A 57671-nucleotide genomic window follows, 5' to 3' on the forward strand; every position below is an offset into this window, starting at 1 on the left:
GGCGGCATCACCTCGCACGAGCAGCTGAAGTCCGAGGCGGTCACGGTCGCCGGCCGGCAGGGCTACCGGGTGCGCTGGAAGGTGGTCACGAAGAACGGTGACGACGGGTACGTCGAGTCCCTCGCGTTCCCCTCGCCGCAGGCCGAGGACATGCTGATCGTCGTCCGCTCCGGCTTCGACATCAACTCCAAGGCACCGGCCCTGTCCGTGCTGGACGACATCACCAAGGGCATCAAGGCCGCCACGGGCTTGGGCACCGGCCCGGGCACCAACGCCTGACCGTCGGCCGTGGGGCGCCGCACGGCCCGGGTGAGTACCCGGGCCGTGCGGAATGAGTACGTCGCCCGATCCCCTGCCGGTCCGCCGTTGCTGGAATGGGGTCATGGCTCCCGACGCACCCCGCCCCCGCATGCGGCAGGTGACCCGTACCGGCACCGCGCTGGCCGTCACCCTGGCACCCCTGGTGATCGGCGTCCTGCTGGCCCGCACCACCATGGCCGTGGACCCGTCGACGCAGGTGAACGCGCTGATCACCCGCACCGGTCACGGCCCGGGCGTCACTCCTTCCGAGTGGCGCGGCTGCGGCCGGAGCGCGCTGCGCCGGTGCAGGACGTGGACGCCCCGGACCCGGCGCGGTGCGCACCGCGCCGCGCGCGCGGTCCGCGGTCGCGTCCGGCCCGGCCGGTAGGCCGAGGGGCGCGGCCGCGCGACCAGCTCACTCCCCCAACTCCCGCACCCGGCCCGGGGATTCTGCGGGACGAGGGGCGAGTGCGGTGCGGGAGGTGTGTGCGGTGCGGGACGTGCGTGCGCTACCGCACCCCTTCCGTCCCCGGCCGGCCACAGCGTCGCCACAGGCGGGAAAACCGCTTCCCCCGCGCGTGCGCCGTTCCCTACACTCGCCAGGACATCGCGCGCCGGCATTCCATCGCTGCGCGCGCACCGTGACCATCGAGGGGAGACCTGCCGTGCGCTACCGCACCGCTGTCGTCGTTCCCCTGTCGCGGTACGAGGTGATCCTGGTGTCTACCTCCGCCCGGCGCCGGCTGCGCGGCCGGCCCCGGACCCCCGAGACGAACACCTGAGCCCTGTCCGCCGACTGACGGACCGTCCACACGACGGCGCGCCCGTGCGCCGCGCTGTGGGCGACGGGGTCCCCGCGGCTCCATGAACAGCCGCCGCTTCGTCCGGGCATCGCGCCGTCTTCTTCCGGATCACCCCGAAAGGCACGGACCGTGCGTACCGAACTGCCCCGTCAACTCACCAGCACCCTCAACGCCGTTCGCAACCTGGGCATCCTGGCCCACGTCGACGCCGGCAAGACCACGGTCACCGAGCGGATCCTCTACGCCACCGGCACCACCCACAAGCGCGGCGAGGTTCACGACGGGACGACCATCACCGACTTCGACTCCCAGGAACGCGACCGTGGCATCACCATCTTCGCCGCCGCCGTGAGCTGCGCCTGGGCGGGTCACCGGATCAATCTGATCGACACCCCGGGGCACGTCGACTTCGCCGACGAGGTCGAGCGCTCGCTGCGCGTACTGGACGGCGCGATCGCCGTGTTCGACGCGGTGGCCGGTGTGGAACCGCAGAGTGAGTCGGTGTGGCGCCAGGCCGACCGGCACGCCGTGCCGCGCATCGCGTTCGTCAACAAGCTCGACCGGACCGGCGCCGACCTCGACACGGCCGTGGCGTCGATCCGGGAACGGCTCCACACGGTCCCGCTGGTGGTCCAGCTGCCGATCGGCCGCGAGGAGCGGTTCTGCGGAATGGTGGACCTGATCCGCATGCGGGCACTCGTCTGGGCGGACGGCCGCGACACGTACGAGGAAGGGGACGTACCCGATGAGCTGCGGGACGAAGCGCGGCGGCGCCGTCGGCTGCTGGAGGAAACGGTGGCCGAGCTCCACCCGGCCGCGCTGGAGGAGTTCTGCGCGCGGTCGGCGCTCTCCGAGCGGACCCTCGCCGGAGCGCTGCGCGACCTGACCCGTACCGGTGAGGGTGTCGTGGTGCTGTGCGGCTCGGCCTACCGCAACCGGGGTGTCGAGCCCCTGCTGGAGGCCGTCGTGGCCTACCTGCCCTCCCCGCTGGACGTGCCGCCCGTGCGGGGCGCGCTCGGCGACGCGGTGCAGGAGCGGGCCGCCGATCCCGCGGCGCCGTTCGCCGCGCTGGCGTTCAAGGTCAGCGCGACGGCGACGGGCCGGCTGACCTATCTGCGCGTGTACTCGGGAACCGTGAGGAAGGGGGAAACGGTGCTGGACGCCGGCGCCCGGCGCAGCGAACGCATCGGCCGCATCCTGCGGGTCCAGGCGGACCGGCACGTCGACGTCGACACGGCGGTGGCCGGGGACATCGTCGCCGTCATCGGCCCCAAGGCCGCCCGGGCCGGTGCCACCCTGTGCGCGGCGGACGCCCCGCTGGTCCTCGAACCGCCGGCGGTGGCCGATCCGGTCGTGTCGGTGGCGGTCGAGGCCCGGCGGAGCACCGATGCGGAGCGCTTGACGGCTGCGCTCGTCCGGCTGGTCGAGGAGGATCCGTCGCTCGCGGTGCGGACGGACTCCGAGACGGGTCAGATCGTGCTCTCGGGCATGGGCGAACTGCATCTGGAGGTGGCCGTCGAGAAGGTCCGGCGCGCTCACGGGCTGGACGTCCGGGTCGGCCGGCCGCAGGTCGCCTACCGGGAGACGGTCGCCCGCGGTGTGTCCGGTCTGGTCTACCGGCACGTCAAACAGGACGGAGGGGCGGGGCAGTTCGCCCATGTCGTCATCGACGTCGAGCCGTGGGAGGACGACGCCGGCGGCAACGACGGTGCGGGCGCGGTGGAGTTCGTGTTCCGTTCGGCCGTCGTCGGCGGCCGGGTTCCGCAGGAGTACGTCCGGGCGGTCGAGGCCGGCTGCCGGGACGCCCTGGTGGAGGGCCCCCTCGGCGGGCACCCGGTGACCGGCGTGCGGGTGACGCTGACCGACGGTGCCACGCACCCGAAGGACTCCTCGGAGATGGCGTTCCGTACGGCCGGACGGTTCGCACTGCGCGAGGCGCTGCGCTCGTGCGCGATGGTGCTGCTGGAACCCGTCGTCGAGGTCACGGCGACCGTGCCCGACGATGCCGTGGGCGGGGTGCTCGGCGATCTGGCCGCCCGGCGCGGCCGGGTGTCCGGGTCCACCGCGCGGGCGGGTGCCGCGGTGATCACCGCGACCGTGCCGCTGGCCGAGCTGTTCGGCTACGCGACCCGGCTGCGGAGCCGGACGCAGGGCCGGGGCACGTTCACCACCCGGGCCACCGGCTACGCCCCGGCGCCGGCCTCGGTGTCCGGCGCCCAGCCCGGCCGGTGAGCCGACGGGGGCCGGGACCGCCCGAGAGGGAGGGACCGGCCCCCGTCCGGGACCGCGGAGAAGGCCGGTGGCCCGCCCGTTCGTGCGAGCGGGCCACCGGGGTTCGAAGGACCGGGGATCAGGCCACCGGTGCGGGGTAGGTCGGGTACTCCACGCCGGAGACGTGCTGCACGACCCGGATGACCTGGCACGAGTAGCCGAACTCGTTGTCGTACCAGAGGTAGAGGATCGCGTTGTCGCCGTCGACCTGGGTGGGGCCCGCGTCGACGATGGAGGCGTGGCGTGAGCCGATGAAGTCGCTCGACACCGCGTCAGGTGCGGTCGTGAAGTCGATCTGGCGCTTGAGCGGCGAGGTGAGCGACACGTCGCGCAGGTAGTCCAGGACCTCGTCGCGCGTGGTCTCGCGGCCGAGCTTCAGGCTGAGGATCGCGATCGAGACGTCCGGCACCGGCACGCGGATGGAGCTGCCCGTGATCGTGGCCTCGAGCTCGGGGAGCGCCTTCGCGACGGCGGAGGCGGCCCCGGTCTCGGTGATGACCATGTTGAGGGGCGCGGAGCGGCCGCGACGGTCGGAGCTGTGGTAATTGTCCAGCAGGTTCTGGTCGTTGGTGAACGAGTGGATGGTCTCCACGTGCCCGCGCAGGACCCCGTACTCGTCCGCCATGGCCTTCAGCGGCGGGACGATCGCGTTGGTGGTGCAGGAGGCGCAGGAGATGATCTGCTCGTCCGGCTTGATCTTGTCGTGGTTGACGCCGTGCACGACGTTGAGGACGTCACCCTTGCCCGGCGCCGTCAGGACGACCTTGTCGATGCCCGGGCGCAGGTGGTTGGCCAGACCCTCACGATCGCGCCACTTCCCGGTGTTGTCGATCAGGATGGCGTCGTCGATGCCGTACGCCGTGTAGTCCACGGACGTCGGGTCGTCGGAGTAGATCACCTGGATCTCGTTGCCGTTGGCGATGATCTTGTTGTTCGCCTCGTCGACGGTGATCGTGCCCTGGAACTGTCCGTGGATGGAGTCGCGGCGCAGCAGCGAGGCGCGCTTCACGATGTCCTGGCCCGCGCCCTTGCGGACGACGATGGCGCGCAGCCGCAGACCGTTGCCGGAGCCGGCCTTCTCGATGAGCAGCCGGGCGAGAAGGCGGCCGATGCGGCCGAAGCCGTACAGCACGACATCGCGGGACTCACGGCGCTCGATCTTGTTGGCCCCGGTGGCGCCGGCGACGGCGCCGGCGGTGAACTCCGCCTCGGAGAGGCCGCGGTCGTCGCTCTTGTACATCGCGGCGAGCATGCCGATGTCGATCTGGGAGGGGCCGAGATCGAGGGTGGTGAGCGCCTGGAGGAACGGCAGGGTCTCGGTGACCGAGAGCTCCGCGCCGTCGATCTGCCGGGCGAATCGGTGGGTCTTGAGGATGCTCACCACCGACTTGTTCACCAGGGAGCGGCTGTGCAGGAGGACGGTGACGTCCCTCTCGCGGTGCAGCTTCCCGATGATCGGGATCATCGACTCCGCGATCTCTTCGCGGTGCATCCAGTTGGTGAACGAGTCGTCATTGACAGTCACAGGTTTATCTTTCGAGCTAGGCGGCGCTCATATGGTAACCCGTCGCTCTTTCGATCATTCAAACGGTGGTGCCCGACGATCACGGCAGGGCGCACGGCGCACCCGCGCCGGAACGCGAGCGCTCCCACGCGCACGTGATGCCGGCCGCCGCGACGGCCGGGGCCGCGCGCGCACCCGCCGGGACGCCGGCGTCGAACAGCACGCCCGGCATGGGGGGTGAGCCGGCCGCCCTGCAGCCGGGCCGCGCGCAGCGCCACGGGCGAGCTCACCCGCATCGGCGCCGAGCACGATCTGTCCCTCACCCTGCTGCGCGTGCTCGGCATCCTGCGCGACGGACGCCCCCGCATGAGCAACCTGGCGGCTTTCCTGGGCCTGGACAAGTCGACCCTGTCCGGCCTCATCGACCGCGCGGAGCGACGGGGGCTGCTGACACGCGCCGCCAGCCCCGAGGACAAGCGCGCCGTGGTCGACCTGATCACCGACGCGGGCCGCGCGCTCAACGAGCGCATGTACGAGGAGGTGCGGGAGGCGCTCGCGCCGGCCACCGGCAGACTCGAGCCGCTGCAACGGCGACAGCTCGCACAGCTCCTCGAGCCCGTCCTCACCCCGCCCCTGCCGCTCACGCCGCGGCGCCTCCCGCACTGAGCGAGCGGGCGCACGCTCCGGCCGGCAGGGCGGCACGCGGGGGCAGGGCCACGGACGACGGCCTCGCAGCGGAGCCTTGTTTCTTTCAAGGGCTCCGCTGACCCGCGCGGTACGGCCGCACCGGGGACCGGCCCGCCGGCCCGCCCGGACCCCGACGAACCGCACGCGACCGCCCTGCGGCCGGCTCTGCCGCCACACCTCCACCCGCGGCCGCCTCCCACAGGGCCGGGTCAGCCCGGCAGCGAGTCCAGCCAGTCCGTCAGGATCCGGGTGACCTCGTCGGGCCGCTCCTGCTGGATCCAGTGGCCGCAGCCGTCCAGGATGTGCGAGGCGCTCAGGCCCGGCAGTGTCGTCGGGTACGCGGCGAGGGCGTCGGCCAACCACATGGTGGAGGCGTCCAGGGAGCCGCCGACGAAGAGCGAGGGCTGGGTGACGGGCGCACCGTCGAAAGCGGCGAGATCCTCCCAGTCCCGGTCCATGTTGCGGTAGCGGTTGAGTGCGCCGCTCAGGCCCGTACGCTCGAACTCTCCTGCGTAGAAGTCGAGTTGCTCCTCACCCAGCCAGTCGGGGCGGCCTGTCGGGAACCGTTCGCGCAACGTCCCCCCGCGGCCGGCGAAGTGCGGGTCCGGTGCGTCGCCCGGGGGCATGGTGTCGGCGGAGAGAGCGGCGTAGAAGCCGGCGAGCCAGCCACGGACGTCCGGTTCGATCTCCGCCTCGGCCACTCCGGGCTCCTGGAAGCGCGAGACGTAGAACTCCTCGTCCCCGCCCATTCCCGCGAAGACCTCACTGGGCCGCGGACCGCCGCGCGGGGTGTACGGCACGCTGAGCAACCCGACCGCCCGGAAGACGTCCGGCCGGACGAGGGCGGAGTTCGCCGCGATCGTCGCCCCCCAGTCGTGGCCGACGACCACCGCGTTCCGCTCGCCGAGCGCGTGCACCACGGCGACGTTGTCCTCGATCAGTTCGAGCATCCGGTACGCGGCGATGTCCTCGGGCCGGGAGGAACGGCCGTAACCCCGCACGTCCACGGCGACCGCCCGGTATCCGGCGGCGGCCAGCGCCGGCAGTTGGGCGCGCCAGGAGTACCAGGACTCGGGGAAACCGTGCACCAGCAGCACCAGCGGTCCCGTGCCCTGTTCCACCAGGTGGATCCGGCCTGCGGGCGAGGGCACCATGCGGTGCGTGAGGGCGGGCTCGGGCTGCTGCGGCATGCTTCCTCCACGACTGTCGGCCGACGCCGGTCACTACCGGTCGTCCGGCTCGGGACACGATCATGGGACGCCCTCGGGAGGGGCCGCGAGTTCTGTTGCCGTACCGGCAAAATCGGCAGGCCCGCGTACCCGGTGCGGGGTACGCGGGCCTCCCTGACGGCCTCGCCCGCGACAGCGAGCGGGCTCCCGAGGTCGTCGTCGCCGGTCAGTTGTAGCCGAAGCCCGCCGGCAGCGGGGACTGCCGGAACAGACGGGCGGGGACGGCGTCCGCCAGGGTCCGGTAGCCCGCGGGGTTCAGATGGAGATGATCACCGACGTCCAGCGAGGCGCTGAGGGCACGGGGGTTCTGGGGGTCACGGGCGGCTCGGTCGAAGTCGATCACCCCGTCGAAGCGGCCGCTGGTGCGGATCCAGGAATTGACCGTCTGCCGGGCCCCCTCGCGGTAGCCGTCCGGGTCGTCGTACCCGGTGTTGCCTCCGAAGGGGGTCAGCGTGGCCCCGTACACCCGGATCCCCAGCGCGTGGGCCCTGGTGATGATCTGGTCGTACGCCGCGATGACGTCGGCGGCCGTCTGCTTCTGGGCGGCGGGGGTGGCGGCCGCCGTCCCGATGTCGTTGACGCCCTCGAAGACGATCAGCCGGTCGACGCCGCTCTGGGACAGAACGTCGCGGTCCAGCCGGGCCAGTCCGTTCGGCCCCAGGCCGTCGTTGAGCAGGCGGTTGCCGCCGGCCGCCTGATTGACGACCGACGTCCGCACCTGGCCCGAGCCGGCCGCCAGCCGCTGCTGGAGTACGTCCGGCCAGCGGTCGTTCCCGTTGGTGGTCGAGCCCCGCCCGTCGGTCAGCGAGTCGCCGAGCACGGCCGTCGCCGATGTGCTGCTCCTCGACCACGCCTCGACACCGCTGAGGAGGTACCAGTGGTCGGCGGTGGCGGCCCCGGGAAGATCCTGGTCCTGCACATGGTCGCCGGACCGGAGGTACGACGTCGTACGGGAACCGGGGTGCGAAGTGAGGGCGGTCGACGCCTGCCCGGTGGCCAGGTAGGCCGTCACCGTCAGGTTGGAGCCGGGCTCGAGCCGGAAGTCCAGGGGATCGGAGACGGCCTGCGCACCGGCCGGGACCGCCACGGAGGAGGCGCCCCCGAAGGTCACCCGGCGCGTGCTCCCCTCCCGGATGGCGCCCGTTCCGGCCCGGCCCTCGAACGGCAGCGCCACGGACACCTTGGTGAGGGGCAGCACCGCACCGCCGAACGCGTTGGAGAACCGCAGTCGGATGTGGTCACCGCCCGCCGAGACGTGGACGGTCTGCCGCAGCGTCGTGTCCGTCAGGACGGAGTCGGCCTGGGTGAACGGCGCCGGCGGCATGTTGGACGGCTCCGTCAGCTGCGGCATCGACGTCCACGCCGCCACCCAGTGCGCGTTCCGCTCCTGGGGCCCGGGTGCGTGGTCCGCCCGCGCCGGCCCTGCCGCTTCCGGGGCCCCGAGCGCCGGCGAGACGGCGGCGAGGGAGGCGAAGAGCGCTCCCGCGGTGATCAGGCTGATCAGTGACGATCTTCGGTTCATGGATGTGTTCCCTCTGTGCGGTGGGGAAACGGGATGACACGCAAAGCGTCCACGTACGCGGATGGCGTCCCTATCCATGCGCCCGCCGGACCACGCGGCAGGCTAGCCCCTCCGATAATTGCGGTCAATCATTCGAAATGTTTCGCCGCGCTCCTGCAAGAGCTTCACACCGTTCCGTCCGCGATGTCCCGCCCACGGCCGGCCCCGCACCCGGCCCCACGGGCGCCACACCGCGGACACGACAGCGCCGGCTCCCGCGCGATGCGGGAACCGGCGCAGATTCCGTACGTGTACTACGGGTTGACGCAGCCGATCGACCCGACCGGGAAGTTGTTGCCGGTCGATGTCGCCGTGAACCCGAAGGTGACGCTTCCCTCCGGTGGGATGGTCCGGTTGTAGTCGGCGTTCTTGACGGTGAGCGTGCCGTCGGACCCCGTGGTCAGCACGCCGTTCCACACACTGCTGACCTTGGCGCCCGCACCTGGCGTCCACCGCACGGCCCAGCCGTCACGTGCCGTCGTGCCGTGGTTCATGACCTCGACGGAGCCCTGGAAGCCCCCGCTCCAGGAGTTGGTCACGCTGTAGACGGCCATGCACCCGGTGTGCGGGTCCGTCGGGTCGGTGGGGTCGGTCGGGTCGGTCGGGGTGGGCGTCGGGTCCGGAGTCGGGGTACCCCCCGAGCCGCGGATGCCGGTCACCTCACCGTGGCCGCCGTCGAAGACGACGTCGGAGCAGGAGAAGAAGTTCTCCTGACTGTCCGAGCGGACCCACTGGATGAACATCACCGCGTCACCCGAGCGGCCCGAGGGCAGGGCCAGATTCCAGTAGTAGTGGCCACCGTCCGTGCCCGGCGAGCCCGTCATCGGCGGGTTGGTGACGGTCTGGATCAGCTCCAGGTCGTCCCAGCCCAGTTCGGTGCTGGGCGAGTAGCCGGGCTTGGACAGGTACACGCGGAACGATCCGGGGTGCGCCGCCCAGTTGCTGTGCTTGACCTCGATCGTGTTCCCGGACGTCAGGTGCGTGCGCGGCCAGTCGCTGCGGGCGGCGTTGTATCCGGTGAAGTTGTACGGCGACCGGTTGCCGGCGCTGCACAGCGTTCCGTCCGGGACGTAGCCCTGCCCTCGCCCGCCCGCGTTGGAGTCGAGCACGGCGAACCAGTTGTACAGGGAGCTCGCGCCGCTTTCGTTGAGCGCGGCCTTGCACGCCGGGTTGGTCGGGTCCAGGGCGCCGGTGCTGGTCTGCGAATCCAGCCAGCAGAGGTAGGTACGCGAACCCGGCGTCATCGTCACGCCGTGCGCCTGTGCGTTGCCCTGGCCCAGTAAGGTCAGGGCGATTCCCCCGAGCAGTGTCGCGAACACCGCTACCAGGGAAGCAAGTTGCTTTCTGCGTCGAGCCATGGTGTCTCCTGTGCCTGTGTGGGGACTGTCTTCCGGTAGGGCCTGGCTCCTCTCCTGCGGTCGCCGTCCGTGAGGGGCCCTCGCCCGTGCGGGCGCCATGCCCGCACGAGGGCGAGGGACCCGGGTGCGGCCGGGTGGGTCGGGCGGGCGGTTCGCCCGGGCGAGCATGATGGAGAGGGATGCGGGGACGGCCGGGGCGCCGGTCCTGGGCGCGACGGCCGGCGTCTGCGGGTGTACGGCTGCGGGCGCCGGCCTCACCGGAGGCGGACCGGCCGGGCGGGGACCACCTGGGCTGCGTGCCGCGGGTGTGAAGGGGTGCGGGGGGACCCGCGCCCTGCGCGACGGGGAGACAGCACGGCGGGCCCCGGATCCATGCGGATCAGACCAGGCACGACCGGCGCCGTGGGGGGCGAGCCGGGGCGCGGCGGTGGCGGTGAGGGTCGCGCCGGGCGGGGTGAGCGGTGCGGGGGCCGTGCGGTAGCGCTCGCATGCGGGGCCTCTCTGGGGGAGGAAGGACCGGATGGGGCGACGAAGGCTCGGGAAGCACTCGACGCCTTACCGCTGGGAGCGCTCCCATTCAATGGTTCGTAGGGACTGTAGAAGTTAGCCGTGTCCCTGACAACCCCTCGGCCCGGAAATGTGTCGCACGGATTACGGCAAGGTGCTTCACGGTCGGCGAACAAAAAGGGGGCCGCTTCTCGGGACCGGTCAACCCCGTTGGGAGCGCTCCCGCTACGGCCTCCTGGGAAGGGATCCGGCAACCTCGGCACCGGGCCGCGACCGACCCCCGGGCAGCCGTCGGCCCGGCTGTCACGGCAACGCCCCGCGGCCCTGCCGTCACGGCGACGGGCCCATGCCCGCGCCCCCACCCCTGGCCCCGGCCCCGCCGTCACATAGCGGCCCCCGGACCGATCCGACACCGCGACGGGCCCTTCGTCACCGTGGTCGGCCGGCGGACCGACGCCTCAGGCCGAGTCCCGCACCACCAGCCGCGTACGGAGGATCACGTGGCGCCAGGCCACCTCCGGCTCGTCCATCTCCTCCAGCAGCAGCCGCACCATGGTCCGGCCGATCTCCTCCATCGGCTGGCGGACGGTCGTCAGCGCCGGCTCGGCCTGCTCCGCCAGCTCGAAGTCGTCGAAGCCGACCACCGCCACGTCCTGCGGCACCCGGCGTCCCGCCGCGTGCAGCGCGGCCAGCGCCCCGGCGGCCATGCTGTCGGACGCGGCGAAGACGCCGTCGACCTCGGGGTGCCGCTCAATGAGGCCGGCCATCGCCCGCCGCCCGCTGGCCTCGGTGAAGTCGCCCTGAACGACCAGCGACGGCGCCTCTTCTAGGCCCGCGTCTCTCAGCGCTTCCTTGTATCCGCGCAGTCTGCACTGGGCGACGTACATCTCGGGCGGGCCCGTGATGGTGGCGATGGCCCTCCGCCCGCCATCCACCAGATGACCGACCGCGGCCCGCGCACCGCCCACGTTGTCCGCGTCCACATAGGTCACCCGCTCCTCGCCCGAGCGCCTGCCCAGCAGCACCGTGGGCAGTCCGGCGTCGGCGAGCATGTCCGGCAGTCGGTCGCCCGCCGGCACGGACATCAGCAGCGCCCCGTCCACCCGTCCCCCGCGCACGTACTCCACGAGCCGCTGCCGCTCGGTGTCCGTGTGCACGAGCGTGAGCAGCAGTTGCACCCCCGCCTCCGTGAGGGCGTCCCCGACCGCGCGCGCGACCTCCGAGAAGAACGGCTCCCCGAACAGCTTCCAGTCCGACTTCGTCATCACCAGGGCGACGGCGTCCGCACGCCGCCCGGCCAGTGAGCGCGCGGCGAGGTTGGGCACGTAGTCCAGTTCGTCGATGGCGCGCTGCACGGCACGGCGTGTGGACGCCTTGACTCCTGACGCGTTGTTGATCACCCGGGAGACCGTGCCCCGCCCTACTCCGGCAAGGGCGGCCACCTCTTCCAGTGTCGGTGTGCCGGAACTCCGCTTCAGCATGCTCCCACCCCCCTGAACACCCGATCCTACGACCCGGCGGGTGCTCGGCCGACTGTTCCGGCGGACCGTTCGCGATCACGGACCGGCTCGTGGTGGCGGTGTCCCCCGCCGACGACCGGGGCCGGTCCCGGCGCGGGCCCCGTGGGCGGCAGCGGCGGCGAATCGTGTCCAACCGCTTGACGGCGCGTCTCGCGACCCCCGAGATTGGGAGCGCTCCCAATTCTGCGGTGCCCCACCGGCCCACCCTGAACCGGACTGCGCCGAGATGGCCCCCGCATACCAGGCGGGGACGGTCGCCCTCGCGCCACCGGCTTCGGGAGCGCTCCCATCGCGTCGTTCCCACGTCATACATGGAGGAATGCTGTGAAACGCCTATTGGCTCTACTGGCGACCTGCGCGACGATTCTGGGCCTTACGGCCGCGTTCGGTCCGCAGGCGGTGGCTGCCGCGGGATGCAAGGTCGACTACACGGTCACCAGCCAGTGGCAGGGCGGCTTCCAGGCCGGAGTGAAGGTCACCAACCTGGGCGATCCCGTCAGCGGGTGGACGCTCTCGTACACCCTGCCGGACGCCGGGCAGAAGGTCGTCCAGGGCTGGAACGCCACCTGGACACAGTCCGGTTCAACGGTCACCGCCGTCGGCATCGACTGGAACCGCACGCTGGCCACCGGTGCGGCGACCGATCTGGGACTGGTGGGCTCCTTCACGGGCGGCAACCCGACGCCCACGGCGTTCAAACTGAACGGCGTCGCGTGCACGGGCTCCGTCGACGGAACCACTCCGCCCGACCCGGGCGGCGGCACTCCCGGCACCGACGGCACCCCGGTGGGCATCAACGGGCAGCTGCACGTGTGCGGCGTGAACCTGTGCAACCAGTACAACCGCCCCGTGCAGCTGCGCGGGATGAGCACGCACGGCATCCAGTGGTTCAGCCAGTGCTACAACAACGCCTCGGTGGACGCCCTGGCCAAGGACTGGAAGGCCGACCTGCTGCGTATCGCCATGTACGTCCAGGAGACCGGGTACGAGACCGATCCGGCGGGCTTCACCAGTCGGGTGAACGGCCTGGTCGACATGGCCGAGGCGCGCGGCATGTACGCGATGATCGATTTCCACACGCTGACGCCGGGCGACCCGAACTACAACCTCGACCGGGCGAAGACGTTCTTCGCGTCCGTCGCGGCCCGCAACGCGGCCAAGAAGAACGTGATCTACGAGATCGCCAACGAGCCCAACGGCGTGAGCTGGGCGGCCGTCAAGAGCTACGCGGAACAGGTCATCCCGGTGATCCGTGCCGCCGACCCGGACGCCGTCGTCATCGTCGGAACGCGCGGCTGGTCCTCGCTGGGAGTCTCGGACGGCTCCAACGAGAGCGAGGTCGTCAACAACCCCGTCAACGCCACCAACATCATGTACGCGTTCCACTTCTACGCCGCGAGCCACAAGGACTCCTACCGCGCCACACTGAGCCGGGCGGCTTCCCGACTGCCCATGTTCGTCACCGAGTTCGGTACGGTGAGCGCCACCGGCGGCGGAGCGATGGACCGGGCGAGCACGACGGCCTGGCTCGACCTGCTCGATCAGCTGAAGATCGGCTACGCGAACTGGACCTATTCCGACGCCTCCGAGAGCAGCGCGGCCTTCCGGCCCGGCACCTGCGACGGCGGCGACTACAGCAGCAGCGGCGTGCTGACCGAGTCAGGGGCACTGATCAAGAGCCGGATCAGCACCCCGGACAGCTTCCCCACCAGCTGACCGGCCGCGGGGCTCCGGCGCGGCCGGGGCCCCGCCCGACGCTGACACCGCCCCGCTCGTCCTCCGCCCTGACGCCGCCCGGAGCGGCGCTCCCCGCCCGCCTCGGCCCGCATCTCGCCCCCGCCGAGCCCGGAATCATCACCTGCTGGGGCCGGCAGCTACGGGCGCCGGTCCCCGACCGGTCCCGACCGGTCCCCAGAAATGATCGAGGGCCGGTTTCGGATTGCTCCGAAACCGGCCCTGACCTGCGACTGTCTCCAGTCGGGACGACAGGATTCGAACCGGCGACCCCTTGACCCCAGGAGTAAGGGTCAGGGGCATTTTCCGGATATAGCAGACTTAATCCGGGTGCATATCGTGCACGTGGCGGCCCGTCGTGCACCATCGTGCATGCCGTGTGGTCCCCACCTGGTGCCCATCAAGCGGCTGCTGTTCTGCCATCAGGCAGGCGCCTTCGTGAGGCGGCAGCTGGCGAGCAGCTGTGCTGAGACGAACAGGTGGGGGTGAGCAGCTGATCCTCGACTACGCGATATCAGACGGGTCCGACAATCGAACGGGACGGCCGCTAAGTTTCCGTCGCGTTCCGCGGACGACAGCGTGAGGTGCTCGGACTGTCTGTGTGGATACAAAGCCCTGTAAACGGACACGCAGCCCTCGATCGGCCGCCAGGAATTGACCTGATGACGACGGGTGGTGACCCACAGGTGCCCAGGGGCCCGCGACGCTTGCGCCCTGTCACACAGTGCGAAGGGAGATCGGCGTGGGCAAGGTGTCACTCAGTTCTGCGGTGCGGAGTCTGCTGGACGATCCGCGTGCGGATCCAAAGTTGGAGGTCTCGGGCGTTGAGCAGGCTGCCGACGCGGTCCGTCTGCTCGACGAAGGGCTGCGCAGCGGGTTGGGCGTCTACCGCAGCATGGCGGCGGGTGCGCAGCAGGGCGCAGAGTCGCTGTCGTCCGACCCTCTCCAGGTACTCTCCGAGTTCGTACAGAACGCCAACGACGCACAGGCCGGGCAACTGCGCTTTCTGTGGAGCCCGGACGCTCTCCTCGTCGCCCACGACGGTGTCCCCGTCCGCCTCCGTGACATCTTGTTGCTGGGAATGCCCTGGCTCAGTGGCAAGACCACCGACGCTCGGAGCACGGGCCGCTTTGGCATCGGGCTTTCGACGCTCGGAGCCATCGCCACGACCTGGGAGGTCCACTGCCACCCCTTCCACGTCCGGTACGCTGGCCTCACCCTGGAACCCGTCGCCCGGCCCGAGCTGCCGGAGGAGATTTCCGGACCCGGGTGGACGGTCTTCCGCATCGCCTTGGAGCCGGGACAGCTACCGGCCGACCAGCTCTTCACGTGGTTCGAGAGCTGGAGCGACGCCTCTCTGCTCTTCCTGCGCCGTCTCGAACGCGTCGAAGTGACGGACGGCAATCGCAGAATCGTACTGGCGCTGTCCTGGAAAGAAGTGGGACACACGCACGTGGATGTCGGCGGCAGGGACACCTGTGTGACGGTGCGGCATGCCACGACGATCGAGGGAACGGTCTGGCGCGTGTACGAAGCGCAGGTCACGCCCCACCCCGACTGGAAGCGCCACCACAAGGCCCTTGGGTCCGAGGTTCCTGTAACAGTGGCGCTTCCGTTGCGGGACCTTCGCCACGGCTGCGTACACGCTGGACTGCCCGTCGCACCGCTCGACATGGCCGCCCGCGTCCACAGCCAGTTCGACCCCGTCGCCAGCCGCGAGGGGTTCGCCGGCAGCCAGCTGAACCAGCAGCTTGTCCCGCTGATCGCCGACCTGTGGGAGGCCGCTGTCCGCGACGTGCTCGGACACGTGGACCCGGCAGCGTGGCACCTCATCCCCCTCCCGTCGTCTGGCCGGGTCACGCCGCAGGGGCAACTGCAGGACCTGATGAGGTCGGCCCTGCAGGACCGCGCCCGGCAATCGCTCGCCGAGGATCTCGTCCTGCCGGCCTCCGACGTCGGCCCATTGGTGCCCCTGAACGAGTTCGCCGTCGAAGACGCCGCTCTGACGGGTGTTGTCGACGACGCGGAGCTCACCCGCCTGACCGGCGCATCCCACGCATTTCCGCCAGCTGCTCGCGACCGGGCCGGCCGCTGGCGTCGCGTTCTCGCGGACTGGCGCGCGGCCGGGGCGGAACTGCGTCCCGAAGTGCCGGTCACGGACGCGCTTGTTCTCTTCGGCGACGCGGACCGCGAGGTCGTACGGACCGTCCGACTTGCCGCGGTCACCATCGAAAGCGGCCACGACCTCGCGCTGATGCACAAGCCGTGCCTGGTCACGAAGGACGGACATGTGCTGGCGCCCTTCGACAGACGGCATGCCTACGCGGAAGGGCCTGTCGATGCGAACGGCCCGCTGGATCTCCTGGGAGTCGTGCACGATCTGCACCCCGCCTACTGGGCCGAGGACCCTGACGCAAAGGGGGTGATCGAATGGCTGCGGAATCGCGGACGGCTGATTCGGCGGAACGACACGGCGGGCGTCCTCCGGATCGTGGCCCGGCTCGGCGAATCGGGCGGACGCCTGCCCGACGCCGACGACACACAGGAGATCGACCGCCTCACTGCCCTCCAGCGGGCCCTCGGAGACCTGCCCAAGACGGCACGCAACACCCTCGGGACCGGCATCGGGCGGGCCGTCCGGCTGAACGGCTTCTCATTCGACGACCAGGGCGAGGAGAAGCCCCACAAGGTCGAGCCCAGCGCCGCCTATCTGTCGGCAGCGCTCGAGAGCGCCGACGGCGACCGGTTCGCGGTCGCCGCCCGCAAGACACCCGGGCTCGTCTGGGTGCACCGCTCCTACGCGCGATCGCTGCTCTCGGCCACGCAGGGAAACGGCCTGAGCAGAACGGCTTTCCTCCGGCTCCTCGGCGTGGCGGACACGCCTCGCCTGACGCCCGTCCCACGCGCCCGGTTCCACCACACGTACTTCAAGGAGTACGCCGCGGACCCGCGGATCGGTCTGTCGCGTCAGTGCATGTGGTCCCTTACGGACCGCCGGAACGCGATGAGCGAGAAGGGCGCGCAATACACGCTGGACGACCTCGTCAGCGACGACCTGCAAGCCGTCGTCGCCGACATCGTGGCCGAGCAGAACGTGGACGAGCGTCGGCGGCGCACCGCCGCGCTGCTGCGCACGCTCGCGGGTCCGCTGACCGGCTCCGACGCCCGGGTGCCGATGGCTCGGGCGGACCGCAAGTGGTTCGTCCGGGGTGAAACGTCCGCGCTCTGGGTCTGGCAGCTGCGGGACTCCGCCTGGCTGGAGGACACCACCGGAGCTCTGCGGGCCCCGACCGCACTCCAACTGCGCACACCGGACGCCGAGGCGCTCTACGGTCACTCCGACCCCGATTACCTGCACGGACACATCCAGCGGGCGCTGGCCACCCGTACTGAAGTCCTCACATCCCTCGGTGTCTCCGGCGACCCTGACGTTCCCCGCCTCACGGCCCGGCTCCATGAACTACGCAAGCGCACACAGGACGGCGACGAGCTCGGCGACGGTCTCCGGGTGGAGGCACTGCTCGTGTACCGGGCCCTGGCACGACGTCTCACGGACCGCTCGGCCGAGGTCCCACGGTCCGAGGTCGAAAAGCAAATCCGACGCGCCTTCACGGCTGAGGCATTGGTCCTCACCGACCAAGGCTGGAAGACCGCGAACTCATGCTTCAGAGGTGCCGCCGTCCTGCGCGGATTCCGACCCTTCACGTTCAGCGAGCCCGCCCTTGACCCGCTGTGGAGGTTCCTCGGCGTGGGCGAACCGGAAGCTGAGGACCTGGCCGACGTACTGAAGGAGATCTCCCGGCGGGGCGACGCTCCTGACGGCCGGGACCAGCAGGTGATGCTCAACGCCCTGCGCTGCCTGCGGGACCGGCTCGCCGCGGCCGATGGGCCGGTCCCGCTCGGGGTGCGCAACAAGCTGCGCCCGCTGCCGCTCTGGACCACCTCCGGGTGGACGCGGGCCAGGCCGGTGTACGCCGTGGATCATGTCGGCGTCGAACGCTCTCTGGCGGGACGGTTGCCGCTCTGGAGGCCGGGAGGCGACACCCGGCAATTCACGCCACTGTTCGGCCTACTCAGGGTCACCCCGCTCGACGTCGTCGGCGCACAGGTCATCGATGCCCCTCACGCAGTGCCGGACCGCGCCCTCACCGAAGACTTCCACCGCGCGGTCGTCGGGCTACAAGACCTTCTCGTGCGCGACGAGCCCGAGGTAGCGGAGTCCTTCGCCGACTGGGACTGGCTGGCCGCCCTGGAGGTACGGCTCCATCCCAGCCTGCGGATCAGTCTGGAACCAGACGGAGCGCGCGAACGGATCGAAGTCGCCGTCGACGCGCACATCTCGCGCGAGCAGGGCGGCGTCGTCTTCCTCCGGTCCGCCGAGTCATTGCAGACCAAGAGGGGTGCAGGGACGGCGATCGCCTCGCTGTTCCCCGAGCAACGGCAGCGGGTCGGCCACCGTTGGCGGGACGTCTGGGAGGAGCATCTGGCGAACCTGACCGTGGAGACCGCGCTCACGTCAACCCGCCAGCAAGACCGGGAGGAACGACGCCGACTGGACGAACAGCTACGACGGAGGGAACAGGAGAGTCCGGCCCCGCACCCCGCACCGGTGATCCCGACCGCCCGCCCCGCGAGCGGTGGGCCGGCCCGGCGCCCCGCCTCCGTCTCGCCGTCCACCGCCCTGCCGAGCACACTTCCGCCCTCGCCGCAGCCTGCGCCGCCACCCTCTGCGCGGCTTCTCGTCGACGAGGCCGCCTTCAACGACCGAACCTTCACGGTCACCACGACCGGCGCGCCGTCCGCGAGCGGGCCGTCCTTCTCGTCCCCCACGCGTACCGGGGGAAGCGTTCCGCGGTCGTCGTCCCTCCTCCCCCTTCCCCGGCCCGGCGGCGCCCCTCCACGAGAGCAGTCCGCTCCCCTGGGCTACCGCGACGCCGACAAGGAGCGCCGCGTCCTCCATGCACTGCGGCACATCCTGCGGGAAGAAGACATCGAACTGGAGGACCAGCGGGGAGTCCCGGGCTTCGGGGCCGACGCCCACGACTCGACCGGGCGCTTCTTCGAGATCAAGGCGCACGGTGGCGCTGTCCCATCCGAACTCTCCCTCACGCGAGCAGAGTTCACCCGAGCAATGACCGAAGGTGGCAACTACGTCCTGGTGATCGCCTCTCACCTTGAGAAGGACACCGGCACCCCGACTCTGCGCCTCGTCCCGGACCCCGTGAACAGCTTCGAAATCGAGCTCCCGACGGAGGTCAGACTTATGGGCGTCCGCAATATGGGCGTGGCCTCCACTGTGTACGAATGGCCTTCGGTGGAGTGAACAAGCTCTGGCCATCGCGCACTGGGGAGGCCCGGCAACCAACATCACCATCGGAATGCAACAGCAACCCAATGGCCTCATAGTTGGACAACATCGGATGAGCACCGCGCCCGTCGAGGTCACTGCTTCGGGTGTCGGCCGTGCCCGCCCCGCCCAAGCCACCACGGCGCGTCCGTCGTGGTGGTGGCGGTCACTCTCTGGGACGGCCAAGGATCGCACCAGCTGACCCAACCCCAGCAAGATGCGACCCGGGAGTGAGTGCGTTGTGGCAAACCGGATCCGATTCGAGGCAGGCGGCACAGGTGACCGTTCGCCGGGTCTCCTGAGGACGCCCAGCATTCGCAGGTGGCTTCTCTGCGAACAGCGGGCAGAGTGCCTCGGGAAGCTGCCGGGCATGGTTTGGTGCGGGCGGACACCTACATGGACAACCCCTTCGCTTTCTCGACGGACACGAAAATCTCAGAAGAGGCAAACGTGTACGTAGCCTCGCCGGCGCTGAACCGAGTTGCCGCTACCGCACCAGCGAGGGGCGTTTAGCATCGAACGTCCAGCCGGGCATGAGGTACTGCATCGCGGCCGCGTCGTCCCGCGCTCCCAGCGCCTCCTTCCGGTAGAGATCGTGGGCTGCGAGGAGGCGGTCCATGTCGAGTTCGATGCCCAGCCCGGGGGCGTCAGGGACGGCGATTTCGCCTTCGACGATCCGCGGCGGGGTGAGGGTGAGCCGCTCCAGGCCCTCCTGCCAGATCCAGTGCGTGTCCAGAGCGTTGTACTCACCCGGGGCCGCCGCACCACAGTGCGTGATCATGGCGAGTGAGATGTCGAAGTGGTTGTTGGAGTGGCAGCCCCAGGTCAGGCCCATCGAGTTGCACAACTGGGCCACACGCACCGAGCCCTGCATGGTCCAGAAGTGCGGGTCGGCCAGCGGGATGGACACGGACTGCAGGGCCAGGGCATGGGTCAGCTGCCGCCAGTCGGTGGCGATCATGTTGGTTGCTGTGGGGAGGCCGGTGGCGCGGCGGAACTCGGCGAGGACCTCGCGCCCCGAGTAGCCGTCCTCCGCCCCGCAGGGGTCCTCGGCGTAGGCGAGCGTGCCCAGGAGTGGTGAACACAGCTCGATTGCCTCGCGCAGGGACCACGCGCCGTTCGGGTCCAGGGTGATCCGGGCTGTGGGGAAACGGTCCTTGAGCGCGCGTACGGCCTCGACCTCGTCGTTGCCGGGCAGAACTCCGCCCTTGAGTTTGAAGTCCCGGAAGCCGTACAGGTCGTAGGCCGCCTCGGCCTGGCGGACGATCGTTTCGGGGGTGAGGGCCTCCTCGTGTCGGATGCGGTACCAGTCGACGTGCGAGTCGTGCTCCCGGACGTACTCCAGGTCTGTGCGGTCGGGGTCGCCGACGTAGAAGAGGTAGCCCAACACCCGTACTGAGTCCCGTTGCTGGCCGTCGCCCAGCAGTGCCGCGACCGGTACGCCGAGGTGCTGGCCGAGCAGGTCGAGGAGCGCCGACTCGACTGCCGTGACGGCGTGCACGGTGGTTCGCAGGTCGAAGGTCTGGGCGCCCCGTCCGCCCGCGTCGCGGTCGCGGAACCGGTTTCCGATCTCGCGCAGGATGCGTTTGTAGTCGCCCACCTTCGCGCCGACGACCAGTGCCTCGGCATCGCGCAGTGTCTGGGTGATCTTCTCGCCGCCGGGCACCTCTCCCAGTCCGGTACGGCCGTCGGAGTCCGTGAGGACGACGATGTTGCGGGTGAAGAAGGGGCCGTGGGCGCCGGAGAGGTTCATCTCCATGCAGTCGCGGCCGGCGACGGGGTAGACGGCGAAATGGGTGATGGTGGGCTGGATCATGCTGGTGGGTTCCTTGGGTTCGAGCCTGGTTCGAGGGTGGGGCGGGTGGCGGTCAGACCGGTTCAGAGGCTGAGGACGTCAAGGACCCATTCGCCTGCCAGGACGCCGCCCAGGCCGAGGATCGCGAGCACCGTCGTGTAGGTGGTACGGACTTTGATCGCCTCGAGGACGGAGAGGTTGAAGTACTCCTTGAACAGCCAGAAGCCCGGGTCGTTGACGTGGGAGAAGGCGATGGATCCGCAGCTGACGGCGAGCACCATCATCTCGGGGTGGGTTCCGCTTCCTGCCAGGAGGGGCAGCACCACGCCAGAGGCTGTGACGACGGCGACCGTTGCCGAACCGAGCGCGACGCGGAGAATGACGGCGATCAGCCACGCCAGGATGATCGGCGAGACGGGCCAGCCCTCCGTGACGTCCTTGATGTAGTCGGAGATCCCGCCCTCGACCAGGACGTTTTTGAACGCGCCGCCCGCGCCGATGACCAGGAGGATCATCGCCATCGCCTGGGCCGCCGAGACGCAGGACGCGTTGACGTCCGCCATGCTGCGGCCGATGCGCGGTCCGAACGCCCAGGCCGCCAGGGCGAGGGTCAGCAGGAGCGCGATGGGTGCCGAGCCTATGAAGGCAACGGCGTGCAGGAGCGCGTTGTCGCCGGCCGTGACCATGTCGGTCACGGCAGCGCCGGCGATGAGCACCACCGGGAAGAGGGCCACGAACAGGGACCAGCCCATGCCGGGCATCTCCTCGTCGGTGAACTCTCGCTCCGTGACCAGGCCCTTGGGCACGGAGGGGTTCATCGCCCTGACGAACGGCAGGCGGGGCCATACGAGCGCGATCAACGTGCCGGCGGGTATCGCGATGAATAGGCCGTAGAGGAGGGTGTGGCCCACGGAGGCGTGGAAGGTTGCGGCCACTGCGGTCGGGCCGGGGTGCGGCGGCAGGAAGCTGTGCATGGTGGACAGGGCGATCGACATCGGGAGGCCCACCCACAGCAGGTTCACCCGGGTGACCCTGACCAGGGTGAATGCGATGGGCACGATGATGATGAAGGCGACCTCGTAGAACATGGTCACCCCGATGAGCATGGACGTGATCACCATGGCCAGCTGGACCCAGCGCGGGCCGAACGCGTTGAGCAGCCGGTCCGCGATCCGCTGGGCGGCTCCGGAGTCGCCCATGACCCTGCCGACCATGGCACCGAGTCCGATGGTGAGCATGGTGTCGCCGATCTGCCCTCCGATGCCTTCGGAGAGGACGTCCGGAATGCCGGCCACCGGGATTCCCTGGACCAGCGCGACACCGACCGCCACGATCAGGAGCGCGGCGAACCCGTTGAGTTTGAGGCGTGTCATCAGGAACAACAGGACTAGAACGCTGATGGCGACTACAAGGAGCGGCACGTCAGTTCTCCTTTGAACTGTTGGATCAGGGAAGGGTTGAGCGTTTCCCCGCGAGCCGGAGATTCCCTGTGAAGGGCGGGGGCGGCGGCGCGGGGCGGGCGGTGTCGGGCGGTGTCAGGCGGTGTGCCGGCGGCGGACGCCGACCAGGTCGAGTCCGGTGTCGAGGATCTGCTCGAGGGCGGCGAGGTCGGCCGGACAGGGGTCGGTGAGCGGTGCGCGTACGGGGCCGACCGGCAGTCCGCGCAGCCGGGCCGCGGCCTTGACCAGGGACACGGCGTAACCCGGGACCCGGTCGCGCAACTCGACCAGCGGGATGTAGAAGTCGCGCAGCAGCGTGTCCACCGCCGTGTCGTCGCCGTCGCGCAGAGCAGTGAAGAAGGCGCCGGCGATCTCGGGGGCGAACGCGTGGACGGCCGAGGAGTAGGCCGGGACGCCGACAGTGGCGTACGCCCGGGCCTGGATCTCGGCGGTGGAGGCGCCGTTGAAGAAGAGGAAGCCGTCGGGAGCGGCAAAGGTGAGGCGCTGCAGGCGATCCAGGTCGCTGTGCCCGTCCTTGAGGCCGATGACCGAGGGGATCTGCGCGATGCGTCGAACGCTGTCGGCGGTCAGGACGACCTGACCGCGCTGGTATGCGATCAGTGGCAGCCGGGTGCCGGCCGCGATCCGGCGCAGCTGTTCGACCAGACCGTCCTGCGGGGCTGCGACGAGGTAATGCGGCATCACCAGCAGGGCGTCGGCGCCGGCCTCCTCCGCGATGCGGGCGAAGCGCAGTGCCTGGGCCCAGCCGTAGCCGATCCCCGCGACCACGGGCAGCCGGCCGTCGGCGGCCGTAACCGCGACCTCGATGACCGCGCGGTACTCGTCCTCGTTCAGTGCGCTGAACTCCCCTGTCCCGCAGGCCGGGAACAGGGCGCCGGGCGCGGTGGCGACCTGGGCCGTCAGATACGTCCGGTACGACTCCAGGTCGAGGCTGCCGTCCTCCTGAAAACTCGTGAGGGGGAAGGACAGCACCCCAGCCTTCATGCCCTCGCGTAGCCGCTGCACGACGCTTTCGGCTGCCGCACTGATCCGCTCCAAGAATCTCATCCCCATATGCAGATGGAAAATATGTATGAGGACGCAGCTAAGTGGTTGAACAGGCATCGGTCAAGGGGTGCGGCGGCCCGGATTTACGATGTGGCCATGCCTGAGAACAGCAGGGTCCGTGAAGTGAAGTCGGCGGCCCGTACCGTCGCGCTGCTCGAACTGCTCGCCGTACGAGGCGACCGGCCGGCCCGTCTCGACGAACTCGCCGAGGCGCTGGACGTACCGCGCAGCAGCATGTACCAACTCCTGCAGACCCTTGTCAGTTGCGGCTGGGTGCGCTCCGACACGACCGGATCCCTCTACGGCATAGGTATCCGCGCTCTGCACACAGGCACGAGTTACCTCGACAGCGACCGGCACATACGCACGGTCCGCCCCTATCTTGACGAAGCTTCGGAGGCACTCGGCGAGACGATCCATCTGGCCCGGCTCGACGGCCCGAACGTCGTCTACCTCGCCACACGGGAGTCCCACGAGTACCTGCGCACCATCAGCCGGGTCGGCCGCCGCATCCCCGCCCACGCCGGGGCGCTCGGCAAGGCACTGCTCGCCGAGCGCTCCCTCAGCCAACTCCCCCTTCCCGAAGGCCCTTTGGCAGCCCTCACGGAGAACACGCACACCGATCACGCGGCGCTGCTCACCGACCTCGCCACCGTGCGCGAGCGCGGCTACTCCATCGACCACGAGGAGACGGTGACCGGCATCGCCGGCTTCGGCTTTGCCCTGCGTTACACCTCACCGGCCACCGACGCCATCAGTTGCTCGGTACCCCTGGCGCGACTCAGCGAGGAGCACGAGGCGCGCATCGTCGCCGTCATGCGGGAGACCCGGGCAAGGATCGAGAGCGTTCTACCGCCTGTCTCAGGCGCTCCGGACTGGCGTTGACCCGGGCCGACTCGGCCCCGGACACCTCGCCCTCGCTCCTGCCCGCACCCAGGTGGTGTGCCCGAGGACCAGATGATGCGTGCCCGTGCGGCAGGCCGCTCCCCGGACACCTCGCCACCACCGCCCGCCACTCGCCCGAAGCACTCGAACGTGCCCTCGCCGACGCCAGCGCCTTGGGCGGCACGTACCGACCACACCGGCATCTCCTTGGGAGGAACCCTTTCGCCTGGGGCCCGGGCGGGGGTCCCCTGGTGCCGTGCTCGTGGAGACCACGGGCACCGCTGCCGGCAGGATGGCCGCCACGGCCGCGCCTCCCGACTCGACCAAGGTCGGTGGGGTTCGGAGAACAGCGCGTGGAGTTCCGGGAAGGCCATGCCTTCGGCGAGGGAGTCGTAGTCGCCGGTCCCGACGGGCTCCTGCGCGGTGCGGCGGGCGGCAGCGTAGGCGACCTGTGCCACGCCCGAGCCGAGGCTGACGCGAGCCAAAAACGGTCAAGGGCCGGTTTCGGATTGCTCCGAAACCGGCCCTGACCTGCGACTGTCTCCAGTCGGGACGACAGGATTTGAACCTGCGACCCCTTGACCCCCAGTCAAGTGCGCTACCAAGCTGCGCCACGTCCCGATACCCGTCTGACCTGGGCTTTCCCCTGGCCGAACGCGCATGAGAACAATACCGCACTTCGACAGGTGGTCACGCACCCCTTTCGGCCGCCCCGGATCTCCGGGCGGCCCGACGAAGCCGGGCGTGTCCCGCGTGAGCGGCGCGCGGGCGGGCGGAGCCGTGCGCCTGCCACTGCGGCCGGGACCTCTTCCCCCGGTCAGCGCGGCCGGAAACACCGCCCCGCCCAGCGTGGAGTTCAGCACCCCCGGCCCGACGAGGTCGGCCGACCGGCCCAGCACGACGCGCAGCCTCCCCTCGGTGTGGGCGGCGAGGTAGCGGGTGTCCAGCTCCGCTCGCATCCGGCCCTTGCGGGTGGTCGCGTTCCACGGGGTGCCCTCGGTCATCACAGCGCCCCGCGTCTCACCGTACGGATAGAACGTGTCGAGGACGACGAGCCGTGCGCCGACCGCCTCGGCCGCCGCGAGCACGGACCGCTGGATCCTCGGTATGACCTCGACCTGGCGGTGGTAGCCGACGTGCACGCAGTGGTAGACGACGACCGCTCCTTCTACAGCCGCGCGGGCCCCCTCGGCGGTGGCCACGTCGGCGGCGAACCGGTCGACCCCCGTCGGCGCGGGCCCCTCGCCCGACCGGTCGACGAGCCGCCCGGGGTGGCCGCGACGGGCCAGTTCGGCGGCGAGCGCGGTACCAGCGGGGCCGGCGCCGAGGACTGCGTGGAGGTCATGTGCCGCGGCCATCGTGTGTGCTCCCTGGGATACGAAGGAGCCCTATCAACCCTCACTTCCGTTAGACCCCGTAACTCTTGCGATGAGGCGTCGCGACACCGAACGTTAGGCTCCGTAACAGAAGTGAGCTTGCCTAGCGAAAGGGCCCGCAATGGCCACGGCGCAGCAGGGGCCCCGGGCCCGTTACCGGGAGCAGACCCGGACGGAGATCAAGGAGACGGCGCTGCGGCAGCTCGCCGACGGAGGGGTGGCCGCGCTCGCGCTCACCCGGATCGCGAAGGACATGGGTCTGTCCGGTCCCGCTCTCTACCGCTACTTCGCCGGCCGCGACGATCTGCTGAACGCGCTGATCAGGGACGCGTACGACGATGCCGCCTCCGCCATGGGCGGGGCGGCGGCCCGGTCGGAGGCAGCCGGCCGGAGCCCGCGGGAGCGGCTGCACTCCTTGGCGGGGGCCTACCGGGCCTGGGCGGTCGGCGAGCCGCACCGTTATCTCCTGATCCAGGGCTCACCGGTGCCGGGACACGTGGCGCCGGCCGACACGCTGGAGCGTGCCCGTGCCGTGCTGGCACCATTCCTGCCGTTGTTCGCGGGCGGGGCGCCGGGCCCGGGTGTGGCCCCGGTGGTGACGCAGATGACCGCGTGGCTGGGGGCGGAGACGGCTGTGGGCGACTGGGTGGCGGAGTACGCGGCCGACGCCGCCGACCCCGCGGCCTCGGCGCGCGCGCTGGCCGGCGCGGTGCTCGCGTGGGCGCAGCTGCACGGCTCGGTGGGTCTGGAGGTGGCGGGTCAGTTCGCCGGAATGGGCCATGACGGGGACACCCTGCTGGCCGCGCAGACCGACATGCTGGCGGACGCGTTCGCGCTGGCGTGAGCCGGGAGGCGTCTGCCCTGCGACGCGAAGGCCGGACCGGCCTGAGGGCCGGCCCGGCGTCCGCTTGCGGTGCGGGTGTCAGGGGTGGATGAGCACCTGGGAGAGGGCGACCCGGCCCGTGCCCGAGGTCACGATCTTGACCGTGCGGGTCCGGCTGTCGAGGTCGATCACGGTGGGGCGGAGCGCCTTCCCGCTGACGTGGACGGTGCCGTCGTCCGTCACGACGTCGAAGTCCGCCGTGGTGGAGGAGGAGTTGTTCCAGACTTCCACCTGCCGGACGTGGTGGACGCCGCCGAGGTCCACCTGCCACCAGGCGCCCGCCTCCGAGAGTGTTCGGGTGTCCGTGTTGGTGTCGGCGTCCAGGGCGAGTGCCGCCGTCGCCGTCGCCTCGGTGGAGGACTGGGTGGCCGTGCCGGTGCGGGCCAGGTCGGTGCGCAACTGCTCGACCGGGCCGCCGCGGGCGCCGGCCCGTGCGGCGACGGCCAGGGCTTCGGCGGGCAGCCGGTCCAGCCCGGTGAGGTTGTCCGTCATCACGGAGCCGCGGCCGCCGAGTGCGGGGGCGGCGGTGTCGGTCCAGTTGTCGCGTGCGGTGTTCTCGATGCCGTAACCCGCCCAGTTGGAGACCCACTTGTAGCCGATGCGGGTGATGACGTTCTTCTCGACGGTGATGTGGGAGGACTGCTCGTCGAGGTAGATGCCGTTGCCGTCACGCTCGGTGTTGCCGTAGGCGGAGCGGTTGATGTAATTGCCGCTCAGGACGGTTCCGGGCTGGGCGCCCTGGGTGTAGATCGCGCCTCCGTCGTGCTGCTGGCGCGCCACCTCCATGACGTGGGTGATGCGGTTGTCCGTCACCTTGTTGTCCCGCAGGACGGACTTCTGGGCCTCGGGCTGGTTCCAGCCCCAGCCGACGGAGATCCCGGAGTACGGGAGGTGGTCCAGGCTGTTGTGGTCGACGGTCAGCTCGGCCTCGTACCCGGCCCAGATGCCCACCGCGTCGGTGTACTCGACGCCGGTGCGGCTGATGGTGTTGTACGCGACGGTGTTGCGCTCGCCGGTGAGTTCGGCGCCGGGCATCGGCTCGGTGTCGCCGACGTACACCGCGCCCGAGGACAGGTCGGTGAAGGACGAGCGGGTCAGGGAGCTGTCCTTCGTGCCGGCTTCCAGGATCACCCCGGCCCCGCCGAGGTGGGTGAACCGGGCGTCGTCGATGCTCACCCCCCGGCCGCCGCGGACGGTGACCGCGGCAGCCGGCTTGGTGTAGTAGCGGCCCGCGTGATCGACGGGGCCGGTGGCGCCGGTCAGGGTGAGACCGGCCTGCATGCCCGCATAGCCTTCGTCGGTGCCGGGCTGCCGGTACGCCGCGTACGCGAAACCGATCCCGCTGACGGTGACGTCGTGGGCGCCGTCGACGACCAGCAGCTCTTCGGTGTGCGGCGTGACGGCCCGCGCGTGGCGCATGTTCTCGCCCTTGCGCGGCAGGTAGGTGACCGTGCGGTCCGTCGAGTTCCAGACGAACTCCCCGGGCTGGTCGAGCAGTTCGGGGGCGTTCTCGAAGAAGGCGACACCGCTGTAGCGGGTGGAGTCGACCGTGGTGGTGTCCCAGGCCGGTCCGGTGCGGTTCGTCCCGCCCGCCGAGTTGGTCCAGCAGGGCTGGGCGAAGGTCATGGTGTCGCCGCTGACGCCCGCGATCCGGCAGTGGTAGTTGCGCCAGCGGACCCGGATGACGGCCTCCGCGTCGGTGGGGCGCTGCCACCGGTCGATTCCGGTGGCGGTGGCGCCCGTCATGCCGGTCCGGGTGGCGTCGCACGTGGCGGCCGCGCAGGCCTCCCCGCGGGCGCGGACCGCGCGCTTGCCGTCGACGAAGAGCTGGCGTGGGGTGACACCGGCCGGGACGCCTGCGCTCCAGGTGCCGTCGGTGTTCCGGTGCCAGCCGGTGATGTCCTGGCCGCCGGAGAGGACGGGGTGCGCGCCGGGGGCTGCGCTCCAGGAGACGCCGGAGTCGGCGGCCCCGAGCTTCAGCGGTTCGCCGAGCCGGTACGTTCCGTCCTTGAGGAGGACGCGGACATCGCGCCCTGTCACGGTGCGGGCCAGGTCACGGGCCTCTTCGGGGGCGCACGGGCGGGCGGCGGTGCAGGAGGTGCCGTGTCCGTCGGGGGCCGCGTACAGGGGGCGGGCGCCGGGTGCGGCCTGGGCGGACGGGGTGGCGAGGAGGGCGGCCAGGAACACCGCGGTGGCGGTGGCGGCGGTTCCCCGTACGAGGTTCATGGGGCGGTTCACGCGGTGGCCTTCCAGTCGGGGTGGCCGGGCATGGGAGGGTTGACGGCTCCGAAGAGCCAGTCGCGCAGGAACGGGTCGACGGACGGGTCACCGGTGACGTCGACGGTGTGCCGGATGAAGGCCTCACTGGTGTACGTGGAGTCCTTGAACCGCTTCACCCACTCGCGCATGACCCTGTCGAACGCGGCTCCGCCGATCTGCCGGTTCAGGGCGTACAGGACGAGTGCGCCGCCGTCGTAGATGTTGGTGCCGCCGAGCGCCTTGGGGAGTCCGGGCGGGCCGTCGGCGGCGCGGACCGCGTCGAGCTTCTCGTACGTCGACCTCATCTTGTCGGCGAAGACGGACCAGCCGCGCTCCTCGCCGTACAGGCCTGCGTAGTAGACCGCGGGGCCCTCGTTGAGCCAGGCCTGCTGCCAGTCGTCGGGGGTGACGGAGTCGCCGAACCACTGGTGGACGAGCTCGTGGACCATGGTCGTCTCGTAGCCGGGCCGGCCGTCGGCGTTGAGCTTGAACCAGTTGGTGGAGAAGAGGGAGAGTGTCTGGTTCTCCAGGGCGTCGGTGTAGCCGTCGTAGATGTGGAGCCCGTAGACGGAGAAGGGGTAGCGGCCGAACCTGGCCTCCAGCCACGCGAGATGGTCGGCCGTGCGGGCCACGATCGGGACGTACTTGTCCTCCTGGCCTTGCGGGACGATGTGCCGCAGGGGAAGGCCGCGGTGGCTGCTGCCGTACAGGTAGGTGCCCTTGACGACGGCGATGCCGATGAGTTCGGTCGCCATGCGCTCGCGGAGGGCGAAGTGCCAGACGGTGGAGCCGTCGGCGCGCGGGGTCCTGTGGGTCAGTTCGCCGTTGGCGGTGGCCACGAAGCCCTCGGGGGCGCTGATGTGGAAGGTCCACGTCGCCTTGTCGGACGGGGTGTCGTTGCAGGGCAGGAACGTGTCGGCGCGTGAGGACTGGGCGGCCGAGGCGAAGCCGCCGTCGGTGCCGAACTTCCATCCGGTGAGGCCGAGCCGGGGCGACTTGCCGTTGCCCCGGTAGCGGATCTCGGTGGTGAACGCCTGCCTGTCGTGGAGCGGGCGGGCCGGAGTGACGGTCAGCTCCTGGCCGCTCCTGCCGGGGGTGAGCGCCCAGGTGGCGGGGCGGCCGGCGACGGTGACGGACTCGATGGTGTGGCCGTCGGTGTCGAGGTTGAACGCGGAGAGGTCCTGGGTGGCCTTGGCGCTGATCTTCACGGTCGCGGTGAAGTCGTAGGTCACCGGGGTGAAGTCGAAGGTCAGGTCGTAGTGGACGACCTGGTAGCCGCCGTTGCCGAGCGTGGGGAAGAGCGGGTCGCCGACGCCGTCCGAGCCGGGCCGCGGATCGAAGCCGTGCGGCTGCGCGAGGGCCGGCGAGCCGAGGGCGGGGACGGCCACGGCCGCGGCGACGGCCGCCCCGCCGAGTCTGAGCGCCGTGCGCCGGCTGGTGGGAGCGGTCATCACTTCTTGCCCTTCTGGAAGGCTTCCTCGAACTCCCCGCGGGCCTTCTCGCCGCCCTTGGCCAGGTAGTCCTTGACGAGCTGGTCGTAGGCCGACAAGGGCTTGCGGCCGGAGATGATGTCCTTGAGCGCGTCGCCCTTGAGCGTGCCGAGGCTGCCGGAGCCCTTGGAGTCCCACGTGGGAGAGGAGTACCGGAGCGTCGGGTCCGGCACCATCATCGGGATCATCCGGGTGAAGGTGTCGTGGACGTGACGCACTCCCTGCTCGGAGTCGGCGCTGAAGACCGCGGGCACCGCTGATGCCGCGAACTTCCAGGGAACGGTGACGTCCTGGGTGCCCTGCTTGGTCAGCGCTGGATTGCCCTGGGCGTCGCGGGTGAAGTCCTTGCCCTCGACGCCGTAGTTGATGAGGGTGTACTCCAGGCTGCCGAACGGGGAGGCGGCGAAGTCCGCGAAGGCCAGGATCTCCTTGACCCGTTCCTCCGACGCCTTGCTGACGTGGGTGTTCTGCAGCGCGACGTTGTCCATCCAGGCAACGGCGTCCTTGCCGACCGGTACGAACGGGCGCGGGTCGTACTTCTTGTCGATCGCCTTCATCGCCGCGATGTAGCCGACGCCGGGCGCCAGGTAGGTGGGCATCCCGTCGTAGACGTAGGCGCCCTTGCCGTTCTTGAACATGTCCGTGTACTGGGCCTTCTGGGCCCCGGACATCTGGAGGGTGCCCGGATAGAAGCAGCCGGCCTTGTACAGCAGCCGGGCCGTCTCCACCGCCTGGCGGTACTCCGGGGTCTCCAGGTCGGCGGTGAACGTGCCGGTCTTCTCGTCGAGCCGCCAGAAGTTGGGCGCTCCCGCGGACATGGCGAGCATGCTGGTGGCGCCCGCGATGATCGCGTACTGGTCCTTGCCGGGCCGGGTGAGCTCCTTGCAGACCTCGACGAACCGGTCGAGTCCGGTGATCTGGTCGAGGCTCGTGACACCGACCTCTTCGAACAGGTCGTGGCGGTAGACGCCGGCGCCGGCGGTGCCGGTCCTGGCGATCGGGATGCCGTAGAGCTTCCCGCCGAAGATCGCGGCCTGCCAGGCGCCCTTCGGAATCGCGGCCAGGTTGGGATAGTCCCTGATCCTGTCCCCGGCCAGGTGCGGGGTCAGGTCCGCACACTTGGCCTGCAGGAACCCGGACTTGTTGTCGACGCCTCCGCTCTCCGGATACATGAAGAGGTCGGGCAGGCTGTCGCTGGCCACCATGGTGGAGAACTTGGTGCCGTAGTCGTCGGCGGGCACGGCCGTGATGTTCACCTGGCCGCCGAGGAGCTTCTCGATCTCCTGCCAGGCGGCGTTGCCGCCCCGTGCGGGCGGCGGCGGGGAGAAGGTCTCCATCGTCGCGCTGATCGGCTTCGCGCCTTTGAGCGGTGTGCCCTTCGTGGCGCGCAGCGGCTCGGCCGGATAGCTGAAGAAGCCCTGCGGGACTCCCGCCGCGGTGCCGGGCAGGTCCGGCTCGAGGCCGATGTTGCGGACCGCGGTGTCCGGGAGCAGCGAGGCGCTCTTGGCCTCCGCCTTCGCGGTCGTGCCACCGTCGCCGCAGGCGGCGAGCAGCGGGGCGGCGGCCAGTCCCAGACCGACGCCCGCACCCATGCGGAACAGTGCTCTGCGATTGATGGGGGTGGAGCTCGACACCTGTATCTCCTTGGAAGGGGGCAGTGGAAGGAGTGGGGGGCGGCGGCTGCGCTCAGCCCTTGACCGCGCCCGTGAGCACGCCCTTGGTGAAGTAGCGCTGGAGGAACGGGTAGACACAGAGGATCGGGACGACGGCGATCACGAGGACCGCCATCTGGACGGCCTGCTGCGGGGCGAGCACCTCGCCCGCGGAGGCAGCGTTCAGGCTCTGGCCCTGGAGGACGTAGGTGCGCAGCACCATGGGCAGCGGCCATTTGTCGGAGTCGTTGAGGTACAGCAGCGAGTTGAAGAAGGCGTTCCAGTACGTCACCGCGTAGAAGAGGCTGATCACGGCGAGGACGGCCTTGGACAACGGCAGGACGATCCGCACCAGGATGCGGAAGTCGCCGGCCCCGTCGACCTTCGCCGCGTCGTACAGCTCCTCCGGCAGGTTCATGAAGAAGGAGCGCAGGACGACCAGGTTGAAGGCGCTGACCAGGGTGGGCATGACGAGCGCCGCGTAGGTGTCGTACAGGCCGAGTCCCTTGACGAGCAGGAAGTTCGGGATGATGCCCGCGTTGAACAGCATCGTGAACAGGGCGGTCATCAGGATGAAGCGCGACCCGGTGACCTCGCGGCGGGAGAGGCCGTACGCCATGCCGACGGTGACGAGCAGGCTGGCGAGGGTGCCGAACACGGTGATGCCGACGGAGACGAACAGCGCCCGGGTGACGACGCCCCCCGTGAAGATCGTGCGGTAGGCGTCCAGGGTGGGGTGGTCGGGCCACAGGACGAGGCCGGAGCTCTTGATGATGTCGGTCTGCGAGGCGAAGCTCGTGCCGATGACGCCGACGAGCGGGTAGGCCACGGCGAGGACGACCACCACGACGGCGACCGCTTTCGCGGTCTGGCCGACGCGGGTCGGGCGCTCCATCCACGGGGGCCGCCCGTCGGACGTGCGGACGGAGGCGGGGCGGGGCGCCGGACCGGTGCTCCGGGTCCTGGCGCGCGTCTTCTCAGCGGTCAGCACCGCGGTACACCCCTTCGTGGCCGAGTCGGTGGGCGAACTTGTTCGCCCCCAGCACGAGTGCGGTGCCGATGACCGCCTTGACGAGTCCGACGGCGGCGGCGACGCCCCAGTCGTTGTCCTTGATGCCGTGGTAGTAGACGTAGGTGTCGAGGACTTCACCGGCGTCCGGGCCGACCGCGTCGCGCTGGAGCAGGATCTGCTCGAAGCCGACGGAGAGGATCTGTCCGAGGTTGAGGATCAGCAGCAGGATGAGTACGGGGGCGATGCCGGGCAGCGTCACGTGCCACAGGCGGCGCCGGGGCCCCGCGCCGTCGATCGCGGCGGCCTCGTACTGCTGCCGGTCGATGTTGAGCAGCGCGGCGAGGATGATGATGGTGCCCCAGCCGGCGTCCTTCCAGGCCACCTGGAGGGTCAGCAGCCAGGGGAAGGCGTCGGGGTCGCTCATCATGTCGTAGCGCGGCAGCCCCAAGCCGCCGAGCACGTCGGGCAGCACGCCGGCGCCGCCCAGGATCTGCTGGAAGATCGAGACGATGATGACCCAGCCGATGAAGTGCGGCAGGTAGACGACGCTCTGTACGAAGCGCCGGATCCGGTCACTGGCGATGCTGTTGAGCAGCAGGGCCAGGGCGATGGGGACCGGGAAGAAGAACACCAGCTGGACGAGAGCGATCTCCAGGGTGTTGAACGTCGCGCTCCAGAAGGCGGGTTCGGCGAAGGCGTCGGAGAAGTTGGAGAAGCCCACCCAGACGCTGTGCATGTAGCCGAGGTACGGCTGGTAGTCCTGGAACGCCACCACGTACCCGAGCAGCGGGACGTAGTGGAAGACGACGAAGTAGAGCAGGCCGGGCAGGGTGAGCAGCAGCATCACCCGGTCGCGCTTGATCCGCTGCCCGAGTGTCAGCCGGCGTGGGGCGAGGCCGGCCGGCGGGGCGGGTTCCCCGGCCCGCCTCCGCCGCTTTTCCCGCGGCAACGGGGGTGCTGTGTCAGCCATGGTGCGTCCTGTTCGGCTGGGTGGCGCGTGGTGTGCCTTCTGCGGCGGCAAGTTAGTAAGCGGTTAACCCAAGCGTCAAGGGATCCGGACGAACGTCTTTGTTACGCCGTGCTCACCGCAAGGTTTTCCGCACCCTTTGGGGCCTGAATGTGCCCATAAATTGGACAGTTGGCCGGTGGCAGAGCTTGACGGTCACCCATCGCGCTCCTTAGCGTGCCGGTCATTCCATAGAACGCGATTACTGTCCGGAGGCAGGGTGCGAACCACCGAAGAGGCGCCGGCTCGTCCCGGTACCGATGCTGCGGCCCCGCCCGAGAGGCGCCCGCGCACGGTCCTGGTCATGAGCCCCGGCCTGCTGGACGATGTCTTCCCGCCCCACGTCCGGGCCCGTCTGGAGGAGACCGCCGAGCTCCTCGATCCGTCCCTGATCAGCGAGTTCACCTCCAGCGGCGCCCTGCGGGCGCTGGCCGGCGCGGAGGTGCTGCTCACCGGCTGGGGCTGTCCCCCGGTGGACGCCGGCCTGCTGGGCCGGGCACCGCGGCTGCGCGCCGTGATCCACGCCGCCGGCACGGTGAAGACGTTCCTGTCGCCGACCGCCTTCGACCGCGGGATCGTCGTCTCCTCGGCCGCCGCGGCCAACGCCGTACCGGTGGCGGAGTTCACCCTGGCCTCGATCATCATGGGGGCGAAGCGGGTGTTCCCGCTGGCGGGGCTCTACCGCACCCGCCGCACCCACCGCACCGGGGCCGACCTCGACCGGCAGCACTGGCTCGGTACGCACGGGCTGACCGTCGGGGTGGTGGGCGCGTCCCGCATCGGCCGCCGGGTGATCGAGCTGCTGCGCGTCCTGGACGCGGAGGTGCTGCTGTACGACCCGTACGTGAGCGCCGACGAGGCCGGGCTCCTCGGGGTGACCCGCACGGACCTGGACACCCTCGTGGCGACCAGTGACGTGGTGACCGTCCACGCCCCGGACACCCCGGAGACCCGGGGGATCATCGACGCGCGCCGGATCGGCCTGATGCGCCCCGGCACCCTGCTCGTCAACACGGCGCGCGGCACCCTGGTGGACACCGAGGCGCTGACCGGACACCTGGTCAGCGGGCGGCTCGACGCGGTCCTGGACGTCACGTCCCCCGAGCCCCTGCCCGCCGGCCACCCGCTGTGGGACCTGCCGAACGTCTTCCTCACCCCGCACCTCGCGGGCGCCCAGGGCAACGAGGTGGGCCGGCTGGGGGCGCTCGCCGTCGACGAGCTGGCACGGTACGCGCGGGGTGAGCCCTTCACCCATCCCGTGCACCGGGCCGACCTGGGGAGGATCGCATGAGCACCGTTCCCCGGCAGGCTCTAGGCTCGGCGTCACACGACAGCCACCAGGGGGTGAGCCGGATGCGCCGGCAGAGCACGGCAGCGGACGGACAGCGGCGGGCGACGGTCACCGACGTCGCACGGCGCGCAGGCGTGTCGACGGCCACCGTCTCCCGCGTCCTGAACCGCAACTACCCCGTCGCGGAGGCCACCCGGGAACGGGTCGAGTCGGCCATGCGCGAGCTCGGGTACGTGGTCAACGCGCACGCCCGCGCGCTGGCCGGCGTCTCCAACCGGACCGTCGGCATCATCGTCAACGAGGTCATCGACCCCTTCTACGCCTACATCGCGCGCGGTGTGGAGCGCGAGGCGGCGCTGGGCGGGCGGCTCTGTCTGGTCTGCTGCACCCAGGGCGACCCCCAGCGCGAGCTTGCCTTCATCGACCTGATGCACGAGCGCAGGGCGGACGCGGTGGTGGTGGTCGGGGGGTCCATCGCCGACCGCGGTTACACCTCCGAGCTGGCCCGCCGGGCCCGCGAGCTGGACGCGGGCGGGTCCAAGCTCGTGCTCTGCGGGCGGCCGCCGCTGGGCGAGGCCGCGCCCACCGTGGCGGTCGAGTACGACAACGAGGGCGGTGCCTTCGCCATCACCGACCACCTGCTGATGCAGGGCCACGAGAGGATCCTGTACCTCGGCGGTCCGCCCAGGCTCTCCACCACGCGGGACCGGCTGGCCGGTCACCGGCGCGCCCTGGAGCTGCGCGGGATCACCGTCGATCCCGAGCTGGTCCAGCCCGGCGCCTTCAGCCGTAACTTCGGCTATCGCAGGATGGCCGAACTGCTGCGGAACGGCCCGGAGTTCACCGCCGTCTTCGCCGCCAACGACGTGGTCGCCGCAGGTGCCGCGCAGGCCATGGAGGAGGCCGGCGTGCGAGTGCCCAAGGACATCTCGCTGGTGGGGTACGACGACATCCCCGTCGCCCAGGAGCTGCGCCCCCGGCTGACGACCGTCCACGTCCCGCTGGAGGAGATGGGCCGCCAGGCCGTACGGCTCGCCGTCTCGGGCGGGGACGAGGACGACTGGCGTGAGCCGACGACGGGCGCGCTGCGGCTCGGCACCCACATCGTGGTACGCGATTCCGTCGCACCCCGGGCCGGCAGGCCCAGCCGCATGTGACCGGTTACTTCCTCCTGTCCCCAGTTGGCCATAGAAAATCACAGTAACTTCTCGACTCCCCTTGCGGCCCGACAGCAACCGCTTACATGCTGACGGCACGCCTCATCCCGCTCCGCACGCTTCCGCCCCTCATTCGTTTCTGCAGGGAGAGTTCCGCATGCGTAAGTTCAGCTCCTCCAGCCCGGATTCCCCCACGGTCGGCCGCCGTGCCGTCCTCGCCGCGGGCGCGGGGGCGGTGGCCGCACTCGGCGCCGGCGCCGCTTCCGCCCAGGCCGCCCCCGGCCGCCCCGGCGTCCGCCCGGTCTCGCTGACCGTCACCGCCCGCCCGGCCGCCGAGGCCGAGCGGCTGCGGCTGGCCCAGGCCCTGCGCGGCTCGGAGTTCCAGCCCACCGGGCTCCACGCCCCCGCCGGCGCCCCGCTCTCGCTCACCGTCCAGCCGCACGACGGCCTGGTGCCCACGCTCTGGATCGGCGCCTGGGACTACTACGGCGAGATCACCGAACCGCGCGGCTACCCGCTCACCGCGGGCGCCAACACCGTGACCGACCCGCACGGCGGTCCGGTCTATCTGACGCTCACCGGAGACGGCGAACGGGCGGGCGTGCTGTTCCGCTCAGGCACCGCGCCCATGCCGGTGTTCACTCTGGGCCGCACCACCGAGGCCGGGTACCAGCAGCAGCTCGACACCCTGACCGCCTCGCCCTGGGTGGAGCTCCACGGCCCGAACACCATCTTGACGCTGACCCGTGAGGGCGCGCTGCTGTACCGCGGCGAGGACCATGCCGCGCTGCTCCGCCTGGTCGAGACGATCATCGACTCGCACGCCCGGATCAGCGGGCTGGACGGTTCGAAGCCGGTGCACCGGCGCAAGGCGGGGCCGTACCACTTCACCGAGGTCAGCAAGGTGCCCACAGGCGTCGGCGCCTACGCCACACACGGCTACAACGGCTTCCCGCGCGCCTACCTCGACCGGGCGACCACGGTGGAGGGACTGCGCACCCGCGGCTGGGGGCTGTACCACGAACTCGGTCACCTGCACCAGCAGATGGCGTACAAGCCGGGCGGCCTGACCGAGGTCACGGTGAACATCTACTCGCTGGCCGCGCAGCGCACCCTGAAGCAGCCGTCGAACCTGCTCACCGTCGACCCGAAGACGGGTCTCACCGTCTTCCAGACCTCCCGGGCGAAGTTCGGCACGGCCGGCCTGACGTACGAGAAGTCCTTCGGCGCGTACGAGAAGCTGGTGCCGCTGCGTCAGCTGGAGCTCGCCTTCGGGGACGACTTCTGGCCCCGGCTGCACCGCCTGGTGCGCGAGGAGAACCCACAGTCCGACTACACGGAGAACGACAAGCGCTACCGGGCGCTGGCGACCTACTCCAGCCGGATCGCGGGTTTCGACCTCACCGACTTCTTCGTGAACACCTGGGCGTTCCCCATCGACGCCGTCGGCCGGGCCGAGTTGGCGGCCCTCAGCCTGCCGCGGCCGCCCGTCGACCCGAGCACCCTCACCGACTGACCGCGCGGAGAAGGAGTCACCATGCAGCTGAGCAGAAGGACCCTCCTGGCGGCGGGCGGCGCCACCGTGTCCGGAGTCCTGACCGCCGGCGCGGCGCGGGCCGCGGAGCCGGACCACAGGGCGCGGAGCGCCGACGAGGAGGTCGACGGTTTGCTCGCGCGGGCCGAAACCCTGCTGACCGGGGGCGCGTTCGACCCGTCGGACCCGGACTTCGCCGCCGGCGTCGCCGCCCTGGACACCACCGCGAGGGGGCTGTGGGACGCGCTGGACCGCAGCGCGGGCCGCACCGCGCTGTGGGCCGATCTCGCTCCCCTCACCGCTCCGGGGAACTTCGGGCAGAGCTATACGAGGCTGCGCACGCTCGCGACCGCGTGGGCCACCCCCGGTACCTCGCTGTCGGGCGACGCGGAGGCGGCCGGCGCCCTCGTCTCCGCACTGCGGTTCACCCACGACACCGCCTATCACCCGGGGGCCCGGGAGAGCGGCAACTGGTGGTTCTGGGAGATCGGTGCGCCGCGTGCGCTGATGGACTGCTGCGTCCTTCTGCGCGGGCGGCTGCCGGCCGGCGACCTCGCGGACTACCTGACGGTCGTCGACCGCTTCTGCCCGGACGCGGACCGCCGCACCAACTCCCCCACCCTGGCCGAGACCGGCGCGAACCGCAGCGACAAGGCCGTGATCGTCGCGCTGCGGGGGCTGCTCGGCAAGGACGCGGCCAAGGTGGCGTCCGCTCGCGACGCACTCTCCGACGTACGCGACGCGGGCCGCAACAGCCTCTTCCGTTATACGAGTTCGGGGGACGGATTCTACGAGGACGGCTCGTTCGTCCAGCACGGTGTGGTCGCGTACACCGGCTCGTACGGCACCGTGCTGCTCGGGGGCGCCGCCTATCTGCTCTCGCTCCTCGCCGGCTCCCCGTGGGCGGTCACCGACCCGCGGGTGTCGGTGATGTACGACGCCGTGGAGCGGAGCTTCGCCCCGGTGATCTTCGACGGGCTGATGATGGACGCGGTGCGCGGGCGCGCCGTGTCCCGGGAGCGCGCGGGCGACCACCGGGACGGCACGACGGCCGTCGCGGCGATCCTGCTCCTGGCCTCGGGGGCGCCGGCGGACCGGGCGGCGCGGTGGCGGGCGCTGGCCAAGGGCTGGCTGACCCGCAACCGCACCACCCCGTTCGCCGCTCTGGCCACGCTCCCCCAGATCGCTCTGGCGAAAGCCGTCCTGGACGACCCGGCCGTCCCTGCCGGGGCCCGCACCACGGGCAGCTTCGTCTTCGCCGACATGGACCGCGTGGTGCACCGCCGCCCGGGCTGGGCCTGCGCCCTGTCGCTGTCGTCCCGGCGGATCTCCGCGTACGAGGCGGGCAACGGGGAGAATCTGCACGGCTGGTACACCGGCGACGGCATGACGTACCTGTACGACGGCGACGGCCTGGGGCAGTACAACGACGGCTTCTGGCCGACCGTCGACCCGTACCGCCTCCCGGGCACGACGGTCGACACGCGCGAACGCGCCGATCTCGGCACCGGCGACGGGACCTCCACCTACCGGCCGGCGAACGCCGTCGCGGGCGGAGCGGTGCTGGACGGCAGGCACACCGCAGCCGCGATGGAGGTGACGGGCGCCCCGGGCAGTACCCTGCGGGCCAGGAAATCGTGGTTCCTGCTCGACGACGCGGTGGTCGCGCTCGGCGCGGGCATCACGGCGAGCGACGGCCGGACGGTCGAGACGGTCGTGGAGAACCGCAACCTGGGCGCGGACGGTCACGGCCGTCTGCTGGTGGACGGTGTGCCCCGGCCGGCGGGCCGGGGCAGGACCGACCGGTCGGGCCGGGCCGGCTGGGCACACCTCGAAGGCGCCGGCGGCTACGTCTTCCCCGGCCCGACCCCCCTGCACGTCCTGCGTGAGCAGCGCACCGGCACCTGGCGGGCGATCAACATCGGGGCGGACACCGGAGGGAGCACCGATCCCGTCAGCCGCCACTACGTCACGCTGTGGGTGGACCACGGGATCTCCCCCACCGACGCGGGGTACGCCTATGTGATGCTGCCCGGCGCGTCAGCGGCGGCCACCGCCGTCTGGTCGCGCTCCCAGCCGGTGCGGATCGTCGCGAACGACGCCACCGCGCAGGCCGTGGAGGACCGCAGGACCGGACTGACCGCGGTGCACTTCTGGGGTGCCGGTTCGGCCGCCGGCATCACCGCGTCGGGGCCGGCGTCGGTCCTCGTGCGGCGGCGGGGAGCACGGGTGTCCGTCGCGGTCGCCGACCCCGGCCGGACGCAGACCGCCGTCTCGGTCGAGCTCCCCTTCCGCGTCCGTTCGTCGGCCGCGTCCGACGGCACCGTGACCCTGACCCCGGGGGCCAGGCCCGTCCTCACCGTCGCCGTCGGCGGCTCCCGGGGCCACACGCACCGCGCCGAACTCGTCCGGTAACCACCCGCACCGATCCCTGGAGCAGCATCCCCATGTCCGTCACCCCGCATCTGCGTCTGCCGCCGACCGACCGGATCCTGTCCTCCCGCACCGGCTGGACCCGGGCGCACTGGGAGGCCACCGCCGACCGGATGCTGGACGCCCTGACGCCGTACGCCACCCCCGGGTTCGCCCAGTACCGGCTGCCGGGGCGCGGCAGCTGGTCCGGGGTGGTGTCCGACGGGCTGGAGGGTTTCGCCCGGTCGTTCCTGCTCGCCGCCTGCCGCATCGCGGGCGCGGGCGGGGCGGTCGACCCCACCCTGACCGAGCGGTACGCGGCAGGTCTCGCGGCGGGCACGGACCCCGCGAGCGGGGAGGCCTGGCCGCGTCTGACGGACTGTTCGCAGCAGATGGTGGAGGCGGCGTCGGTCGCGGTGGCGCTGCACGAGACCCGGCCGTGGATCTGGGACCGGCTGGACGCCAAGGTCCAGGAGCGGGTCGTCGACTGGTTCTCCGGGTTCGTCGGCGGCCGCACCTGGGACAACAACTGGCGGCTCTTCCAGGTGGTGTCCGAGCAGTTCCTCGCCTCGGTGGGAGCCCCGTACAGCGCACCGGACATCGAGGAGGGGCTGGACAGGATCGAGGACTGGTACGTCGGTGACGGCTGGTACACCGACGGGGACGGCCGCAACTTCGACTACTACATCGGCTGGGCCATGCATCTGTACCCGCTGCTGTGGGCCCGGATCGCCGGTGCGGGCCCGGACGGCGGCCGGGCCGCGGTGTACCGGCAGCGCCTGAGCCGGTTCCTGGAGGACTACCAGCACTTCTTCGGGGCCGACGGCGCCCCGGTCCACCAGGGCCGCTCCCTCACCTACCGGTTCGCCGCGCTGGCCCCCGTGTGGATGGGTGCGCTGGCCGACTGCACGCCGCTCGCTCCCGGCCTGACCCGCCGTCTCGCCTCGGGGACGCTGCGGCATTTCGCGGAACGGGGGGTGCCGGACGAACGGGGGCTGCTGACGCTCGGGTGGTACGACACCTTCCTGCCGTCCACCCAGCCGTACTCCGGCCCCGCGTCCCCGTACTGGGCCAGCAAGGGCTTCCTCGGTCTGCTGCTCCCCCCGGACCACGAGGTCTGGACCGCGCGCGAACTCCCGCTGCCCGTCGAGGAGTCCGACACCTACCTCGCCATGCCCGCCCCCGGCTGGCTGCTGCACGGTACCCGGCACGACGGCATCGTCCGCCTCGTCAACCACGGCAGCGACCACCATCCGCCCGCTCCGGACCCCGCGGACCTGGAAGCCGGCGCGGATCCGGACCGGGGCGCGGGTGAGGACGATCCGCACTACACGAAGCTCGCGTACTCGACGGCGACGGCTCCCGAGTCCGCCCCGCACGCCCTGGCCCGCACCGTCGACGGCCACCTGGCCCTGCTCGCCCCGGACGGCACCGCGTCCCGGCGCCGCCGGATCCATCCACTGCGCTGCGAGGACCGCGTCGCCTCGTCCTGGTCGGCGGCGCGGCTGCCCGGTGACGAGCACGCGTACCGCGTCGAGACGACGAGTGTGCTCCACGGCCCGTGGGAGGTCCGGGTGCACCGGGTCGAGGCGCCCGAGGGCGCGGTGGTCCGGGAGGGCGGGCACGCGGTCGCGCACGCGCGGAGCCCGTTCGCCTCGTCGGGGCCCGACTGGGCCCATGCGCGCACGGCCGACGGGCTGAGCAGCGCCCTGGTCGCACTGTACGGGTGGGACGGGGGCGCGGAGGGCGCCGCCGTGGCGCGCGACGCCGAGTCCAATGCGTACGGTCCCCACTCGGCGGTGCCCTACCTGCGCAGCGCGCCCCGGGCGGGCGGCCGCAGCATCCACGTCTCGCTCGTCGTACTGTCCCGCGACAGCGTCCATCCCGAGGCGCTGCGCACGGCCGTGCGGGTGCGGGTGGACGCGGACTCCGTGCTGCTGACCTTCCTGGACGGCCGCACGGTCGAGGCCTGACGGCGGAGGCGTTGTCCGGGGTCTCAGAGTCCGAGGATGTTGTCCTCCCTCCGGTGGATGTGCCGGACGAGCTCCTGCGCCAGGGACTTGATCGTGTCGAGCCCCGCCCGCCCCCACGGGCGGGGCACCACGTCGACGGCGCAGACCGCCCCCAACGCGATGCCCGTGCGGTCGAGGAGCGGCGCTCCGAGGTACGAGCGGATGCCTATGCCGTCGACGACCGGGTTGCCGGCGAACCGCGGATAGTCGCACACGTCCTCCAGGACCAGCGCCTTGCGCCGGACGACGACGTGCGGGCAGTAGCCGTGGTCGAGGGCCACGTACCGGCCTCTGCGGCCGCTGCCGGCTGCCGCCGCCCCCAGGTCGGAGCCCTTCCAGGTGCCGGCGGGGGTGTGCAGTCCGGCGAAGAACTGACGGTTCCCGTCGATGAAGCTGACCATCGAGAAGGGCACTTCGGTCACTTCGGCCACCCGGTCGGCGAAGGCGTCGAAGTTGTCGAACGAGGCGTCGGCCCGTTCCCCCAGGCCGAGGCTGCGCAGCCGCTGGGTCCGGACCTGGGCATCGCTGTCGACGGGCGTCAGCAGCAGCCGCCCGAGGGCGTGCGGGCTCGTCACGGATGGGCTCCGTAGCTTCCGTGGCCGGTCAGGGGGGCGGGTTCGGCGGTTGCGTTGATGAGGTGCTGCACCAGGGTGACCAGCGCGCCGGTACCCGAACTGGCGATGCGGGCGTCGCAGAGGACGACCGGGACCGCCGGCGCCAGGTCGAGGGCCGCCCGGACCTCGTCGGGGCCGTAACGGAACGCGCCGTCGAACTCGTTGACCGCGACGATGAATCCGATCCCGCGCCGTTCGAAGAAGTCGACGGCCGCGAAGCACTCCTCCAGTCTCCGGGTGTCGGCGATCACGACCGCTCCGAGCGCGCCCTGGGAGAGTTCGTCCCACATGAACCAGAAGCGCTCCTGTCCGGGCGTGCCGAACAGGTAGAGCACGTGCTGCTCGTCCAGCGTGATGCGGCCGAAGTCCATCGCCACGGTGGTGGAGGTCTTGGACTCGATGCCTTCGAGGCTGTCCGTCGCCGCGCTGACCTGGGTCAGCAGCTCCTCCGTGCTCAGGGGAGCGATCTCGCTGACCGCGCCGACGAACGTCGTCTTGCCGACGCCGAAACCGCCCGCCACCAGCACCTTGAGCGCGACGGGAAAGCCTTCGGGGCTGCCGGGGGCGTCCTCGTACGCGTAGGCGCCCGTGCCGTCCCCGTACCCGGCGTGGCCCGGCGGGTCCGCGTACCCTCCGCCCGCACGGTCCGCGTACCCTCCGCCGTCCGGGGCGTCCGCGTAGCCGACGTGCCCGGAGCCCGCGGTCCCCGCGTACGGGGCGGAGCCGTCGAAGCCGTCAGAGCTGTCGTCGTAAGCCATCGAGCACTGCCTCCAGCAGGGATCGGTCGGTGGGCATGTCATGGAAGGCGGGCGGATGCGCGGTGACCGCGCCGCAGTCGACCAGGTCCGAGAGCAGGACCTTGGTGACGACCGCGGGCAGCCGCAGGTGCGCGGCGATCTCGGCCACCGAGGTGGGACCGTCGCACAGCCCGAGCGCTACGGAGTGCTCGGGACCGAGGTGCGTCTGCGGGACGGTCCCGGTGGCCATCACCAGGGAGAGCAGATCGAGCACGGTCGTGGGACGGGTACGGCCGTTGCTCACGGTGTAGGGGCGGATGAGGCGGCCTGCCGCATCGTCGAGCAACGGCCCGTCCTGCGTGGCCGGCACCGTCACAGCCCCGTGGCGCCCGGCACCCCGGCCGCTTGTCTCGTCGGCGTCATGAGATAGGGCCGGACGCTCTTCACCAGCATCGTCATCTCGTAGCCCAGCACGGCGGCATCGGCGTTCCGCCCGGCGAGCACGGCCAGACAGGTGCCGGATCCGGCGGTGGCGACGAACAGGAGCGTCGAGTCGAGCTCCACCACCACCTGGCGCACCTCTCCGTTGTCCCCGAACCTGGCCCCGGCGCTGCGGCCGAGCGAGTACAGGCCCGCGGCCAGCGCGGCCATGTGGTCGGCGCTGTCGGCGTCCATGCCGTGCAGGGACTTCACCAGCCCGTCGGCGGAGAGCAGGACAGCGCTGCGCGTGTACGGCACGCGCTGTACCAGCCCGCTCAGCAGCCAGTCGAGGTCCGAGACCTGACCGGCCGGCATATCGGTCGCCATGGTGCATCTACTCCTTGGTGGTGTTCACGTTCGTTTCGAGTGGGTCTTGATCGTCGTGGTACGAACCGGGGCGGAGGAGTTTCACGGGAGCCGCGCCGCGGACCGGGAGCGGGCCGAGCGGCGCCCGGACCGGCGCCGCGCCTCCCGGGCCGGTCCGCACGTCACCGGGGCCGCCGGCGGCCGTCGCGGCGCCCGGGGGTGTCCCGAACCCGGAGCCCGCCTCGGGTCCCGGCTCCGCCTCGGACTCCGCACGCGCCTCCGCGAGGTCGATGCCGCGCCGGAAGGCCGCCATCAGACCCGGGTCGTGCAGGGTCAGCTCCTCCTCCGTGCGCGGCGTGGGAGCCTCCCTCAGCTGCGGGACCAGGTGTTCCTGGTTGGCCCGCCTCGGGAGCTGGGGACGACCGATCGTGCCGCGCACCGCCCCGGTCTCCTGAGGAAGAGCGGGGGCCTCGTCGGGCGTGGGACTGGTGCCGGGGAGAGCCTCCTCGGCGGGCGCGGGCCGGTCGAGGCGTTCGGCGCGCAGCGGGAGCGGGGGCCCTTCACCCTGGCGCGGTGTCCGCGGCGGCGCCTGGTGCGGGCGCAGCTGCTGCGGTACGTAGGGGCGCCGCTCCGGTTCCCGGGCGGCCGCCGGTCCCGGGGCGGGGCCGCGGCGCTCCGCGGTGTCGTGCGGGGGCGGCGGGCGGTGCACGGGGCCGAGTGACGGGGCAGGCGCGCCGGCGGCGTCGCCGGACACGTCCTCCTCGGCCCCGAGCAGGCCCTGCGGGAGGACGAGCACGGCCTGGGTGCCGCCGTAGATGTTGCTCTGCAGCCGCACGGCGATGCCGTGCCGGCGGGCCAGCGACGCCACCACGAACAGGCCGATCCGGCCGTCCTGCAGCAGACGGGCGACGTTGACCTGGTCGGGGTCGGTCAGCAGGGCGTTCATCCGCTTCTGCTCGTCGCCGGGCATGCCGAGACCCCGGTCCTCCACCTCCAGGGCGAGGCCCGCGGTGACGCGCTGGACGCGGAGCAGCACCTGGGTCTGCGGGGCGGAGAACACGGTGGCGTTCTCCACGAGCTCGGCGAGCAGGTGGATCACGTCGGCCACCGCGTGCCCGCGGAGCGTGCCCTCGATCGGGGGGACGAGCTTGACGCGCGGGTACTGCTCGACCTCGGCGATCGCCGAGCGCAGCACCTCGGTCATGGTGACCGGGTTGCTCCACTGCCGCCGGGAGACGGCGCCCCCGAGGACCGCGAGGTTCTCGGCGTGCCGGCGGATGCGCGTGGCCAGGTGGTCGACGTGGAAGAGCCCCTTGAGCAGATCGGGGTCCTCGACCTGGTGCTCCAGCTCGTCGAGCAGCTGGATCTCGCGGTGCACGAGGGACTGCAGGCGGCGGGCGAGATTGACGAAGACCTCGACCTTCTGGTCCTCGCCGGAGTGCTCCGACAGCCGGGACGCCTGGACGACGGCGGCCACGGCTCCCTCCTGCTGGCGTCCGAGCTCCTGGGCGAGGAGTTCGAAGGGGTCGCCGCCGTGGGCGGCGGGCTGTGGTGACCGCCGCGCGGGCACCGGTTCGCCGTTGCGGAGCTGTTCCACCACGCGCTGCAGATCGGCCTGGGCGAGCGCGCTGGCCCGGCGCATGGCCAGGCAGCGCCCGAGGACGGTGGTGGCGACCCGGTTCGCGGCCAGGAAGGCGGCCACCATCGCGGCCACCGCCAGCGCGCCCGCGACGCCGAGCGCCGTCCAGAGCTCCGCGGACGGGCGGGCGCCGCTGGACCGGGCGGTGAAGATGACGGCGGCGGCGCCGGCCAGTGCGACGGCGACGGCCGGCAGCACCGCGGTGCGCAGGAGTTGGGGGCGTATACGCGCCTCGGGGGACGGCCGGGCAGCGCGCGGCCTGGCCGCGGCCGAGTGGGAACGGGGACCCGGTCGGCCGTGCCGCCCGCCCTCTCGTCGTTCCGGTCGCGCGTCGGGTGCGCGAAGTTGAGACATCAGCGTCCTCGGTACGTGGGGCACCAGGAATCGGCATTCATGTGGTGCGCCAACGGTGGTCGGTCATCCTCGGGTCATCGGCCGGGCGGGCTGGGAGAACATGAGCCCACCGTTGATCACCGGGCACACACGGTAGTCGCCTCGCGCGACGGTGCGACGGGCAGTTGTGGAACTTGCCCGCTATCCGTCCCGCTCTGGTATGACCTCTCGCACAAGCGACCGATTTGCCCCGGCCGTAACCCGACGATCCGGAAGACGGCCATCGACCCCGTCGTCGGCGGGTGCGGGCGCGAGGTGATGCCGTACCCCGCGTCGCACCAAGGAACGCGACGAGCCCCCTCGACCGTGGTCGAGGGGGCTCGTCAGGGGTGCAGGCGCGTTCGGCGGGCTCGTTCAGGGGGCTCGTCCCGGGGGCTTGCTCGGCGGGCTCGTTCAGGGGGCTCGTCCCGGGGGCTCGTTCGGCCAGCGTCGAGGGGGCTCGTCGAGGTGTCCGTCGTCCGTCCCGACGTCCGCCCCGCGGTCCGCCCGTTCGGTCACCGCCGAGCGGGCGCCGAGGTGTCGCCCTTCCGCCTGTCGGCCAGGGCTGAGGGGGCCTGCCAAGGCCAATGCAGTTGCTTTAGCGTCTAGCCGGACTGCCCAGGTAGATCCCTTGACGGACCCGCGTCTTGGCAGGTCGGATACCTGCATGGCCTTGTTGGGATTGATCGGATTCACCGCTGGCATGGTCGCGATCTTGGTGGGGAGCAAGGGGCAACGCGGGTGGGACACGTGGTCCCATCAGCAGCGCATCGTGTGCTCTCTCGGCTTCGTACTTGTGATCGCCGGGCTCGCCATCGGCTGGACCGCCTGAGGCTGCCGTTACGGGGCGGGTGGAACGCCTTCAGGCGGGAGGCCTCGGGTTTCTCTAAGCATCGGTCTTCCCGCCCGTCGGTTGGTCTTGGCCTTCGTGGTCTGGTTGAGGGCCCAGCGGCCCGGCTCGACAGCGTCTCGTTTTGCTCGGGTCCGCAGCACGGGCCAGCGGTTGGGCTTCTTGATCGCCCGTGGGCAGTTCCGGTTCCGGCGGGCTGGGAGCAAGCGGCTTCGCGCCTCTTGCCCAGCCTCGGTGAGGGACCGGGTGAGCTTGGCCGTATTGGCTCCGAGCTGGGACGGAACGCTTCGGCGGATGATCCGGACGCACTTCAGATAGGAGACCCGGTCCGCGTCCAGGGCGGGGCCGGAGAGGGCGGCGGTGTCGGCGAACCGGCGGATGGCGTGATGAACGGCGAGGTAGGCCCACAGCTCCTGCCGGACTCCTTCCGGCGTGCGCGACCGGATCGGGCCGCCGGGGCCGAGGTGGTTCTTGATCTCGTCGAAGGCCAGCTCGATCTCCCAGCGTTCCCGGTAGAGCGCAACCAGTTCGGCCGCGGGGTACTGCTCAGGATCCAGCAGTGTCGTGCCGAGGAAGGCGACCTTGTCGTCCTTCGTGAAGGTGATGACGCGGTAGATCGTGTGGCTGGGCAGGGTTCGGCCTTCCCGGCCCGCCCGAAGCCGGACTTCCTTGGCCGGACGTGCCATCGACAGATACGAGCCGTCGGGAAGCTCCTCCTGGAGGGTGCCGAGGTGGTTGGACTGGAGCCTGACCAGGAGATCCGCGCCGGTCACGGTGAAGACGTGGGCAAACTCGACGGACCAGAAGCCGCGGTCGGCGATGACCAGGCCCCCGAACTGGTGGAGCCGGCCAACTGGTAAGCGAGCCTGCGTTCGCCATCCCGGTAGCCGCCGAGGCGAGCGTCGAGGACTCCGTGCGTTCCGATCCCGGCGAGGACCATCGCCCTGACCTGGGGGAAGCCGAAGGGGACGCCGCCGGTGGTGGAGGGGCCGTCGAAGGTGTCGCCGTTGCTCGTCGAGTCCGGGAGATCGAACTGGGTGCCGTCCAGGGCGAGGAGCCGCAGTCCTCGCCACCATGCGCCGGGCGTGTCCCGGGTGGCGAGCGGGTCGGCCACCTGGCGGAACACGGTCTCCAGCACGTCCTCGCCGAGGCGGGCGCGGGCCCGGCCCAGCGACGACCGGTTCACCGGGAGAGGGCCCGGCTGCCCGGGATGCCGCTGGTCAGCACCCGTAGTACCTCCTCGTACGAATCCCGGGCGAAGAGGCACAGGGCTAGGACGAAGTACACGACCAGCCCAGCCGGCAGGAGTCGGCGGCGCCGCTCGGTCCGGTCGTGCTTGGCTATCGCCGCGTCGACCGGTTCAGCGGTGAATACCTTCGTCAGGATCCCGATCTCCACCCGCTGGCCCGCGTCCCACCCCGTCACACACGGGGCAACGATCCCCACGACTCAAAGGCAACTGCATTGGCCTGCCAAGGCCGCCGCGGGGAATCGGTCACCGCGACGGCCGCGTACCCGGTTCACGCCTGGGCGGCGGGGTCCCGGTCGCGGTCGGAGGTGACTGCGGCCTTGATTCCGCCGGGGAGCTGTACGTGCACGGGGGGCCAGTTACCCCATCCCGGTGCCGGTTCGGCGGCCACATCGCGCCACCACGGCTCGACGGGCGGCGTATCGGCGGGTTCGAACGGCTGACCAGGCCGCGGAGCCGCCATCGTCACGCCGGCGAACTGCGTGGCGCGCATGGACCATTCGGCGGGTTCGGCCCACGGATGCAGGGCCAGGTTGAACGTGCCCCAGTGGATCGGCAGCATGACGCCCGCCGACGGGTCGTCGCCCTGGAGGTCGAGATGGGCCTGGACCCCTTCGTCCGGGCTCATGTGGATGTCCGGCCAGGCGCCGGGTTCCGGCTTGCTGTCCGTCTGGTCCTTCGGCCAGTACTGGCTGTACGCGCCGATCTGGATCATGGTGGCGTCGAAGGGGCCGTGCTCGGCCCCGATCTCCTTGAACCCGGGGAAATAACCGGTGTCACCGCTGTGGTAGATCCGGTGCTCGGGACCCGCGACGACCCAGGACGCCCACAGGGTGTGCTGCTGATTGCGCAAGCCGCGGCCACAGAAGTGCCGGGCCGGCGTGGCCGTCAGGCTGATCCCGGCCACGGTCGTGGACTCGTTCCAGTCGAGCTCGTGGATCCGGTCCGCGGGTACGCCCCAGTGCTCCAGGTGCGCGCCCACCCCGAGCGGCACCGCGAAGACCGTGGCCGTATCCGCCAGAAAGCGGATCGTCGGGAGGTCGAGGTGGTCGTAGTGGTCGTGCGAGATGACCACGACGTCGACCGGACCCAGGGCGCCGAGCGGCAGCGGCGCGGGGTGCACACGCTTGGGCCCGGCGAAGGCGAAGGGGGAGCACCGCTCGCCCCAGACCGGGTCGAAGAGCACCCGTCGTCCGTCGATCTCGGCGAGCACGCTGGAATGCCCCATCCAGGTGAGCCGCAGACCCGAGGCGGGGGGCTCGGCGAGGTCCGCGAGGGTCGTGGCGTGCACGGGTACGGTCCCGGTCGGCGTCCTCAGGACCCTCTCCTCCTTGCGGAAGTAGACCTTCGCGAACTCCAGCGCGGAGCCGGACGGTCTGATCCGCGCCCCCACCGGGTTCTGGAAGACCCCGTCGGCGAAGTTGGGAGAACGGCGGATGCGCTCCATACGGGCGCCGCCCGGGTCTGCCCCGAAGGCCGCGGGACGCAGTGCACGCAGTCGGGTGCGGAGCGGAAGCTTGGAGTCAGCGCCGGTCACAAGATCTCCTGAGGGAGTCGGTGTCGTCTCATTATGGACAGGGTGGACGAGTGTGCGAGAGCGGAACACCCGACGGGACGGAGTTGCGGAAGGACCCGTTCAGCCACGCAGCTGTCCGTACACGTGCTCGACGTGGAGGCGCAGGACGATCCGCCGGTCCCTGACCATGGCCCTGCGGTAGTCGTCCCAGTCCGGGTGCTCGCCCTGGACGTCGCGGTACAGCGTGACCAGTTCAGCCACGGTGGCGTCGTCGGGATCCTCGGCCACCGGAGTCAGCTCGGCGGTGCCGTCCACGACCGTCCAGGCCCAGCGGTCCTGGCTGGTCACGTGGTAACTCGCCCGCGCGTCCCGCAGCAGGTTGCGGGTCTTCGCCCGGCCCTCGGTGACCGAGACGCGGACGATGCGCTCGTCGGGGTAGTAGAAGTGGTTGACATTGGACAGCTGCGGCCTGCCGTCACGCCTGAGCGTGATCAGCACACCGCCGTCCTCTTCGGCGACCAGCCGTAGCAATTCCTGCTGTCGCGCATCGAAACCCGTCACGCCGAACCCAACGTCCGGTCGGCCCGCAGGATTCCGCATCCGGCGGGGCACGCCCCGCCTGCGTCCGGATCCGGCCACTCCCGGAGGCGGCCCGTCCGGGTGGGGCCGGGCCGTTCCGGCCACGGGCCCGGGGTAGGGCGCAGGCCTCATTGACAGGGCGCAGCCGCCTCCGGATACTGACTGGCGATTCAGTAGATGATCGTCGGCCGGTAGCCGGGGCAGAGGATCCGCTCCCCCGCGCCTCTCGGCTCCGCCCGATCGCCATGGCCGAGGAGTGCCCCGATGACGACGCCTCCGGTGTCCCCGCCCGCCCCGTTGATCTCACTGACCTGGACGGACCACGTCACGGGCCGCCAGGGGCACCTGGTCGTCGACCGGCTGGTGCGTGGGGTGTCCAGCGGCGGACTGCGCATGCGGGCCGGCTGCACCCTGGACGAGGTGGCCGGACTGGCCCGCGGCATGACCATGAAGGAGGCGCTCCACTTCGACGCGGACCGGCCCGGGACGCGCTACATACCGCTCGGCGGCGCCAAGGGCGGCATCGACTGCGACCCCCGGGATCCGGCGGCGTACGGCATTCTGGTGCGCTATCTGCGGGCGCTGCGACCGTACGTGGAGAGCGTCTGGACGACCGGCGAGGATCTGGGGCTCACCCAGGATCTGGTCGACCGGGCCGCCGCGGAGGCCGGGCTCGTCTCCACCGTCCAGGCGGTCTACCCGTTGCTCGACGACGAGGCCGCGGCGCGACGCCGGCTGGCCGACGCCTTCGCCGTCGAGGTGGAGGGCATCGGCCTGGACGAGCTGGCGGGTGGCTGTGGAGTCGCCGAGTCCGCGCTCGCCGCGCTGGACGGAGCGGGGGTCGCGTACAGCGACGCGCGGGTCTCCCTCCAAGGGCTCGGCACCATGGGCGGGGCGACCGCCCGCTTCCTGTGCCGGGCCGGCCTGCGGGTGGTCGCCGTCGCCGATGTCAAGGGCACGATCGCGAACCCGGCGGGTCTCGACGTCGAGGCGCTCCTGGGCGCCCGCGACGCCTACGGCACGGTGGACCGCGGTGTGCTCCGCGACACCGATCTGGAGCTGCCCGCCGACGCCTGGCTGGCCCAGGACGCCGACGTGCTCGTACCCGCCGCTGTCTCGTACGCCGTCGACCTGACGAACCAGGCACGGATCACCGCCCGTTGGGTCGTCGAGGCGGCCAACATGCCGGTCCTGCCGGAGGCTGAGGCACTGCTCACGGCGCGCGGCATCACGGTGCTGCCCGATGTGGTCGTCAACTCCGGTACCAACGCCTGGTGGTGGTGGACCCTGTTCGGTGACATCGGCGCCGACGCGGACGAGGCCTTCGCGCACATCCGGCGCTCGATGCGCGCCCTCGTCGCACTCGTGCTGGCCCGCGCCGCGAGTGACGGCTGCACCCCGCGCGCGGCGGCGCACGCCATCGTCGCCGACCGGTTGCCGGTGATGGCCGACCGCTTCGGCTGGTACCGCTGAGCGCGGGCCCCCGCATCCCACTTCGGCCTCGTCGAACCGCCGACGCCGGGGACGGGCACACCAGGGACCCACCGGACAACCGGTGTCGACCGCGTCTGACAGCGACAGACAGCGACAGACGGAGGCGGACAGAGGTGGTTGAGCAGGAGGGGCCCGGAGGTAGGCCGGGGTCGACGGCTCGGGTCTCGGCCTACCGCCTTTTCCGGAGCGGGCATTGGTTAGGGTGACGCCGTGGCAAGAGTGCGGTTGGGTGTGGCGGAGCGGCGCGAGGAGTTGCTGCGCGCTGCCGTCGAGCAGATCGAGGTACGGGGCGTCGCGGCCGTGCGGATCGCCGATGTGGCGTCCGTGCTCGGCGTGAGCAACGCCCTCGTGCTCTACCACTTCTCCACCAAGGAGAAGCTGGTGGCCGCCGCCTTCGCGCACGCCGCGGAAGCCGACCTCGCCCAGCTCCGCAAGCTGCTGGGCCGGCGGACCACCGCGGTGCGCAGACTGCGCTCCGCCGTGCGCTGGTACGCGCCGACGGGCCAGGCCAAGGGCTGGCGACTGTGGATCGAGGGCTGGGCGGCCTCCCTCCGCGACCCGGCGCTGCGCAATGTCGCGGGCGATCTCGACCAGCAGTGGAAGGCGGAACTGGCGGAGGTCATCGAAGAGGGCGCTGCCGCGGGCGAGTTCCACTGCGACGACCCGATGTCCGTGGCCTGGCGGCTGACCGCGCTGCTGGACGGTCTGGCGGTGCAGATGACGTCGTACGCCGGACCGCTGTCCCGGGCCACGATGCTGGAGTGGACCGAGGAGGCGCTCGCCCGCGAACTGGGCATCGACCACGAGACCCTGACGGCATGACGGCCTGACGACTCCACCACTCGACCACTCGGCCATTCGACGGCTCGGCGGCGGACTGACGGCTTGGCCGCTCGACGATGAACGGCCGGGTTGACCGCCTGAGGGTGGTCCGTCGGCTTGACCGCCTGAGGGTGGTTGCCGTCCCGTCGGCTGCTCCGCCCCCCTGAGCGGCGGTCAGGTCTGGCGCAGAGGTGCGTAGGACTCGCCCTGGAGTCCGAAGGTCCACGCGACGCCCTCCTTCGCGGTCCTGGTGCGCGGCGGCACCCTCAGCCAGTACGTGCGGTGCGTCCCGTCCGGCTCCGGAGTGGAGTTGACCACCTCCACCATGACCACGTCCTCGTCGCCGTCGAGCGGGATCCGCCAGAGAACGCCCGTCTCGTCCCGGTGGACCGGCTCGGCACCGGACTCGGTGAGATAGCGGTCGTATCCGTAGAACTCCAGCATCACGCGCCGCAGCTCCGCGTTGTCCTCGGCGCGGATCCGCTCCGGGGTCAGCGCGCCCAGCTCCGCGAGGAACGCGGCGGGGACGGGCATGCCACGCCAGGCGTACAGGGCGAAGCCGTCGCGGTAGGCCAGGGCGGGACCGTCACCTCTGTCCAGCCGGCCCGCCTCGTCCCGGTGCAGCGCCTCGGGACGCTCACTCATGACCACCGTGCGCTCGTAGGGCCACCACCAGCCCGCGTTCCTGGCGACGGCCGCGAGTCCGTCGAGCCGGTCGCCCCGGCCGTCGAAGGCGGCGAGCCAGGCCGCGTCGTGCTGGCCCAGGACCGCGTCGAGCAGCACCAGCCGGACACCCGACTCGTCCTCGGGCTTCACGGCGAGATCGGCCACGACCCCGGCCCGTATGCGGTCGGCGAGCGCCGAGGTGGTCTCCCAGAGCTGGGCGCCGGTGGCGGACCACAGCGCGGACCAGCCGGCCGGTCCCAACTCGTCGTACATTCTGCGCCGTTCCTCGGCCCAGGGCCGGGTCCGCACCTCGTCACGCACCGAGTGCCCCGCATCGGTCAGCTTCTCCACCGCCTCGACGGCGGCCCTGGGCGAATCCGCCCAGACGAATTCCGCCGGCTCGGCCAGACCCGCGCTGCGGTAGGCGAGCCGCACCCCGTCCTCGGCCGCCGCCCGGTCCGCCGCGCCGGTCGCCGCCGCCACGGCCCGCCAAGAGTCCACGTACTGCATCGGTTTCCCCGTCCCCTGTTTCTGTGTTTCTGAGTTTCTGTGTTCCTGACGTTTCCGGTCTCTCAGTCCGCGACGACGCGGACCGCCCCCGGTGTGTACTCACGCTGGCGCACCACCCGGAACCAGCCCTTCGGCAGCGGGATCACCGCGTGTTCCTCGTGCACCACGCGTCCGCCGTCGGGGAGGTGGAGCAGCATCGGGCCGAACACCCCGCCCTCCCGGATGAGCCGTCCCGGCCCCGGCACGGCGTGCGCGTGTCCGGTGACCTCGCCGAGCGCGAGGACCAGCCGGCCACGCCCGTCACGCAGTTCGCCCGGGGCCTCCACCAGATTCGCGGGCACCGCGGACTCCTCCAGCGCCATGATCAGTACGTCGCCCTGCCGGTACACAGACGTCTCCCCTCCGTAGCGGCACCCGCTGTGCCGGCCACGTGGAAAACGCTACGGCGGGGGACTGACAATCGGCCGGTGAGCGCCGGAGGACGGGGCCGGTAGCCCCGTTGTCAGTGGGCCTTGATAAACCTTGCGGACATCAATCCGTCGCCGTCACCAGGAGCTCAGAGCCATGTCCGACGCGGACCACCTGCACGAGCTGCTCGGCCTTCCGGTCGTCGATTTCCAGTCCGGGACGAATGACAGCCCCCGGCCGGCCGCCGACGCGGCGGCCTGGCGTGTCTCGATCGAGCCTTACGAGGACGAGGACCGCACCTGGGAGCAGGAGTTCGCCGCGTTCCTGGACGAGGTGGACCCCTCCGGTGTCCGGGCGCTGATCATCGGGCAGTGGGGGGAGTCCTACGAGGAGAAGTCGTCGTACCCCATCGGTCTCGTCATCGCCGCAGCCGACCGGCTGACGTCGTTGGAAGCGGTGTTCGTCGGTGATCTGACGGCAGAGGAGGCGGAGATCTCCTGGATCGAGCAGAGCGATGTCACCGCGCTGCTCACCGCCTTCCCCGCACTGGTGGAGCTCGGGGTGCGCGGCGGTTCCCAGCTCGCCTTCCCGGCCACGAAGCACGAGAGGCTGCGTGCGCTCACCATCGAGACCGGCGGTCTTCCGGTGCAGGTGGTGCGCGGGGTGCTGGACAGTGAACTGCCCGCCCTGGAGCGGCTCGACCTCTGGCTGGGTGTCTCCGCGTACGGGGGCGACACCGACGTGGCGGACCTCGCGCCGCTGCTGTCGGGGACGCGCTTCCCGGCCCTGCGCCACCTCGGTCTGCGCAACAGCGAGGTGGAGAACGAGATCGCGGCCGCCGTGGCGTCGGCCCCGCTCGTGGCCCGGCTGCGCACGCTCGACCTGTCCTGCGGCACGCTCGGCGACGAGGGCGCGGCAGCGCTGCTGGAGGGCCAGCCGCTGACCCACCTCGAGGTCCTCGATCTGCACCACCACTTCCTCACCGAGCCGATGGAGCGCCGGGTCACCGAGGCCCTGGAACCGCACGGGGTACGGGTGGATCTGTCGGAGCGCTGCGAGCCGTGGGGCGACCGCGGTGTCGCGGGCCGATACGTCACGGTGTCGGAGTGAGTGCGCGATGACGGATATCGAGCACCCCGAGACCTTTCACGGTCTGCCCGTCTTCACCGTACTTCCTCGATTCGGTCGACCCTGGCGGGGTCCGGTCCCTGCTGATCGGCCCCTGGTGGCCGGACGACTACACGTCCTTCGCCCCGGTGGCGGAGCTGATCGCCTCCGACGCGGCCCGCTTCCCGGCGCTGCGCGGGCTGTTCCTCGCCGATGTCATCGGCGAGGAGTGCGAGGTCTCCTGGCTGGAGATGTCGGACATCACCTCCCTGATAGAGGCGTTCCCGCGCCTGGAGGAGCTGGTGGTGCGCGGCGGCGGGGACGCCGTCCCCGAGGAGGAGAAGCTCCGGTTGCGTCCGCTGAGGCATCAGGCCCTGAAGTCGCTGAGGTTCGAGTCGGGCGGCCTGCCCGGCCATGTGGTCCGGGCGGTAGGCGCTTGCGAACTGCCCGCTCTGGAACGGCTGGAGCTCTGGTTCGGTGCCTCGTGGTACGGCGGCGACGCCACGGTGGAGGACATGAGGCCGGTCCTCTCCGGCGGAGGCTTTCCCCGTCTGCGCCACCTCGGCCTGCAGAACAGCGAGATCCAGGACGAGATCGCCGCGGCGGTGGCGTCCGCCCCGGTCGTCGCGCAACTGGAGTCGCTCGCGCTCTCCATGGGAACGCTCAGCGACACGGGAGCCCTCGCCCTTCTCGACGGCCAGCCGCTCACTCATCTGGCGTCGCTGGACCTGCACCACCACTACCTCACCGATCCGGTGGTGTCGCGCGTTGAGGAGATGTGCGCCCGCGCGGGCGTGCACGTCGATCTGGGCGAGGCGGACTACTGGGATCCCGAGGACGACGAGCCCCGTTATGTCGCGGTCAGCGAGTAGCGCGCCGCGTCTGGCGGTCGTCGGCAATCCCGGGAGCCGCCGGGTCGGCCTCTTCCAGGACGCCGTGCGCGCCGCCGGGCTGCCGCGGGCGCGCACGGTGCCCTGGCTCGATGTGCTGCGGGGGGAGGCGGACTTCCTGCCCGGGGAGACCGTGCGCATCGACTCGCCCGGCGAGGACGCGGAGGTCGAGCGGCTGCTGCGCGGGGTCGACGAACCGACGCGGGTGGAGGGCTCGGCCCTCTGGTACGCGCGGTTCACCTCCGCCGTACGGGACGTGGCCCGGGCGGCGACGACCGCGGGGGCGCACCTGCTGGACGGCCCCGGCGACATCGCGGTGCTGTTCGACAAGCGTGTGTGCCACGGCGTCCTGGACGCCGCGGGCGTCCCCGTGCCCGCGTCGCCGACGTCGGGACCGGGCGCGCGTCCTGTGCGCGGCTGGGCCGAGGTACGGGCGCTGATGGCGGACCACCGCATGCCGCGGGTGTTCGTCAAGCCCGCGCACGGGTCCTCCGCCTCGGGGGTGATGGCCGTGGAGACGGCCGGTCCCGGCCGGGTCCGGGCGGCCACCTCGGTCGAGCGGGACCCGGCGGGCCGCCTGTACAACTCCCTCCGGGTCCGCCGCCTCACCACGGAGCGGGAGGTGGCGGCGATCGTCGACGCGCTCGCGCCCGACGGGCTGCACATCGAGCGCTGGCTGCCGAAGGCCTCGCAGCGGGGCCGGGTCGCGGATCTGCGGGTGGTGGTGGTCGACGGCCGCGCGACCCATGCGGTCGTGCGCACCAGCCGCTCCCCCATGACCAATCTGCACCTCGGGGGTGCGCGCGGCGATCTCGACGAGGTGCGGGCCGTGGTCGAGGCGGCGGGCGGCAGCTGGCGCGAGGCGCTGGCCGTGTGCGAGAGGGCTGCCGCCGCCTTCCCCGACACGTTGTGCGTGGGAGTCGACCTGCTGCCCGCCACCGGCTGGCGGCGCTTCGCCGTGGGAGAGGTCAACGCCTTCGGCGATCTGCTGCCGGGACTCACCGGGCTGCCCGGCAGCGGAGCAGAGGGCCTGGACACCTACGCGGCGCAGGTCGCCGCCGTACTGAACCGAGCAAGGAACCACCGTGTCAGCGCATCCTGAGTCATCCTCCGACGTCATGGACGCCGTCGGCCCCGACATGAGCGAGGTCGTGGGCAGCCACGATCTGCTGCTCGTCACCCTGGACACCCTGCGGTACGACGTCGCGGCGGAGCTGGCCGCCGCCGGGCGCATCCCGAATCTGGCCCGGCATCTGCCGGACGGCCGCTGGGAGAAGCGGCATGCCCCGGGGAGCTTCACCTATGCGTCGCACCAGGCGATCTTCGCCGGGTTCCTGCCC

General features: G+C 71.2%; 44 protein-coding genes, 1 tRNA gene and 1 pseudogene (2 of these 46 running past the window's edge). 20 read left to right on the forward strand and 26 right to left on the reverse strand.

Features of this window, described 5'->3' with window-relative positions; all coding sequences use genetic code 11:
• The 3 genes from ABZ454_RS27475 to fusA all read left to right on the forward strand — a co-directional run.
• A protein-coding gene (locus ABZ454_RS27475) for a DUF2510 domain-containing protein (protein ID WP_359541804.1) crosses the window boundary here: on the forward strand, nt 1-279 show its 3' end. Its footprint begins 606 nt before the window's first position; 279 of the gene's 885 nt are visible here — the last part of the coding sequence; its start codon lies off the left edge, out of view; its stop codon occupies nt 277-279.
• A gap of 103 nt (nt 280-382) precedes the next feature.
• Nucleotides 383-688: a hypothetical protein gene (locus ABZ454_RS27480; protein ID WP_356324635.1), complete on the forward strand. Its 306-nt coding sequence runs from the start codon at nt 383-385 to the stop codon at nt 686-688.
• A gap of 544 nt (nt 689-1232) precedes the next feature.
• A complete protein-coding gene (fusA, locus tag ABZ454_RS27485) occupies nt 1233-3335 on the forward strand; it encodes an elongation factor G (RefSeq protein ID WP_359541807.1) in 2103 nt (700 codons plus the stop codon).
• Between the two features lie 118 nt (nt 3336-3453).
• Here the strand turns inward: fusA and ABZ454_RS27490 are convergent, their stop codons facing one another.
• Nucleotides 3454-4899 (reverse strand): glyceraldehyde-3-phosphate dehydrogenase, encoded by a 1446-nt coding sequence (locus ABZ454_RS27490; RefSeq protein WP_356324631.1) that lies wholly within the window; start codon nt 4897-4899, stop codon nt 3454-3456.
• 216 nt (nt 4900-5115) lie between these two features.
• Between ABZ454_RS27490 and ABZ454_RS27495 the strand changes: the two genes are divergently transcribed.
• Nucleotides 5116-5544, forward strand: a complete 429-nt coding sequence (locus ABZ454_RS27495) for a MarR family transcriptional regulator (RefSeq protein ID WP_359541811.1) — start codon at nt 5116-5118, stop codon at nt 5542-5544.
• A gap of 230 nt (nt 5545-5774) precedes the next feature.
• Here the strand turns inward: ABZ454_RS27495 and ABZ454_RS27500 are convergent, their stop codons facing one another.
• The 4 genes from ABZ454_RS27500 to ABZ454_RS27515 form a co-directional block, all read right to left on the reverse strand.
• Nucleotides 5775-6755 carry an alpha/beta hydrolase gene (locus tag ABZ454_RS27500; protein WP_359541813.1) on the reverse strand — a complete coding sequence of 327 codons (981 nt, stop codon included), beginning with the start codon at nt 6753-6755 and terminating at the stop codon, nt 5775-5777.
• A gap of 205 nt (nt 6756-6960) precedes the next feature.
• Complete coding sequence (locus ABZ454_RS27505; protein ID WP_359541816.1) at nt 6961-8316, reverse strand: SGNH/GDSL hydrolase family protein; 1356 nt, start codon at nt 8314-8316, stop codon at nt 6961-6963.
• Between the two features lie 293 nt (nt 8317-8609).
• On the reverse strand, nt 8610-9713 hold the full coding sequence (locus ABZ454_RS27510) for a lytic polysaccharide monooxygenase (protein ID WP_359541818.1): 1104 nt from the start codon (nt 9711-9713) through the stop codon (nt 8610-8612).
• Nucleotides 9714-10678: 965 nt separating this feature from the next.
• The gene (locus tag ABZ454_RS27515) at nt 10679-11701 is read right to left on the reverse strand and encodes a LacI family DNA-binding transcriptional regulator (RefSeq protein WP_359541820.1); all 1023 of its coding nucleotides are present in this window, start codon (nt 11699-11701) and stop codon (nt 10679-10681) included.
• A gap of 363 nt (nt 11702-12064) precedes the next feature.
• On the opposite strand from ABZ454_RS27515, the gene ABZ454_RS27520 reads away from it, so the two are divergent.
• Nucleotides 12065-13456, forward strand: coding sequence for a cellulase family glycosylhydrolase (locus tag ABZ454_RS27520; RefSeq protein ID WP_356324619.1), 1392 nt, complete (start codon nt 12065-12067; stop codon nt 13454-13456).
• Between the two features lie 760 nt (nt 13457-14216).
• Nucleotides 14217-18797 (forward strand): hypothetical protein, encoded by a 4581-nt coding sequence (locus ABZ454_RS27525; protein ID WP_359541824.1) that lies wholly within the window; start codon nt 14217-14219, stop codon nt 18795-18797.
• Nucleotides 18798-19308: 511 nt separating this feature from the next.
• On the opposite strand, the gene ABZ454_RS27530 is transcribed toward ABZ454_RS27525, so the two are convergent.
• The 3 genes from ABZ454_RS27530 to ABZ454_RS27540 form a co-directional block, all read right to left on the reverse strand.
• Nucleotides 19309-20637: an enolase C-terminal domain-like protein gene (locus tag ABZ454_RS27530; RefSeq protein WP_359541825.1), complete on the reverse strand. Its 1329-nt coding sequence runs from the start codon at nt 20635-20637 to the stop codon at nt 19309-19311.
• A 62-nt stretch (nt 20638-20699) separates the two neighbouring features.
• Nucleotides 20700-22037 (reverse strand): gluconate:H+ symporter, encoded by a 1338-nt coding sequence (locus ABZ454_RS27535; protein WP_359541828.1) that lies wholly within the window; start codon nt 22035-22037, stop codon nt 20700-20702.
• 114 nt (nt 22038-22151) lie between these two features.
• Complete coding sequence (locus ABZ454_RS27540) at nt 22152-23129, reverse strand: 5-dehydro-4-deoxyglucarate dehydratase (RefSeq protein WP_359541831.1); 978 nt, start codon at nt 23127-23129, stop codon at nt 22152-22154.
• Between the two features lie 90 nt (nt 23130-23219).
• On the opposite strand from ABZ454_RS27540, the gene ABZ454_RS27545 reads away from it, so the two are divergent.
• Nucleotides 23220-24008 carry an IclR family transcriptional regulator gene (locus tag ABZ454_RS27545; protein WP_359541834.1) on the forward strand — a complete coding sequence of 263 codons (789 nt, stop codon included), beginning with the start codon at nt 23220-23222 and terminating at the stop codon, nt 24006-24008.
• 547 nt (nt 24009-24555) lie between these two features.
• On the opposite strand, the gene ABZ454_RS27550 is transcribed toward ABZ454_RS27545, so the two are convergent.
• Nucleotides 24556-24629 (reverse strand) — tRNA-Pro (locus ABZ454_RS27550).
• An 876-nt stretch (nt 24630-25505) separates the two neighbouring features.
• Here ABZ454_RS27550 and ABZ454_RS27555 point away from each other — a divergent pair.
• On the forward strand, nt 25506-26228 hold the full coding sequence (locus tag ABZ454_RS27555) for a TetR/AcrR family transcriptional regulator (RefSeq protein ID WP_359541837.1): 723 nt from the start codon (nt 25506-25508) through the stop codon (nt 26226-26228).
• A 78-nt stretch (nt 26229-26306) separates the two neighbouring features.
• Here ABZ454_RS27555 and ABZ454_RS27560 read toward each other — a convergent pair whose 3' ends face one another.
• The 5 genes from ABZ454_RS27560 to ABZ454_RS27580 all read right to left on the reverse strand — a co-directional run bounded on the left by ABZ454_RS27560 (nt 26307) and on the right by ABZ454_RS27580 (nt 33650).
• On the reverse strand, nt 26307-28505 hold the full coding sequence (locus ABZ454_RS27560; RefSeq protein WP_359541840.1) for a right-handed parallel beta-helix repeat-containing protein: 2199 nt from the start codon (nt 28503-28505) through the stop codon (nt 26307-26309).
• Nucleotides 28502-29977, reverse strand: a complete 1476-nt coding sequence (locus tag ABZ454_RS27565; RefSeq protein ID WP_359541842.1) for a M1 family metallopeptidase — start codon at nt 29975-29977, stop codon at nt 28502-28504. The genes ABZ454_RS27560 and ABZ454_RS27565 overlap by 4 nt, the downstream gene beginning before the upstream one ends.
• A complete protein-coding gene (locus ABZ454_RS27570) occupies nt 29977-31650 on the reverse strand; it encodes an extracellular solute-binding protein (RefSeq protein ID WP_359541845.1) in 1674 nt (557 codons plus the stop codon). Before ABZ454_RS27570 ends, ABZ454_RS27565 begins: the two co-directional genes overlap by 1 nt.
• Nucleotides 31651-31702: 52 nt before the next feature.
• Entirely contained in the window at nt 31703-32563 is an 861-nt protein-coding gene (locus ABZ454_RS27575) for a carbohydrate ABC transporter permease (protein ID WP_356323074.1), read from the reverse strand.
• 82 nt (nt 32564-32645) lie between these two features.
• Nucleotides 32646-33650: an ABC transporter permease subunit gene (locus ABZ454_RS27580; RefSeq protein ID WP_359541848.1), complete on the reverse strand. Its 1005-nt coding sequence runs from the start codon at nt 33648-33650 to the stop codon at nt 32646-32648.
• Between the two features lie 340 nt (nt 33651-33990).
• On the opposite strand from ABZ454_RS27580, the gene ABZ454_RS27585 reads away from it, so the two are divergent.
• The 5 genes from ABZ454_RS27585 to ABZ454_RS27605 all read left to right on the forward strand — a co-directional run bounded on the left by ABZ454_RS27585 (nt 33991) and on the right by ABZ454_RS27605 (nt 42053).
• Nucleotides 33991-34977, forward strand: coding sequence for a hydroxyacid dehydrogenase (locus ABZ454_RS27585; RefSeq protein ID WP_359541851.1), 987 nt, complete (start codon nt 33991-33993; stop codon nt 34975-34977).
• 62 nt (nt 34978-35039) lie between these two features.
• Nucleotides 35040-36134, forward strand: coding sequence for a LacI family DNA-binding transcriptional regulator (locus ABZ454_RS27590; protein ID WP_359541904.1), 1095 nt, complete (start codon nt 35040-35042; stop codon nt 36132-36134).
• 157 nt (nt 36135-36291) lie between these two features.
• A complete protein-coding gene (locus ABZ454_RS27595) occupies nt 36292-37650 on the forward strand; it encodes a M60 family metallopeptidase (protein WP_359541854.1) in 1359 nt (452 codons plus the stop codon).
• 21 nt (nt 37651-37671) lie between these two features.
• Nucleotides 37672-40083: a polysaccharide lyase 8 family protein gene (locus ABZ454_RS27600; RefSeq protein WP_359541856.1), complete on the forward strand. Its 2412-nt coding sequence runs from the start codon at nt 37672-37674 to the stop codon at nt 40081-40083.
• Nucleotides 40084-40115: 32 nt separating this feature from the next.
• Entirely contained in the window at nt 40116-42053 is a 1938-nt protein-coding gene (locus ABZ454_RS27605; protein WP_359541858.1) for a DUF2264 domain-containing protein, read from the forward strand.
• A gap of 23 nt (nt 42054-42076) precedes the next feature.
• On the opposite strand, the gene ABZ454_RS27610 is transcribed toward ABZ454_RS27605, so the two are convergent.
• The 5 genes from ABZ454_RS27610 to ABZ454_RS27630 all read right to left on the reverse strand — a co-directional run bounded on the left by ABZ454_RS27610 (nt 42077) and on the right by ABZ454_RS27630 (nt 46222).
• Nucleotides 42077-42667, reverse strand: coding sequence for a GAF domain-containing protein (locus ABZ454_RS27610; protein WP_356323031.1), 591 nt, complete (start codon nt 42665-42667; stop codon nt 42077-42079).
• Nucleotides 42664-43233, reverse strand: a complete 570-nt coding sequence (locus tag ABZ454_RS27615) for an ATP/GTP-binding protein (protein WP_356323078.1) — start codon at nt 43231-43233, stop codon at nt 42664-42666. The genes ABZ454_RS27610 and ABZ454_RS27615 overlap by 4 nt, the downstream gene beginning before the upstream one ends.
• Before the next feature lie 208 nt (nt 43234-43441).
• On the reverse strand, nt 43442-43813 hold the full coding sequence (locus tag ABZ454_RS27620; protein ID WP_311308914.1) for a DUF742 domain-containing protein: 372 nt from the start codon (nt 43811-43813) through the stop codon (nt 43442-43444).
• 2 nt (nt 43814-43815) lie between these two features.
• The gene (locus ABZ454_RS27625) at nt 43816-44250 is read right to left on the reverse strand and encodes a roadblock/LC7 domain-containing protein (protein ID WP_356323033.1); all 435 of its coding nucleotides are present in this window, start codon (nt 44248-44250) and stop codon (nt 43816-43818) included.
• Nucleotides 44251-44257: 7 nt separating this feature from the next.
• Complete coding sequence (locus ABZ454_RS27630) at nt 44258-46222, reverse strand: ATP-binding protein (protein WP_359541861.1); 1965 nt, start codon at nt 46220-46222, stop codon at nt 44258-44260.
• A 721-nt stretch (nt 46223-46943) separates the two neighbouring features.
• Between ABZ454_RS27630 and ABZ454_RS27635 the strand changes: the two genes are divergently transcribed.
• Complete coding sequence (locus tag ABZ454_RS27635) at nt 46944-47072, forward strand: hypothetical protein (RefSeq protein WP_359541864.1); 129 nt, start codon at nt 46944-46946, stop codon at nt 47070-47072.
• An 8-nt stretch (nt 47073-47080) separates the two neighbouring features.
• Here the strand turns inward: ABZ454_RS27635 and ABZ454_RS27640 are convergent, their stop codons facing one another.
• The 5 genes from ABZ454_RS27640 to ABZ454_RS27660 all read right to left on the reverse strand — a co-directional run bounded on the left by ABZ454_RS27640 (nt 47081) and on the right by ABZ454_RS27660 (nt 50416).
• A complete protein-coding gene (locus ABZ454_RS27640) occupies nt 47081-47917 on the reverse strand; it encodes a transposase (protein ID WP_359541906.1) in 837 nt (278 codons plus the stop codon).
• Nucleotides 47860-48276 carry a hypothetical protein gene (locus ABZ454_RS27645; RefSeq protein ID WP_359541909.1) on the reverse strand — a complete coding sequence of 139 codons (417 nt, stop codon included), beginning with the start codon at nt 48274-48276 and terminating at the stop codon, nt 47860-47862. Before ABZ454_RS27645 ends, ABZ454_RS27640 begins: the two co-directional genes overlap by 58 nt.
• A complete protein-coding gene (locus ABZ454_RS27650) occupies nt 48273-48536 on the reverse strand; it encodes a transposase domain-containing protein (protein WP_359541866.1) in 264 nt (87 codons plus the stop codon). Before ABZ454_RS27650 ends, ABZ454_RS27645 begins: the two co-directional genes overlap by 4 nt.
• A 74-nt stretch (nt 48537-48610) precedes the next feature.
• Nucleotides 48611-49876 (reverse strand): MBL fold metallo-hydrolase, encoded by a 1266-nt coding sequence (locus ABZ454_RS27655; protein WP_359541869.1) that lies wholly within the window; start codon nt 49874-49876, stop codon nt 48611-48613.
• 99 nt (nt 49877-49975) lie between these two features.
• Entirely contained in the window at nt 49976-50416 is a 441-nt protein-coding gene (locus ABZ454_RS27660) for a PPOX class F420-dependent oxidoreductase (RefSeq protein WP_356323040.1), read from the reverse strand.
• A 282-nt stretch (nt 50417-50698) separates the two neighbouring features.
• Here ABZ454_RS27660 and ABZ454_RS27665 point away from each other — a divergent pair, with 282 nt between their 5' ends.
• Nucleotides 50699-51907: a Glu/Leu/Phe/Val dehydrogenase dimerization domain-containing protein gene (locus ABZ454_RS27665; protein ID WP_359541873.1), complete on the forward strand. Its 1209-nt coding sequence runs from the start codon at nt 50699-50701 to the stop codon at nt 51905-51907.
• A 252-nt stretch (nt 51908-52159) separates the two neighbouring features.
• A complete protein-coding gene (locus ABZ454_RS27670) occupies nt 52160-52750 on the forward strand; it encodes a TetR/AcrR family transcriptional regulator (protein ID WP_356323080.1) in 591 nt (196 codons plus the stop codon).
• Between the two features lie 174 nt (nt 52751-52924).
• Here the strand turns inward: ABZ454_RS27670 and ABZ454_RS27675 are convergent, their stop codons facing one another.
• Both ABZ454_RS27675 and ABZ454_RS27680 read right to left on the reverse strand, forming a co-directional pair.
• Nucleotides 52925-53926 carry a DUF6745 domain-containing protein gene (locus tag ABZ454_RS27675; RefSeq protein WP_359541875.1) on the reverse strand — a complete coding sequence of 334 codons (1002 nt, stop codon included), beginning with the start codon at nt 53924-53926 and terminating at the stop codon, nt 52925-52927.
• Nucleotides 53927-53988: 62 nt separating this feature from the next.
• Complete coding sequence (locus tag ABZ454_RS27680; protein ID WP_359541876.1) at nt 53989-54315, reverse strand: hypothetical protein; 327 nt, start codon at nt 54313-54315, stop codon at nt 53989-53991.
• A gap of 175 nt (nt 54316-54490) precedes the next feature.
• Here ABZ454_RS27680 and ABZ454_RS27685 point away from each other — a divergent pair, with 175 nt between their 5' ends.
• The 4 genes and pseudogenes from ABZ454_RS27685 to ABZ454_RS27700 all read left to right on the forward strand — a co-directional run.
• Nucleotides 54491-55444, forward strand: coding sequence for an STM4015 family protein (locus ABZ454_RS27685; protein ID WP_359541878.1), 954 nt, complete (start codon nt 54491-54493; stop codon nt 55442-55444).
• A gap of 7 nt (nt 55445-55451) precedes the next feature.
• Nucleotides 55452-56313, forward strand: a pseudogene (locus tag ABZ454_RS27690) (STM4015 family protein).
• The gene (locus tag ABZ454_RS27695) at nt 56294-57433 is read left to right on the forward strand and encodes an STM4014 family protein (protein WP_359541880.1); all 1140 of its coding nucleotides are present in this window, start codon (nt 56294-56296) and stop codon (nt 57431-57433) included. Before ABZ454_RS27690 ends, ABZ454_RS27695 begins: the two are co-directional and overlap by 20 nt.
• A gap of 37 nt (nt 57434-57470) precedes the next feature.
• Nucleotides 57471-57671 carry the start of an STM4013/SEN3800 family hydrolase gene (locus ABZ454_RS27700; protein ID WP_356323082.1) on the forward strand. 615 nt of this gene lie beyond the right edge of the window, so 201 of the gene's 816 nt are visible here — the first part of the coding sequence; the start codon lies at nt 57471-57473; its stop codon lies beyond the right edge, outside the window.

Source organism: Streptomyces sp. NPDC005803 (genome assembly GCF_040630435.1).
Lineage (GTDB): Bacteria > Actinomycetota > Actinomycetes > Streptomycetales > Streptomycetaceae > Streptomyces.

Coding starts and splice junctions, on each gene's coding strand:
- ABZ454_RS27685 (WP_359541878.1), top strand. CDS start 54,491: ATGTCCGACGCGGACCACCTGCACGAGCTGCTCGGCCTTCCGGTCGTC.
- ABZ454_RS27695 (WP_359541880.1), top strand. CDS start 56,294: ATGTCGCGGTCAGCGAGTAGCGCGCCGCGTCTGGCGGTCGTCGGCAAT.
- ABZ454_RS27630 (WP_359541861.1), bottom strand. CDS start 46,222: ATGTCTCAACTTCGCGCACCCGACGCGCGACCGGAACGACGAGAGGGC.
- ABZ454_RS27530 (WP_359541825.1), bottom strand. CDS start 20,637: ATGATCCAGCCCACCATCACCCATTTCGCCGTCTACCCCGTCGCCGGC.
- ABZ454_RS27555 (WP_359541837.1), top strand. CDS start 25,506: ATGGCCACGGCGCAGCAGGGGCCCCGGGCCCGTTACCGGGAGCAGACC.
- ABZ454_RS27635 (WP_359541864.1), top strand. CDS start 46,944: ATGGTCGCGATCTTGGTGGGGAGCAAGGGGCAACGCGGGTGGGACACG.
- ABZ454_RS27510 (WP_359541818.1), bottom strand. CDS start 9,713: ATGGCTCGACGCAGAAAGCAACTTGCTTCCCTGGTAGCGGTGTTCGCG.
- ABZ454_RS27675 (WP_359541875.1), bottom strand. CDS start 53,926: ATGCAGTACGTGGACTCTTGGCGGGCCGTGGCGGCGGCGACCGGCGCG.
- ABZ454_RS27625 (WP_356323033.1), bottom strand. CDS start 44,250: ATGGCGACCGATATGCCGGCCGGTCAGGTCTCGGACCTCGACTGGCTG.
- ABZ454_RS27565 (WP_359541842.1), bottom strand. CDS start 29,977: ATGACCGCTCCCACCAGCCGGCGCACGGCGCTCAGACTCGGCGGGGCG.
- ABZ454_RS27585 (WP_359541851.1), top strand. CDS start 33,991: ATGAGCCCCGGCCTGCTGGACGATGTCTTCCCGCCCCACGTCCGGGCC.
- ABZ454_RS27515 (WP_359541820.1), bottom strand. CDS start 11,701: ATGCTGAAGCGGAGTTCCGGCACACCGACACTGGAAGAGGTGGCCGCC.
- ABZ454_RS27665 (WP_359541873.1), top strand. CDS start 50,699: ATGACGACGCCTCCGGTGTCCCCGCCCGCCCCGTTGATCTCACTGACC.
- ABZ454_RS27595 (WP_359541854.1), top strand. CDS start 36,292: ATGCGTAAGTTCAGCTCCTCCAGCCCGGATTCCCCCACGGTCGGCCGC.
- ABZ454_RS27575 (WP_356323074.1), bottom strand. CDS start 32,563: ATGGAGCGCCCGACCCGCGTCGGCCAGACCGCGAAAGCGGTCGCCGTC.
- ABZ454_RS27580 (WP_359541848.1), bottom strand. CDS start 33,650: ATGGCTGACACAGCACCCCCGTTGCCGCGGGAAAAGCGGCGGAGGCGG.
- ABZ454_RS27600 (WP_359541856.1), top strand. CDS start 37,672: ATGCAGCTGAGCAGAAGGACCCTCCTGGCGGCGGGCGGCGCCACCGTG.
- ABZ454_RS27505 (WP_359541816.1), bottom strand. CDS start 8,316: ATGAACCGAAGATCGTCACTGATCAGCCTGATCACCGCGGGAGCGCTC.
- ABZ454_RS27590 (WP_359541904.1), top strand. CDS start 35,040: ATGCGCCGGCAGAGCACGGCAGCGGACGGACAGCGGCGGGCGACGGTC.
- ABZ454_RS27545 (WP_359541834.1), top strand. CDS start 23,220: ATGCCTGAGAACAGCAGGGTCCGTGAAGTGAAGTCGGCGGCCCGTACC.
- ABZ454_RS27500 (WP_359541813.1), bottom strand. CDS start 6,755: ATGCCGCAGCAGCCCGAGCCCGCCCTCACGCACCGCATGGTGCCCTCG.
- ABZ454_RS27605 (WP_359541858.1), top strand. CDS start 40,116: ATGTCCGTCACCCCGCATCTGCGTCTGCCGCCGACCGACCGGATCCTG.
- ABZ454_RS27540 (WP_359541831.1), bottom strand. CDS start 23,129: ATGGGGATGAGATTCTTGGAGCGGATCAGTGCGGCAGCCGAAAGCGTC.
- ABZ454_RS27480 (WP_356324635.1), top strand. CDS start 383: ATGGCTCCCGACGCACCCCGCCCCCGCATGCGGCAGGTGACCCGTACC.